Genomic DNA, 57,671 nt, shown 5'->3' with positions numbered 1-57,671 from the left:
TTCGCATGTTTGCATTCGGTGAGAATGTTGGCGACACCGACTGACATGAGCGTTCCTGGCGAGAGGTTCTTTTCTGGTCCGATGCAGCTGATGACGGCCTCCACGCCGTCAAAAGCACCTGTCAGGCCCCCTGCGGAAAGGACATCTCCTCGGGCGAGGGACAGCCGGTCGGCAGTCGACAGTCGCTCCGGAGAGCGAGCAACGGCCGTTACGAAGTGTCCTTGTGCAAGTGCATGCTTTACCACTCTGCGTCCAGTAGCTCCCGTAGCTCCCACAACCGCTATCTTCATTTCATCACCTCGTTTGCGCCCGTCACGATGATTCGGATCGCGAGCGCCATCCGTCGCTTGTAGTCAGACAGGTCTTCGGTCGCCGACTTGACGCCAGCCGAAGTGTCGAGAAGATGCATCGCCAGTTCCTGCGCGCCGATTCCATGCCGCTTCCATCGAGCGGCCGTGCCGGCCTGCGTCAGGGTATCGGCAATGACTGAGAGCACATCTGCCTCGAAGCGGGAAACGATGCTTTCCTCCTGTGATCGCGCGATCACCAGCAACTCCGCAATGTTGATCTGGGACGAAAGGGCGAGCGAATCTCCGCAAAGAACCTCGAATACGCCCAACAGTGTTTGCTCCACAGTGCCGTTTTGATTGGAGACAAGACGTCTGATCGAAACCAACATCTGCTCTGTCACATATTCCAAGGCCGCACGAAATAACCGCTCCTTGTCGCGGAACTGGAGATAGAGCGTCTGCCGAGATACTTGCGCAGCGGCCGCGACATCCTCCATCGAGGTCTTCCGGTATCCGAACTGGAAGAAAACCTTCACGGCCGCCGCCAAAATCGCTGCCTGTCGTGGCGGCCACGCTGCCTCGCTCGTCTCATGCATTGGCTGCACCTCTTTCAAGCCCGGTTGGCAAGGGGATAGACACTCCCGACAACGCTTCGCTGACACTCCAGAGACGCTCGGCAGTGGCAGGATTCAGAGCCCGCGCGGGAATTCGCAGCTCCGCTGGAGATCCACGCAGTTCCATGCAGCCAGACGGCCCCCAATAAGAACCGTTGTGCGCGCTCGAATCTGTGGCGGCTCTCAGGGAGGGTTGAGCACCTTGTAATGCACTCCCAGCGAGCAGCGGATTGCGTGACAGGCCGCGGAGCCAACCAAGATTGCGCTGCAAGTCGGTCCTGGCCCCGCCAGGATGCGCTGCAAATGCCGAAACGGTGGACTCCGCCGCTGCCAAGCGCCGGGCAAGCTCAAGCGCAAAAACGAGGTTGGCCAGCTTGCTCTGCCCGTATGCGGGCCACTTCGCATAGCGTCGGCGCTGCCATTGCAGATCATCGAAGTCGATATGGCCGAAATGCGCGGCAAGGCTCGAGACCACGACGACGCGGGCCGAACCGGAAGCAATCAGTGTCGGGATGAGTCGGCCGATGAGGGCGAAGTGACCGAGGTGATTCGTTCCGAACTGCAATTCGAAGCCCTGCTTCGTCTGGCCATAAGGCGGCACCATAACGCCTGCGTTGCAGATGAGAATGTCGAGCCGGGTGAACGTCCGTGCGTAGGTGGCAGCGCCTATGGTCACGGCGTCGAGATCGGCAAGGTCAAGCGACAAAGAGTGGAGTTTGGCATCCGGAATTTCGGCTCGGATACGCGCGACAGCCGTGGCGGCCTTATCCAGATCGCGGCACGCCAAAACCGTCTCGGCCCTATGTCGAGCAAGAACACGCGCGGTTTCAAAGCCGATGCCAGAGTTGGCGCCCGTCACCAGCGCGACTCGTCCAGCGAGATCAGGGATGCGGTCTAAAGCCCAGACCATAGGAAGCTCCTTCTGAGAATTACGCGCATTGACGGTCTGCAGAACGTGGGCAAGCGACAAGCCCGCGCCTATTGCAGTTCGTAATATTCGAGGATTCCGGTTCCGTTCTCGATTGGCCTTCCAGCCACCGACAGCGAAACAGGGCTTTGAAAGCGCGTGTAACGAGGTTTTATCCCGAATACGCTGGCGACCAGCTTCGCCGACCAAGGCTGTTCGGCCAAAAGATCGACCGACAGTAGCATCGGCCCTGATATCGAGAAGTTTGATGTCGTGCCATTCGCGGCGTAGCTTATCGACGCCGGAATCGGCCGTTCATGCTTAGCGTCAGGATGCTTGACGAGCGGCCCCTCTAACACGGCGACCTGATCGCCGACCGCGTTGACCTCGATCCCGTCTTCGGTTCCAACGTAGTACAGCCCGATATTCGTGCCCCCGACACTTTTCTTGCCGTGGATCTCATACGTTACGATCCGATGCTGACCGACCGACGCTCGTCCCCACCACCACTTGTCGAGCAGATCGGACGGCGGAACATTTCCCCAATTATGATCGTGGTAGCCCTCGCCGCTCGCGGCCGTCGCCTTCCCGCCGATCGTGAGTGTGCCGGTCACCGTGCCGCTCGGCACGGCGTTCAGCCATGCAAAGTAAGCTGGGCCCGAGTTGAGTTGACCTGTCGCAGCGCGGAACGACGGAAAACGGCGTTTCAGGACAAGATCGACGCCAAGATGCTGTGGGTTATCGGCTGATACTTTGATTGAGTAAGTGTCGAGATCGCCTTCGAACCTGTTCTCGCCAATTTGAACGAAGGTGTGATCTTTTGCAAAGACCCCCGGCTCATCAAACTTTGTGTTCAATGTCCGGTGCTTACCATCGGGGGTCGTCAGCTCCAGGCTTACCCCTCGCTTGTGATCCTCTGCGAAGTTATCAGAGAAAACTACAACCACGGCCGTCCCATCTTCCATCAGAGCATCGAAGTACCACCATTCGAAGCTCTTCTCGTCCGGAGCGGTTCGGCGACCATCTTCCCACCGCTGTACCTTGCCGGGAGTAAGCCCGAGGCTGCGGTAATCCGAAGCGGAGGTACGCAGGTGCAAGGGCTCACGCGAAGCCCCACTACAAGACGCTACGAATAGGGCGACTAGTGCCACTGCCGCGCTGTATATGGTGCGTCCGGTCATAACTTGCTTTCGCCTCAGAAGTGCTTATACGAACTTTACATCTTTGGCATATATTGTCAAGCTCGTACACCACCGGTGCAATTGCAGGTAGTAGACGGTCCTCATTCGATCCCTGGTTCACGGCGGCTCCCGAACTCCCAAGACGCGTTAAATGGAAATCCGCTCCACTTTGTCGAGCGAGGAACGGCTCGCCATGGTCAGCGCGTGTTCGAGCGTGCCTGCGTTCTTCAAGTAAGCAGTAGTGCTGGTCGCACGAATAATGCGATTGCCGATTCCGGGTCTTCGCTACAAAGTGGATTCTGGACAAGGCAGGCCAAGGACTCCAGCGCGCGTTTTGCATCCTTATGATCGCGGTCGCTCTGAAATGGTTGTTCTTGAATGAATCGGGCCAGGACGGGGAAATACGCACCCCGCGGCCATACTTCGATTCAGAGAAGCCGCGGAGCAATTTAAGGCTGGATCGAGAAGCGTGTGATTGGAGAACGCGACATATCTGTTGAAGGTGGTCCTTGATCCAGAGACGGCAATACACGAGGCGCGCCGTCTCATGCTTGGCCAGTTCTACGACGTCATCTCAGCGGCGCGCAGCGTCAGTTACCCGGCTGCTCTTCCGACTCTGGCACAGGAATGTCCGTTACTTCGAAATTGGTACCAATCACTTTGATGTCGGTTCTTGACACAAGTCTACAACGGCCGCCTTGACGGGCTTACGCATTGGCTTCGATAGGAGGTGAAATAGGGTTCCACAAAGCAGGAGGGAGTGTGTCAGTCATGACATCTCGCGGCCGAAATCACAAAGCACGCGCAATCATGGAGCCAAGCAAGGTAAGCGCTATATGCTGCCGAGCATGAGCGCTCACCTTGCTCGCCTCCGTCACGACTTGCGTGCCGCACTAATGGCTGAATCGGGAACGGGCGCGCGCAAGTACAGGGCGAGCATGATCTTCAGTTCGCGCCGCAACTCGTATCCGAATAATTCCACAGTGTAAGTGATGGACCGGTGGATCAGTGCCTCAACGGTCGATTCGAGCACAAATGCCGCCAGATGGATGTTGGGACGAGTGACAGGTTCGCCGCAGACGTTCAATGCCTGCTCGATGAGATCCGTTAATGCAAGTGATACCCGCTTCAGGTGGCGCAGCCGGCTGACCCTGCCCATCTGCTCGAGCAGAACGCGTTGTAGAGCTACATTTTCTGCATATGCATTTGCCGATGTGTCCACCAACACATCAACGAGGGCATCGATTCCCTTGCCCTCAACTACCTGGAATGCCTTGCCGTACAAGTCCATCAGATGCTCACAATGGCACTTGATCAGCTTCGCGACCAACGCTTCTTTGCTAGTGAAATACTCATAGAGCGTGCCGATACTGACACCGGCCGCATCGGCAATGCGTGTGGTGCTGGTCACTTCGAACCCATCTCGCGCAAACAACGTCTTAGCGGCTTCGAGTATAGCGTCGACAGTCATGACAGAGCGACTCTGCCGAGGCCGACGCCTGATCGCTATTTGTGAAGTTACGCGCCCATTTTTGCCGAACGTCACGACTGTCTCCTATTGTTTAATCATGTTTTACCCGTGACCGCATATCGTCGCTGTTGACAGCAGTCCGTCCTGGATATCGATTCTAGTCTCACCAAATGCGGATATGTGTGGATTGCGCGGGATGACTCGCCGATACCCGAGCAGTTCCGAAGCACCCCTGGAAAACCAGCCGAGAGGCAATCCGCATAAGGCTCCAGGAAATTCAGCGAATCCGAATGGCGTGGCAGTGGGCCGACCCAATATGATGTTCCGTAGAAACTTCCATATAAACGAGGGGACATGACTGGAACCATGATGAAAGTGCCGCTACGTGTGATCGATCTGTTACGTCACGCGAACCGCAATCACCCGCGGGTGGAAGTTGTCAGCCGTCGGGTTGAGGGCGATATCCAGCGCTACACCTATGCCGACGCGTATCGGCGCGTGTGCCAGCTTGCACGGGCGCTGGATCGTCTAGGCGTCGGCAAGGATGCCAGGGTTGGAACCATCGCCTGGAATGGCTATCGGCATCTGGAGCTCTATTACGCATGTGCTGGACTCGGCGCAGTCTGCCACACGCTGAATCCCCGCTTGCTTACCGAACAGCTAACGTGGATCGCCCGACATGCAGCGGACGAGATCTTGTTTTTTGACGCGACGTTTTTGCCGCTGGTGGAAGAGTTGCGTCCGCAACTGCCAGGCGTGCGGCATTGGGTGCTGATGGGAGATCAAGAAAGCACTATGGGACGTGACGCGGCCGCAAAGATCACTGGATTGCTTTTCCACGAGAACCTAATAGCTGGCGAGCTGGCCGATGACCTGGAATGGCCAAACTTTGAAGAAAGCCAGATTTGCGGCCAATGCTATACATCAGGCACGACCGGCGACCCGAAAGGCGTGTGCTATTCGAATCGCTCGACCGTACTGCATGCGTACGCGGCCGCCCTGCCCGATTCGCTCGGCTTGTCTGCACGGGACACCGTCATGCCGGTCGTCCCGATGTTCCACGTCAACGCATGGGGGTTACCCTATGCGGCACCAATGGTCGGCGCGAAGCTCGTGTTGCCGGGGCCTGCGCTCGACGCGCAGAGTCTGTACGACCTTTGCGAGGCAGAGCGCGTCACGATCGCTGCGGGTGTCCCGACCATCTGGCTCGGCGTCCTCGATCATCTGCGCTCCAGCGGCGCTGCGTTTGGATCATTGGAGCGGATCGTCATTGGGGGCTCCGCTGCCAGCGAGGCGACGATTCGCGAATTCGAGAGCGTCCACCGGGTCCGTGTCATTCACGCTTGGGGAATGACCGAAGCCAGCCCCGTCGGCGCGATCAATCAGTTCAAGCCGGTACACGACGCGCTTGATGCAGACGCTCGACATCGACTGCAGACGAAGCAGGGACGCGAGCCGTTCGGTATCGAGATGCGCATCGAGACAGAGAGCGGCGAGCCGGCACCTCGAGATGGCTTGACGCCGGGGCGGCTGTTGGTAAGAGGGCCGTGGGTGGTCGGCACTTATGCGGGCGGTCTGGACGGCGAACGTGATGACGGCTGGTTCGATACCGGCGACGTGGCAACGATCGATTCGGAAGGGTACATGGCGATCGTTGATCGAACTAAGGACGTCATCAAATCCGGAGGTGAATGGATCAGCTCGATCGAGCTCGAGAATACCGCGATGGGACACCCCGCGATTCAGGAGGTCGCCGTGATTGGACGGCCTCATCAAAAATGGATCGAGCGTCCTCTGATGATCTGTGTGCTTCGACCCGGACAGCAGGTGTCGGCGACCGAATTGTCGTCTTGGCTAGGCGAACGCGTCGCTCGATGGTGGTTGCCCGACGCGATCGAGTTCGTCGACAACTTGCCGCACGGTGCCACTGGCAAGCTGCTCAAGTCGCGTCTGCGCGAGCAATTTGCTCACATCCGGTTCGATCAAGTTTCTTCTTGCATGGAGAGTCATTCATGAGCTCGGTATTCAGAGCGAATTTGCTGGACGGTCAACATGCCGTCATCACGGGAGCGGGTAGTGGCATCAACAAGCGGATTGCGGAGCGTTTCGCTGTGCAGGGCGCGAGCATCTCGATCGTCGGCCGTAACGTGGAGAAATGCGAAGCGGCCGCAGCGGCGATCCGTGAGCTTGGCGGCAAGGCCGGGGGCTTCGCGGCCGATGTGCGTCATGTGGACGAACTAGCCGTCGCCTTTCATGACGCGCAGGCACGGTTCGGACCCGTCGATATCTGCATTGCCGGCGCTGCGGGAAACTTTGTTGCCGAGGCGGCGACGATGTCCAGCAACGGTTTTCGTACGGTGATCGATATTGATCTAATCGGAACCTTCAATACGTTTCGCACGGCGCTGCCGTTGTTGACCCCGGGGCGTGCGAATCTGCTGGCCATTTCCGCAGTGCAGTCAGTATTGCCGACGGCGGCGCAAGCACATGTGTGTGCAGCGAAGGCAGGGATCGACATGCTGATCCGCACGCTGTCGATCGAATGGGCTAGCCGCGGCGTGCGTTGCAATGCGATCGCGCCGGGGCCGGTCACCGATACCGAAGGAATGAAACGTCTCGCGCCCGACGGCGAGGCGAGTTGGGCGCGCCTGCTCGCCGGGATTCCGATGCGTCGTGCGGCGGAGCGCGACGAAATCGCGGACCTGGCGCTGTTCCTTTGCAGTGGCGCTGCCAGCTACATCAATGGAACGGTGATCGCGATCGACGGTGGGCAATCAAACCTCGGATCGCTGCTATTTGGCGACATGCTGGTCGATTCGCTCCGGGCGGCATGAAGCGTATTTCGCCGAACATCCGCGGACGTTTGCGAATCACGTGAACTCAGGGCGAGATCGCTCCGCATAACGACAATTCATGAGGAGACGACATGACAACGATCAAATCTTATCTCTGGATCGATGCGGCAGGCCGCCATCGTCGAAGCATTCCACTGGCAGGGGCGTTGGCCGTTCGAGGCGTGGTGCGGGTCGTCCGCAGGATGACTATCGGCATGTCGCCCGAGCACTAAAGAACGAAGGTTGCATCGTCTGTGTGGCTGGACGCCACGGACGCGGTCAGTCGGCGCCGGATTACAACGTGCTGGGCGATTTCGATACTTGCGGACTTAAAGTGCTCGCCGTCAACCTCTCCACTTACACACCAATGACCTCGGCGTGATCGACAGCGATTGGTATGTGATTTGGGTCTGCGCAAGCATTGCGGAATCCGTCTTCGATATGGATCCAGACATGACCGGCGTGGATGTCGATCGCCTGTCGCATGATTTGCTGTTTATCTGCAACACGGGATTGGAAGCTGGAGACGTCACCGCGCCGGCGCGATCACGCTGAATCTGCTCGTATGGCCATTTGTGAACGCCAATTGCGAATTTGCAATGCCTCGCGCGCAGATTGTTCTCACGCGGGCTTAGATGCTAGGAAGGCGTCAGGTCTGTAGTGGACATTGCGGAGATCCTGTCCAGTCATCCGCGAATGCGAAGACGAATATAAAACGTCGTGTTGTCCAGTAGATTCAATAGCCAGCCTGTTATAAAAGCGCCAAATACCAAATGGCGAAAAGGAGACAATCAAGATGAAAATTATTTCGGATAACAAATCACTTAGGCGGTGTGCGATCGTTGCCATACTTCTGGGTGGCCAGGAAGGTCTCGCGCAAGCGCAAAGTAGCGTCACGCTCTATGGGGTCGTTGATGCAGGTCTGTTATACACCAGCAAGTCCTTAAATCCTGCGACGGGCGGAAACGCTGGACATCAGTTCTCCTTGCTCGACAGCGGTTCATCTGCATCGCGATTCGGCATCAGGGGAGCCGAGGACCTTGGGGGGGGTGTAAAGGCAATTTTCGATCTGGAGAGTGGCATCAGCACGGCCAACGGCGGCTTTAATAATTCTAATGGCAACTTCTTCGGCCGTCAGGCGTGGGTCGGTGTCACTGGCGATTTCGGTACGGTGCAGGCAGGGCTGCAATACTCGCCGTTCGCTCTGTCGCTCATCAACACTGACGCGCGCGACGCATCGTACTTCGGCAGTGGTGCTGCAATCTACATCGGTAGTGTTCTGACAACTGGCCTGTTCAATCCGAACGCGATCTCTTATACGAGTCCGGTTCTCGCGGGTTTCCAAGGCAGCGTCATGATGGCCCTCGGTGGTCAAGCGGGTGACTTCCAGGCAGGGCGACAATACAGCGCCCGGCTGAAGTACAAGTTCGACGGGCTGGTGATCGACGCGGCACTTTATAGTGGTAATGCGGGCGGAACAGCCGCCACGATTCCCGTCCCGAGTGCTATCGCGTTTACGGGTCGAACGATCGGTGCGATATATCAGTTCGGCCAGATGACGCTCAAGGCATCCTTCGTCAATTATAAGGTCGCGGGCTCGTTTGATAGCCGTATTTACGACGGCGGCTTCAGCTATCTCATTACGCCTGCAATAAAAGTCGACGCCGGCGTCTGGTACACCAGTGACGGCAACAACACCGCGAATCATTCGATCATGGCAGCGACTGGTGCGCAGTACTACCTTTCCAAGCAGACGGCACTTTATGGGCAGATTGCCTTCGTCAACAATCGCGGCGCGATGGATACAGGCTTGTCCATCAACGACGCGTTGCACGAAGGACCGGGTTCGACAACTGGAGTCAACGTAGGTATCCGTCATTCGTTTTAAAGATGGCCGGCATGGCGGAAACAACGTACGACAACATCTGTATGGCGAATTCATCTCATATCGCGACGATAGCGATTTTGATTGCTCACGACTGCGTGGGAGATGACGAGTCAATGGAAAAACGAGGCAACTTATGTCGATAAAATTCCAGCACATCACATGGGCCGCATTGGCGGTGACACTGATCCTTTCGGCCTGTGGGGGCGACGTCCACGTTACTCCCTCTACGCCAACCGCCGAGGGCTCGTTGCTAAATAGCCCTCCACCGCGCACTGCGTCACTGACAGCTTCGGCCCTCACTGCGACTCTGCAATCGAGCCAGTATGGCCAAACCCTGCTACGAATGGCGGGCGGCACGCTCGCGTGTGGCGTCGATGTCAACTACATACAGTACGCCACCGTGGGCGGCGCCAGGGAAGCTACGACCGCCTCTGGAGTGTTGATGGTGCCCACCGGCAGTGGGCCGAATTGCACCGGGACGCGCCCGGTCGTCGAATACGCGCATGGCACAAGCGTTGCCCGAAGCTATAATCTCGCCAGTACCGATCCCACTAATCAGGCCTACAGCGATTCGCTCTATCTTGCGACCTTGTACGCTGCGCAGGGCTATGTCGTTGTCGCGCCCAATTACGCAGGTTACGACAGTTCGACGCTTAACTACCATCCGTACTTGAACGCCGACCAGCAGTCGAAAGACATGATCGATGCGCTGAGCGCTGCCAAGACCGCGTTGCCGCAGCTTACTTCGCCCACCAAGGCGAGCGGCAAGCTATTTGTAACCGGCTATTCAGCAGGCGCCTACGCGGCAATGGCCACCGCTCGCGCCATGCAGGCGGCTGGCATACCGGTCACTGCCTCCGCGTTTCTGTCCGGCCCTTACGTGCCGGCATCATTCGGAGACGCCATATTTTACGGCGAGGTGAACATAGGGAGTACCGAGATTATCCCCCTGATACTCACGAGCTATCAGAAGGCGTACGGCAACATCTACTCGTCACCTGCGGATGTCTACGAAAGCGCCTACGCAAGTGGAATCGAAACGCTACTGCCGGGGCCATATAACGACACGACAATCTTCCCAAGCGGAAAGCTACCGGCTACCGCCCTATTCAGCAGCACGCCACCAGTTGGGCCGGCCGCACTGCAGCCAACGCTGGACGCAATCTCGCCGCCGACGGGAACCGGCGCCACCGATGCCCTGTTCGCTCTTGGCTTCGGCCCGAACAACCTGATCCTGAACAGTTTTCGTCTCAGCTACCTGCTCGACGCGTTCTCTAACCCGGACGGCGTGGTGCCGGCGCTCACGACCGGGGAGCCGTCCGCTTCTCCGCAGAACCCGTTACGCATCGCGTTCAAGAAAAACGACCTGCGCGGCTGGACGCCGACCTCGCCCGTACTATTGTGCGGAGGCCATAATGACCCGACCGTGTTCTTCAGCCTCAATACCGGTTTAATGAAGCAGCAATGGGCTGGCCTTGGTTCGCTCGTAACGGAACTCGACGTCGACTCCGCGCCCGACGGGGACGGTTTCGACACGGCGCGGCAGATTTTCATGGGCGCTGAGGCCGCAGCAGTGGCCAGCGGTGGGAGCACCGCGGTGATAGAGACCTATCACACCACGCTGGCGGCCGAGGCGTGCGGCTCCGCCGCCGCCACCTTCTTCACTCATCAAGGGAACTAACAGAGGCCATCTCAGTAGAAGGCAACAGACGCTCTGTTGCAACTCTTCTCGCGTACCCACATCGACGCTTCCAGAATGCCCAACAGCTCGCGCGCAGCGTGACGGCATAAGTGGGATGGACAAACATACCGCGCTGCTCTTCATGGCCCTTGGGCATTATTTGGAAACGGATTCACGATAGCGCCTCACGTGGGTTTTCTGCCGGGCAGTTGGTGACTAGGATCGACCATTCAGATCACACGGCGCTTCACCCGAAAGCCATCGTTTGTTCACGTTTCGAAGCAAGTGAAGCGTTGCGCAAGGGCATTTTTTCGGACGCACACGATCATCATCGACCTGGCCGACCCCGGAGCCGCCGCGAAGCTCATTAACGACGCCTATGCTGTCGTCGGCAGCCTGGACCCCATCTGCTTCAACGCCGGCATCCCACGGACGCCGCATCGAAAAAAAAGAGACATTCGACGCTGTCGCGCTCGTAGGAACGATGAGCTGACGCGCAGCGACTATTCTTGAGCAAGCCGTCTGGCGCCCTCTCGCCGCCGACGCGAGACAAGCTCGCTTTCGATGCGGCGCAACGTCGCCGTGAGTTCGTAGATATTGGCAGGGTCGTCCTCGATTCCTTGCAATAACCGATGCCATTCCTCGCCGAGCCGTCGGCGGCTCTCGCGTGCAAGGTCCGTCGGATAGAGGCTTACCCGCCGAGCATCGTTCGTGTGAGCCTCGCGACTTACCAGCCCCCTTTCCTCGAGGCCGCGCAGGACCCTGCTGAAGTTGCTGGAGGTAAGAAGCGTGGCCTCAGCCGCCGCGCGCGCGGAGGCGCCGGGGTTGCGACTGATAAACCGCAAGACGCTGCTCTCGATGGGCGTGCATGTTCCAATCGACTGATCGCCCGGTAGCTGGATCAGTCGCCCGACCGCGAGGATCAGCTCCGCGAGATCGGAAAGGTCGGCAGTGTCGTCGTTCACGAGAACGTTATTCCCCTATTGAGTAATAGCTATCATAAGATAGCTATCTTATGATAGCTTACACCTCATTGCACCATGTAGAGAACCATCTCCATGGATATCAACCACGCTGTGGTCCTCGTGACCTGATCCGGACGAGCGCCGAACAGGCCGATCTGGTCCCTGAGAAGTTCGGGGGCACCCTGTAGGAGAAAGCCCATGATGTGAACATCCGGGCTCGGGGAAGGCCACTCTTCAGGTTCGCCAGCCGGCGGACATACAGGAGATTTGGATATGCGTTTCGACCAGAAGATCGCAGTCGTTACTGGGGCAAGCAAAGGCATTGGTAAGGCTGTCGCTACTCGACTCGCAAGAGAGGGCGCGACGGTTATAGTCAATTACGCTCATAGCTCTCTGGCTGCTGACGCTCTCGTCTCGGAACTGAGCGAGCAAGGACTCAATGCCACCGCATTTCGGGCGGACGTGAGCAAAGCGGCGGAGCGGCTAGCGCTTATAGATCACGTAATACAGACGTGCGGTCGCATAGACATCCTGGTGAGTAACGCCGGGATTGATCACTTCGGAAAATTAGAAGAAATCAGCGAGGAGGACTTCTCGCGCGTATTTTCACTCAATGTTGCCGGACAACTCTTCGTCACCCAGGCCGCAGTCCCTCACATGACGTCAGGTGGCCGCATCGTGCTGACCTCGTCGATCAGCGCTCGCCATTCGGTCTTCCATCATACGCTCTACGCCGCAAGCAAAGCCGCGGTTTCCGCGATGGTTCTCAACCTCGCACCGGAACTTGGATTGCGCGGGATCAACATCAACGCTGTAGCGCCGGGAGGCACAGAAACGGACATGGCAAAGGAGACGGGCAAGCTCTACGTCCGTCCAGCCTTAGAAGGGGTGCCGTTCGATGTCCTAATGAAGGCCTCGTCGGCTCTGCAGCGTATGGCTCGACCGGAGGAGATCGCTGGCGCTGTCGCATTCCTTGTTTCCGAGGACGCGTCTTATGTCACGGGCAGCACGCTTGCGGTCGACGGGGGGGAGTATTGAACCGCTCCGCGTCGATGTCGGCTCCGGTCTAATGCTCTTCAACGTCGCCATTCCGAATGAAACCTGGTCTCGCGAACAAATGGTCGCGAACGGCGCCTATACTGCCGAACGCGCGGACAAGGCTGTTGCGGAAGGTTACATCGGCGATGGCTCCCAACGATGACCAGCCGCCCACATTGCAGACGTCGCTCGCCTTTACGTATTGGCGCTGAAAATGGGTCAGCGCGGCGCGCGCTACCACGCGGTCGCCGAAGAGGGCATCCCTACGAAGACATCGCGGAAACCATCAGCCGAACTCTGAAGCTGCCTGTGGACTCGATATCGATCGAGGCAGCCGCCCCTCATTTCGGACCACTGTCCGTATTTTCCGGCCGCGATACGCCAGCGTCCAGTGCTCGCACCCGATAATGGCTCAGGTGCGAACCTACCTGTCCCGAACTGATCCAGGACCTTGAACAGACGCGTTAACGAGCTGCGTTGTCGCAGCTCTGTCCCCAAGGAGAAAATCGATATGAATGTTCTTATCATTGGTGCGGCCGGCAAGACAGGGGCGATAGTCGTCAAGCGGGCCGTGGCGGCCGGGCACGTTGTGACCGCGTTCGTTCGCGATGCAGCGACGTATGGCGCGCCCGCGAACGTTCGCGTCGTCGCGGGAGATGCGACCGATCAAGCGAGCCTGGACAAAGCGATGGCCGGGCAGGATGCCGTGATCGACACGATCGGCGGGAAGACGCCCTACCGCAAGACGGCGCTGGAGCGCAGCGTCGCCGGCGCGGTCGTCGCAGCGATGAAGGCGAACGGTGCGAAACGCATCATCGTCATCAGCTCGTTCGGCGTCGGCGACTCGGCCGACCAGGTGGGCTGGTTCGTAGAGCACGTGATTGTGCCGACGTGGCTGCGCGGCTCGACCCAAGACAAGGCTGCGACGGAAGCGGTCGTCCGCGCGAGCGACATTGCCTTCGTCATCGTCCGTCCCGCGATGCTCACCGACGACGACGCCACTGGAAACGTAAAGGTCTTTCAGGGACACGACACTGCCCACAAGATCACCCGGGCAGACGTGGCGCAATTCTGCGTTGATCAGCTGACGAGCGACGAACACGTCGGCGGCGCGGTGACGATCGCCAACTCGTGACGGAGCGTCGCACCATGGTCGCAGAGGGGTGTGTAGCTTATGTCGACGACACCGACACCATCCGGTCCTTACGGATCTGACGGACTTCCATGTCGGCAGCCTCGGCTGCCGACATGGTGCGCTACCAGGCGCACGATCCGCTCGCCATCGGGTGCGGACAGGGTCTCGTCCGGCCGCTATCCTCTGGACCACCCCGACGATCGACGGGTCTTCGAGGAAGGCGGCGATGGCGGGCCGAGTGCGGTGCGCAGCATGCGCGCACCGCGGGAGAAGGCCTCGGAATGAAGCGGTGTGACCGCCACGTTCGTCCCCGTCATTGGCCAAAATAGCCCGGCTGCGCGAGGTCGGCGAGCAGGGTCGGCCCAGTAGGCTTCCAGCCGGTAAGCTCGCGCGTGCGGGCGCTAGACACGGGTGCGTCGGCCCCGACGAAACTGGCGAGCCAGCTGAAATGCTCGCGCGGGCGCGATTCGACGGGCAGGTCGAGCGCGCGTCCGATCGCCTCGGCGATTGCGCGGAAGGCGACCCCCTCCTCTGCGCATGCATGGTAAGCGCGCGCCGGCGCCCGCGCTTCCAGCGCCAAGCGATAGAGCCGCCCCGCGTCCGACACGTGCACCGCGGGCCAGCGGTTGGCGCCGTCGCCGATATAGGCTGACACGCCCTTCTCGCGCGCGAGCTTCGCCAGGAACGACATTAAAGCGAGGTCGCCGATCCCGTGCACCGTGGTGGCGAGCCGAACCGCACCGACCCGAACGCCACGCTCGGCGAGTGCCGACGCTGCCGCCTCGCTCTTCCGGGGATAGTTGGGATTGGAGAGTGGCGGCATGTCCTCCTCCGTCGCGACCCGGCCGGGGGCGAGCGACGCCAACCCTGTGGTGACGAGGATCGGCTTATCCGTCCCGAGCAGCGCCTCGCCCATCGCCTCGATCGCGCGCCGATCCTGCTCGCTGTTCTCAGCGTACTTCGAGAAGTCGTGATTGAAAGCGAGATGGATCACCGCGTCGGCGTTGCCGGCCGCCTCGGCAAGCCGGTCGAGGTCGTCGAGCGTGCAGCGCAGCACTTCCGCGCCCTTCGCGGCAAGCCGGACCGCCTTCTCCTCCGAGCGCGACAGGCCAAGCACTTGGTGCCCGGCGCCCAGTAATTCGTCCACCACCACGCTGCCCACCCAACCGGTGGCACCCGTTACAAAAATGCGCATCGCAAAACCTCCTGATTATTGGCTGGCATTGTCGGAGGTCGAATAAGTGGTGTAAAGTTAAGAGATTATCCAGGTATAAAATATAATAGGATTCCCACTTATGCCCGCCAACGGTTCGCTCGGCGCTTATCTACGCGAACGGCGCGCGCGACTTGATCCGGCGGCTCTTGGCTATGTCGGTGGCCGGCGGCGCACACCCGGGCTTCGGCGCGAGGAATTGGCGCAGCGCGCGGGAATCAGCGCGACCTGGTACAGCTGGCTGGAGCAAGGGCGCGGCGGGCCGCCCTCCGCCCACGCACTTGATCGGCTGGCTGAGGCCTTGATGCTGACCGCGGTGGAGCGAGAGCACCTGTACCTGCTTGCGCTCGGCCGACCGCCAGAGGTCCGCTATCAGCCGCCGGGCGGGGTGACCCCGCGTCTGCAGTATGTGCTTGAGGCGCTGGATGCCTGCCCCGCGATGATCCGCACCGCGACCTGGGACGTGGTCGCCTGGAATCGGGCGGCCGCTGCCGTGTTCACCGACTATGGCGCGCGGCCATCGGCAGAACGCAACGTACTCCGCCAGATCTTCCTCGATCCCGGGGCGCGCACGTTCAATTTCAACTGGGAGGGCGTCGCACGCTTCGTTGTCGGCGTGTTCCGCGGCGACGCCGCCCGCGCCGGCGCGGCTGCCACCGTACAGCCGCTGGTGGACGAGTTGTGCGCGAAGAGCCCCGACTTCGCAACAATGTGGCACGAGAGCACGGTCAAAAGCACCTGCGAGGAAGTGCGGCGCTTGCGTCACCCTGAACTCGGCGAGATCGCGCTGGAGTTTTCAACATTTGGGGTCGACGGCCGGACGGACCTCGCCATGTTGATCTTCACGCCCGTCTCGGTCGACGACGCTGCCCGGATCAGGGCGCTCGCCGCTGCTCACGCCGGATAGGGGCGCCACTTGCCGCGCAGCAGCGCTGACTTAAGGCATCTATCAGGGTTATTTCGATCCGCCGCTCTAGCGAGGCCACGAACCCTGTCGTCGACAAGAGATGATGACGACGGCCGCTTACAGGCTTACCAGGGCACAAGCCGAACGGCGGATTAGACTGGTAAAAATTCGACCGCCGTCGAAGGATTTGTGGTGTGGTCCCGCTAAGCCGAGACGCTAGGCGGCCCACTTCGTCGCGGTCCAGATCGTCAACAGGACGATCGCAAAGACGGTGATGACCTGACCCCAGAGAATCTTGGTCGCGGACACGAACATCTCTCCTTTCGGAAAAGAGATCGGAGTCGAAACTCGCCAAGTGCAAGCGCAATGGACGCCCGTTCCTAGCCGATCTGGTGCGCGCGAAAAACTTGAAGGAATGTAAGTCGCCGGGCGTGGCGAACCTCGCGGCGGCAAGCCGTCCAGCCTCACGGGCTCAGGATAAGTTCAGCGCCGCACGCCTCGGCAGAGTTCAGGGCCGAACAATGCGCCGGACAGGCGCCCGGCTGGCCCTCGCCACGCGCCAGCCGCATGGCCACCTCCGCACGGACGTACGCGGTGAAGACCATCGCATCATCGGTGCGGAGCCATCCGTCTCGCCGCTCTCCCGACGCACATTCGATGCCGGCATGGGTCCAGGAAACCTGCGCGTCCAAGGTATAGCTGGCTTGAACGTTGATTGCGGCAAGGCGACGAATGGCGAACTGCCGCAAGACGCTGTTCCCCAGCAGTGTAGCCACCAGCGGTACGATCGCCCTCAGAAGTGGAGCTGTCGGCACTATGCTGGAGGCAGCAACCACGGAGGGAGCACCGCTGGCCCGCCGGCAGACCAGCGTTTGACGGCCAACGGCAGCTACCGCGCAAAGCCGGTCGTTCGGCATCCGTTCGCACCAAGCGTACGCAAAGCGCACTTTCGTGTTGTGCCCCCAAGGTCGGCTTTGAACACCGCATCGAGCAGATCGGCCGATCGATTCATAGGCGCGACATGCGGGGCGCACGGTAGCTTCGCAACAGAAAGACTTTGCCGCATTGATCGGCAAAAGCCTACAACCCCGAATCATCGATCAGGCCGCGCCGTGTTCGACGAACAGGGCCAACGTGCGCTCTCGGGCGAGCTTAGCGTCGGCGGGATCGGCGTCCGACCGCCCTTCAATGTTAAAACCGTGACCCGAGTTTTCATAAATATAGACGGGGGTGATGGGATGAGCGGCGGTAAGCTTGGCCTGGACCTTGTCGGCGGGGATATAGGTGTCCTTACGGCCGAAGTGGCAGATCACCGGATTTTTCAAGCTGAGATCGGCCAGATCAATGACACCGCCTCCGTAATAGCTGGAGGCAGCCGCCAAGCCCTCAAGCTGCGTCGAGGCGTGCCAGGCCACGGTGCCTCCATAGCAATAACCGACGATGAACACCGGCCCGCGCGGCGCCAGAAAAGCGATGCAGGCGGCGACGTCGGCCAGAGCAACTTGGGGATCGGTTTTCTCTCTCGCAGCGTAGCCAGCGGCCATACCCTCGGCGTTGTGTCCGCCGACGAAGCCCGGCGCCGCACGATCAAACATAGAGGGCGCCAGCGCCTCGAATCCCAGCGCCGCCCAGCGCTCGACGTCAGCCAGGATATATTGATCGAGGCCAAAAATCTCCTGCACGACGATGACGCCGCCGCGCCGACGTCCTTTGGGCTGCGCGTGCAGCGCGGCGAATTCGAATCCATCTGCCGCGGTACTCCTGATCTTGATCGTCTCGGTCATGGGAACTCCTCGTTTTTGGGGTTCAACACATATTCATCTAGCGAACGTCTTGTTGTGGGAACGCAGGGCACCTCCAATGGTGCGTATCTGCGACAACGGTGGGATCAGTTGGCGCCGGGTCAAATGGTGCGAGGCTTGGAACTCAGATCATTTGGGGGCGGTCGCGGCAGGTAGATCCTGAACCCTATCGAGGTCCGCCGCCCAGGGGTCCTTGCCGGGCACCGCAAGGCCGTCGGCTGCGAAATCCAGCATCGCATCGTTAGCCTTGGTGTAGGCCTGCCACTTGGGCAGACCGGGACCATTGGGATCGCCCGTCTTCACGAAATTGACGAGGTAGCCGCTCAGAGCCACGCCGACGGCGCTATCCCTGGCTGTGGCCGCCTGGCCGTATTTGACGCTCACCGTATCGAACCAATACGGCAGATCGCCAGCGTGAATTACACCTTCAGTGGCCAACTTACGCAGAGACTCCGCAATATAGGAGAATCGGTAATAATAGGTCGGCACGCCTCGGTCGGCGATCACGCCGGCAAGGTGGCGCGCGCCCCGCAGCATAAAGCCGGTCTTGCCGCCGAGATCGGCGCTGGTGGCGCCGATCATGGTCGGGACATGATGGAAACGGCCAGCGCCATAGGCCGCGGGGGTATCGACCGCTAACGCTCCATCGATGAAAGGGACGGCGACGTGCACGGGCACCGGGCCAGGTCCGTCGTTGAGTTCGGCCTCGGAAAGGGCGCGCAATTTGCTCAGTACCAAAGGATCTTCCGCAGCAATGCCTTTCGAACTGGCGAAAGCGACCCCCAAGCGCTCCGCGCCAGCCAGGCTTTGCTCGCCGCCCATGCCGTTGCCGTCTCCACCCGAGGCGATCACGGCCTTGCTGAATAAACCATCGGTGAGCGGTGACGTGACAAGGACATGGACGGACATGCCGCCGGCGCTTTCTCCCACGACAGTGACGTTCTTGGGATCTCCGCCGAACGCGGCGATGTTGCGCTGCACCCATTTGAGCGCGGCGACTTGGTCCATATAGCCATAATTGCCAAGCAAACCCGCGTCGGCGTCGGCCTTCGTCAACAGCGGGTGGGCGAACGTGCCGAACCGCGCGAGGCGATAATTGAAGCTCACGACGATAATGCCTTGTCTGGCCAGCGGCGCGCCAGAATAGATCGCCGGGGAGGACCCCCCCTTTGCGTAGCCGCCGCCGTAGATCCACACCATCACCGGCAGCTTGCCCGTCGCGGCCGTCGGTCTCCAGACATTGAGGTAGAGACAATCCTCCGATTCTTGCGTGCGGATCGGCGCGACGTCGCTGGGAGAAGTCTGCACGCAATCGGGGCCATAGGTTGCGGCGTCGCGGACACCTGTCCAGGCCGCCGCCGGCTGCGGGGCGCGCCAACGCAACGGGCCGACCGGCGGCGCGGCGAAGGGAATGCCTTTGAAGGAGTCGACGCCGTCTGATGTGACCCCTTTCAGTTTTCCAGTCGCAATGGTCACCTCGGTCGCGTCGCTGGCGCCGACAACGGTTAGACCGCTCGCCGCCATCGCAGTATTGCTCACTAAGGATTTCATCGCTCATGCCCCCCCGACGTCCTAGTTCCATGCGGCCCGAGCTTGAGCTTGGTCATTGTCTTCCTCCTTTGCGATAGGACGTCGGCATCAGGTCCCGTGCGACGATGACACGGACTGGGAGACCCGAACGGAGCGCACCCGTCGCACGCTCGCGCTCATTGCGTGTGATAACGCGTAGCGAGTTGAGGCGCTTGAGCGGCGAAAGCCGCGAGGTCGGCTTTGAACACCGCATCAAGCAGATCGACCCGCTCGACGCCGGGAGCACAGAGGACCTCGCCGATGGCCAGCCCTCGCAAACTGGCGGTCACGACTTCATCCGCGGACATGCGAGGCACCGCGCTGAGGTCGAGCCCCTGGCGTTCGTGAAACTCGGTTGCGACGACGCCAGGGCAAAGCGCTTGTACTCGCAGACCTTGAGACTTCAGCTCTTCGTGGAGCGCTTGCGACAGCGCGACGATGTGGGCCAGCGTCCCCGTGTAGGCAGCCCGGCGAAGCGGCAGCTTTTCGATAGGAAGCGACCCGCTGAACGCGAGCATGCCCGACACGTTGATGATAGTGCCCTCGCCTCTCGCGATCATGCCGGGGACAGCGGCTCGGGCCAGCATCGTCGGAGCGACGACCTTTACGTGAAGAAGCTCGCTCGCCTTGCCGGCTGGAAGCTCGGCGAACGGCATATAGTGGGCGACGCCGGCGTTGTTGACGAGCATTGTCAGTTCTTCACGCGCACACTCGGCGGCAACCGTCTCGATGCCGGCATCAGTGCCGAGGTCGGCTACCAATGGATGAACCTCGACATTCGGAAGCATGGCAATGAGCTCTTCGAGTCGATCGCGGCGACGGCCCACGACAATCAGGTTGTACCCATCGGCGCCGAGCCGTCGAGCAAAGGCCCGACCGATGCCGGAGGATGCGCCGGTGACGAGTGCCAATCGCGGACGGCTGTCACTGCCGACTTCACGATCGGGCGTTCCTTCCTCGAATTTGAGTGTTCGTTCAGACATTGTCATAATCCTCCCGATTTGTTGGTGGGCTTGGGCGCGATCATTTTGAAATCGTCGACAGCAAAGCCCGCGTCTCGGCGACAACGCGATCTTGGAACTTCGGGTCACGTGCGAGCACGGAGCCCAGCATCGGATTGCCGCCGTCGTCGAAATAGACACCGGTCTGACCTGACTCATTGATCAGGACTTTCGTGACGACGCGGGCGGCTCGCTTTGGGTTGCTCCAAAATTTCATGAAAGGCGCGAGCAGCGGAAGGATGTGCTTCAACACGAAGCGGACCGAGCCACTGGCTTCGCGCGCCAGGCTGGTGCCGGGATTGAATCCCGGCTCGACCGCGTTGACATGCACACGAGGAGTCTCGCGGGCGAGCACCATAGCCGTAGCGAGGTTGCACTGCTTTGACGTGGCGTAGGCGTCTCCGCCCGGGGTCGCGGAGCCGCCGGGCTTCCACTCGCCGCGCGCGCTTGCCTCCACGGAAATGTAGCGACCGCCGCGGTAGCCGGCGGCTACCGCGGGCTTGCGCTCGGGATCTTCGACACCGGAGCAGACGAACACAATGTTCGATCCGTCGGGGAGATGCGGCAGGAGCGCCTCGGTTAGGGCGAACGGTCCGAGCTGGTTCGTCGCGAATGTCATGTCCCAGCCGAGCGCGTTCTTCGTGGCGCCCCCTTGATGGATTCCCGCATTGTTGAGCAGGCCGACGATCGGAAGCTGAAGGGCGATGATCTCTGCAGCCGCGCGCCGCACGCGCGCAATATCGGACAGGTCGCACACGACCACCGCCGCGCGCCGGCCTTTTTTCTCGATCTCCCTTCGGACCTCGTCGAGCTTCTTGGCGTCACGTCCGACCAGCACAACCGTTCCGTGCTTGGACAGTTCGAGCGCCGTGGTGCGACCAATGCCCGAGGTCGGGCCGGTGACGATGTATGCCCTTCGGTCTGGAGATACGTGCATTGAACTCGTAGTCGGCATATTTTGCTCCGTTAAATACCTGTCTAGTCAGTCATTATTCCGGCAAGAAATTAGGCGAGCATTCGCCAGAAGGCCTCAAAGCCAGTCAGGCAGTGCTTGTCCGCATTGGCCGGGTCAGCGATCATGAAATCCATCGTCGTGTCCCCGATCGCGCTCATCAAAGCGGAGACGAACCCAATTGGCGCATCGCGCAATGGACCGTTTTTGCGGCTCCGCTCCAACAGGACGGCTATGCCGAGCATCGCCTGATGGGCAGCCATTCGGGACTGCGGGGTGATGTCTTCCGATACGCTCAGTTGCGCCAGCGCCCGGCGTTTTTCAGGGCAACACACCGCCCAACGAGCCCAGTGGCGCCACATATGCAGCAATTGGCTGCGCGCATCGCTGTCGCTCGGGAGTCTCTCCAGGCCGACGGTGGCCATCTCGGTTTTTAGCTCGACATAGAGCTGATTTAGCAAATCGGCCTTCGTCTCGAAATAAGTGAAGAGAGAGCCGTTAGAAACGCCGGCCTCCTTCGCGATGGTCGCCGTCGCTGCGGCCAGCCCTTGGGCCGCGATGACGCGGGTGGCGGCCGACATGATCGCGCTTTGCTTCTCGTCGCTTCTGGGTCTGGCCAAACGTCGTCTCCTTAGGCAAGGTAATCAGTATATAAAAGAGTGTTTGGACAGTCAAATATTATATCTCGTGTTTAGAAGAAAAACGCCCAAGCGCACCCGTCATAGCGACCCGGAATCTGTTCACCGACGAATCGGTAGTCGTTACTTTCCTGAACCCTCGGTCCCCCGTCATGAATGCTTCCAGCATGAGCAGAATCAGCGTCGCCACATCAACCGGCTCACCGTAGGTCTGCGCATGCAGCGCGGCGTACCGGTCAAGATCGGCCTTGAGGGGAGCCGGGCACGCGAAAGTCAGCTTGACATTCTGCATATCCGATAGCGGCCCGAGCCGCAGTTTTTTCGAGGATGCACTCATGGCATCGACCCTCGCTGGATAAAGAGCCGCTGGTATGTCCGCAGCACCAGATCCTTGTTCACCATTACGTCGACCTGAAACCCCTACCGTACCGTCATCAGATTGCGGCGGGTGATCTCCTGACCGACCTGATTGGCCGTGTCCTGCGCGCTGTCGCGCAGCGCGAGGACCGCATTGCCGTTGATGTCGCCTTCGTTCGAGGTGGCCAGTTCGGAGCTGACGCCCAGTAACGCGGATAGCGCACCACCGACCAGGATACGGCCCCAGTGCCAGTCCACGCCGTCGGCTTGTCGGTGTGGCGCGCGCGTCAGTTGCGCCTCGTCACCATGCGTTTTGATACTTTGAACCGTTAGCCTTAAGCTTCGCTGTTGTGGATAAAATAAGGCGGCACGGGCGGCCCCCACAGGTACAGAGAGTCTTCCGGCGGAAAATCGCCAGCCGGCCAATCGTGGCCCGCGGATATGAAATCGATATCCGCCGAGTACTCGCAAAACGAACCCCACGGGTCCAGAACGTAATGGAAATAGTTCGAGCCGAGCACATGTCGCCCAGTCCCCCAACCTTTGGTGAACCCGGCTGCCGCCATTTGTGCGGCGCCCTCGCCGACCATATCGACGTTGTCGACATCCCACGCCGAATGATGCCACCCGCGCGCGTCGCTTTTGGCAAACGCTATTAGATGATGGTCGCTGCCGTGCGGTGCGTGCGTAAAGGCAATGGCGTCCAGTGATTTATCCGACAGCCGGAGGCCGAGCGCCCGATAGTAAAAGTCGACAGCAGCTGGCACATTTGGCGAAAACAGCATGACGTGTGAAAGCCGCCGCGGCCTGACGGGTTGCATCGAAGAGCGCGTGCACGCGCCACGCGCATCGGCCGCCGCGCCGGAGTAACTGGAGGGATCTTTGGCTTGCGGCGTCGTCTTCGGACCGACTTTGATCTGAATCAAGTTGCCATCGGGATCGTGAAACCAAAATCCCGTGTCTTTGTCACCGGGCACAGGAGAGATCAGTGGTGCACCCGCACTGAGTACCTGTTCGCGGAGCGCCTGTAAATCGCTAGCGTAGCAATTTAAGCTTAGATATACCAATGACTTTTTTTCGGCCGGAAGAATGCGAGCCCATCGATGGCCGTCGGTCGCGCGCAGATCGAGTTCTTCACCCTGCACCGAAGCGCTTCGGACTTCGAGACCGAACGCTTCAAAAAATCGCTTCGCGTCTGGAATGGATGGCACGTTGAGGGCGAAATGGTCAATCGAATGCACGCCGGCGTGGTAGCGCGCCTGGGTAAGCTCGGTCATGGGAGATTCCTGAGTTTGTGCGCAAATGCCAGCGTCGGTACTACTTCTCGTGACGACCATTCAGGTCGCCGCTTCGTCGACGACGACGTTATGCAAGGTGCCGATCCCTTCAACACTGATTTCGCAAATATCACCGTGTTTGAGCAGTAGCCTTGGCGTGCGCGCCCAGCCGATGCCAGAGGGCGTTCCCGTCACAATGACATCGCCCGGCTCAAGTGTGATGGCCTCGCTGATGACGCTGATGAGGGCCGCGACATCGAAGATCATGTCGTCCGTGCTCGCCGACTGCACCACGTCGCCGTTCACGCGCGTTTCGAGCCGAAGACCTTTTGCACCATTCGGGAGTTCGTCTGGAGTAACAAGGTCCGGTCCAAACGCGCCGGTGCCATCGAAGTTCTTCCCTACGGTCCATTGCGGCGATTTGAACTGGTATTCGCGCACTGAACCATCGTTAAAGAGTGAATAGCCAGCCACGCAAGACAGCGCATCTTCCTTACTGATATAGCGTCCGCCCTTGCTAAGCACCGCCGCGAGTTCACCCTCAAAATCGAGTGAGTCAGACGCACGCGGCCGCACCATCGGTTGTCGGTGGGCGATCAAGCTCGTGTGGACGCGTAAAAATATCGTCGGATAATCAGGCTGCTCATAGGCGCTTTCCTTTGTATGATCCGCGTAGTTAAGGCCGATACAAATGATTTTCGGTGGGCGCTGCAGCAGTGGCAGAAAAGTGAGTCCCACCGGATCGACCACCTCCGCGCCGCCTCCGTCGTCGCCGTAAGTCGCCAGATCAACACCGCGGGCAATTAGCGAATCTAGAGATTCTTCTCCGATCACGCGAATACCACCGCTCTCACGCACGCCGAGCAGCGGTTTTCCGTCTTTGATAAATGACACATAACGCATAGCAACCTCAAACTTGTAGAAAATAAAAAGGGACGCCGGCCATCATTCGTTAACGCTCAGCGAGTATCGGCGAAGGAAACGCGCGAAGGCTTGGCATATTTCATCGTTTGCTCGGCACGCCGATGCGGAGACATCGAAGAAACCGAAGAACAGATGAAATAAATCTTCGAACCGGTATAACTGAACGGACACGCCGGCCGCGCGCAGACATCCGGCGTACGCGATCCCCTCTTCGTAAAGAGGATCATGGCCCGCGACTGCGATAATCGCAGGCGGCAACCCGGTGAAATCAGCCGCACGTAACGGCGATGGCGGAAACTTGCCGGCCTGCGTCGCGTTCGATCCCATGTACAGACGTACTGTGTCCCGTAGATCGGACGGGGTAAGCATCGGGAAATCTCTACGCCTGGCCTCGATGCTTGTCGTATCGCGAGCCATGTCGATCCCAGGCACGACCAAAAGTTGTGCTGCGATACGCGTGCCGCTATCTCTTAGCGTCATCGCGGTCGATGCAGCAAGATTGCCGCCTGCGCTTTCTCCGGCCACACCAATGCGCGAGGCGTCGCCGCCCAGAACAGAGACGTTTGCGATCGTCCACAACGTCGCCGTCACCGCGTCGTCGTGCGCAGCCGGGAACGGATGTTCGGGTGCCAGGCGGTAGTCGACCGAGACGACAACCGCATCTATGTCGCGACAGAGCTTGCGCGCGATGTTATCCATCAATTCGACACTGCCGAGTACGAAGCCACCTCCGTGAAAAAAGACAATCGTCGGCAACCGTGGTTTCGCGTCCATGGGGCGATACACCCGAACAGGGACCCGGGCGCCGTCATGTTCCGCGACGCAGTCCTCGGTACAACTTTCAATTGACGTAAAGGATCTCTTGCGTGCTGCCGTGACAGAAAGTCGAAGTCGCTCCCGCGCCTGCTCCGGGGTGCCGGAAAATGGCGGCGGAGCCTTGGCCGTGCGGGCAGCCGCGACAACAGCCGCAAGTTCGGGATCGAGTGGGCAATGCATGGCGGTCTCTTTCATTAAAGGCCGAGAACGTACTGTTGCGAAGCGAACGCACGTCCCCTAAGGGCGTCCAGATCGACATCCAGCATGCGGCCGTGCCGCTTGACTGCGCGTCCTGCGACAAACACTGTGTCGACGTTGCCCGCATGAGCGGCCAACACGACGGCGCCGGCTGCATCGGAGACAGGCATCAGGTTGAGGTCGTCGCTCCGGATCAGGATGATGTCGGCCTGCTTGCCGGGTGTGAGCGAGCCGACCTTGTGCGCAAGACCGTTCGCACGCGCGCCGGATACGGTCGCAAATTCAAGTACATCGCGCAAAGACAGCGTCGCCGGTGCGTGCTTGATATGCGAGTGATTACCGCCCATCCAGGATCTGTAATAAGCGAACGCGTGACGCATCTGCGTGAACATGTCCCCGGAACATTTGGTTTCTGTGTCGCCGCTCAGACTCGGCTTGATACCGGCCGCAAGCAAGCGGTCAAACGGAATATCGCCGATACCCTGGGCATTCAATTCGCAGTGAACGCCCAGTGATGCGCTGACACCTGCATCGGCCATCATCGCAATCTCATCCTCGCCGGAAAAACAGCAGTGCACGAACGTCAGGTCATCCCCCAGCACGCCGGCGTCGTGCATCTGGGCGATGGCGCGCACCGAGCCGTTGCGCGCATAAGCACCCATGTGAATGCTCGAGCGAATATCGAGTTCGCGCGCGAGGCGAAGGTCGTCCAGCCAGATCTCACGTCGCGCCATTTCGGGACCGCGTGCGGCCATGGCGAGCGTAAGCAGTTGGTCGTCGGAAGAAAAGTATTGCTCACGCAGCCGCCGAATGTCTCGTGGATGTCCGCGTTGGCTGTTGAACATCCACGCCGCACCGTCGACCAGCGGCCAACCATGCGCAAACACCCCCCGGATGCCGGAGTCCCGCAAGCCCAGGATCGCTGCGTCGGCGTGCTCGGGGCTATTCTGAACGTGGGACCAGTCGAGCATGGTCGTGATGCCGCTGTCCAGCGCCGAGACGGCCCCCAGCAGGGTCCCGACATAGACATCTTCCGTGCGGAACGCGGCGCCTTTTGCACCGAGCATCTCCGCGAAATAGATCTGCGGGTCAATGTCCGCATAACGATGGCGGACGCAGCTCTGCCAAGTGTGACGATGGGTGTCGACAAAGCCTGGCAACACGAGCATGTTGCGGGCATCGATACGCGTGGCTTCGGGCGCGTCGATGCGTGGAGCCACCGCAGCAATCCGTTCGCCCTCGATCAGGATGTCGCCACAATGTAGATCGCCGATGGCTGAATCCATGCTCAGGATCCAGCCACCCGATAGCAAAAGGCGTCGTTCGGTCATGGCCTCACCTCCTCAGCCATTTGGAAAGCTGCAGATCGACTTCAGCGACGCTGGCTGTGTTCTCACTTGCCCACGCTACATACGCATCGGGTCGCAGCAACATGCCCTTGACGCCAGTCAACGCCGCCGGCACGCGCGCGACGCGTGCCCGAACCACCTTGACTGGAAGTCCGGCCACATCGACCGTTTCAAACTGGCGACTAAAGCCTTCGAGATCCAGAAGCACGAAGTGCCGGTCCCTCAGCAGTTCGGCAACGCGGACTGGGTGCCCGTCCAACATCATGAGGTCGAAGTCCGGCACGCGCTGGCCCGTCAAAGGATGAGCATCAGGGGCGCTCGGATAGGGTGTCTCCAGACCGCACAGTTCCAGCACGAGCTTGCGCTGCACATCGGGCAGCGGAATGATGTGCTGCGCCATGCGGCGCTTGAGCGCCACAGCCTCTGTTTCGAAGTTGAACTGCAGCGCACACTGCGCCTTTACACTTTCCAGCAAAGCGTGCATCACCGGCAGACGTTCCTCGTTGTAGGAATCGAGGCTTTTTTCGTCGGCCACACCCTTGATGACATTGGCGAGCTTCCAGCCGAGATTGAAGGCGTCCTGCAAGCAGAAATTCATGCCCACGCCGCTGGCAGGATAGTGAATACGCGCCGACTCGCCGACCAGGAACACGCGCTCTTTGCGTAGCGTCGGCACCGAGCGCATCTGATCATCGAAGCGAGACGCCCAACGGTAGCTGGTAATGCCGTAGTCGGTGCCGTGCACGTCGCGGATGCATTGCAACGCCTCTTCAAGGGTGACCGGTTCGTCCTTCGGCGCATGGCGCCGATCACGATGGACAATGTTGAAGCGCGTGATGCCCTCGCCAAACGCATAGCCACGCACCCAGCCTAGTTCGTTGTCGACGTTAATCCGGCCGCCCTGCCAGGGGGCTTCCAGGTCCGCGTCAAGGACAATGCCGCGGAACGTTCCAGAGCGACCTTCAAACGGAATCCCAGCCTGCGAGCGCACGATACTGCGACCGCCATCGGCGCCGACGACATACAAAGCACGAAGGGTCGAGAGCCCCCCGGCCGCGTCGACGACCTCGACCTCGATGCCATCTGCGTCCTGGCTGAGCATTTTGACCTCCGCCCCGCGGCGAACTTCAGCGCCACTTTCGATCGCCCAGTCCCAGAGGATTTCCTCTGTCATGTTTTGCGGCAACCCGAGCGTGAAGCCGAAGCGTGTCTCCAGGTACTGCCATTCAATTGGATGAAATCCCGCCCAGATATGCGATGGGCGAAACGGATAATCGACAATCTCGCAGGTTTTCCCGATAAAACGATCGGCGATCCCGCGGGCATCAAACAGCTCCAGCACGCGCGGCAAAATGGTGCCCGCGCGCGACTGAACACCCTCGGTGCGACGCTCAAGCACCAACGTCCTGACCCCCGAACCCGCCAGTTCGGCCGCCATGGTGAGGCCTGATGGCCCACCGCCCACAACAATCACATCCCATTGCATTGCATCTCTCCATCAAGACTGGAATCTAGAGTGGGTCCCGCATCGAGCGTCGTTCGATCAGAACGCATGCGTCATCCCGGCTTCGAGCACGAGCTGTCGCGACGCCGACGCCACGGGCTGATTGCGCATCACCGCCAATTGCCCGCTCCCGGCTACTTGAAGGACACCAAGCACATACAGGCTCGTTCGCTTGGATAACGCGTAATCCACGTGCGCGTGAAACTGATTCCACTTGTAGGTGTCCAATTTGGTGTACGAATAGCCACCGCCGATGCGCAGGTCCGGCATGACATATTTGTAGGCACCTACGTCGATTGTTTGCGCGGTCTCCGACTCGCCAACAGCGGTGAGACGCGTGTAGCTGTAGTTGCCCATTACGCGCCAGCCGTTATCAACATAGGCAAGACCCAGTGTGCCGGTGTTCTGGTTCTGGTTGATCGTCGCGGCGGGCGTCTTGCTGAAGTTGATACCGTAAAGCTCCGTCACGCCCAGCTTGAGCGCCGGTGCGTATGGAACACTGTTCACCGACTCCCATATCAGCACCGCCTGAAATGGTCCACCGGCGTAGTTCACATCAACGCCCACGACACGGCCGGTGTTGGTAGTCGAGTCTGCTTGTCCAAAGCCATACATTGCACCGAACTGAAAGCCGCTCAACGTCGGTGACTTGTATTTGACCGTGTTGTTCAGCGAGTTGCCGACGGTCCGGTCCAGGTTACCAGGGTGCGTTGCCAGCAGCGAGGTGTAGCGCTCCGAGGTGAACGGGACAGCGTCCGCCAGCAGGTCGTACATGGAACCCAATGTGAGCGTGCCTTTGCTGAGTGAACTCAAACCAACGTAACTTTCAAACGGCGTGCTGGTCCCAGTGTTCAGAAACGCATATTGGCTAAAACGAAAGATCGCGGACGTATCGCTGTCGATCATTTCCTTGCCCGACAATACAAAGAAAGGTACCGCGTGCGTGCCGGACTCTTGATACCGGACTCCGTTTCCTGCGTTGTTGGTGTACGAAACCCCCAAGCCGAGCAAACCGGCCAGCGTAACGCTGGATTGTGCTTGCGCGCAAGTTATCATTGCCATTCCAATAGTAATACTAACTACATGGCATACCTTGACTTTCATTCCGACCTCGCTGCTCGTGTTAGATCTGTCTTACGGGTATTCCATCGCTGCAGAATATGGTCAACCCGAACGTCAACTGGTTGGGCATTCGTACTTTCGCATCAGGGCATTCGGACCCCCTCGCCGAGCGAACCGGACATCCCTTCGCGCCGAACGAGGTTGCGATAAAGCACGAGCGACGCGCCAATCGCTACGGTGCCGGAGCCGGCGAAAACCAAGGCCATCGCAGACGCCAATGCACCCGGATCTGCGCCAAAGACGTGCTGGCCGACAAGCGCAATCAGCGTCGGTGAGAAGCCCTGTCCGATCAATCCGTTGAGCACGAGAACGATCGCCATCACGATACCGACCGAGAGCGCAGGGACGGTCCTCGAAACAATCGTCGCCGTCACTGCCATGAAGGTCCACGAAAACAGCACGACGATTGCGTCTACCAACCAAAATGTTACTAGGGCATCGATCTGACATAGCCACACCGTCAGTGCCGTGACTGCAAGACTCACGACCACGCCCACGAGCGCGACACCTGAAAGGCTTGTGCCGCCTTTCCGGTCCATGGCCATGCCCGCTAGCCACAGTCCGACTGGCCCCATCGTCAGCAACAGGCCACCTTGCGTCGCGCCAATGATACTCATGCCCACATGAAAGCGGCGCGTCGTCATGGTAGGTATCCAGGCTGCCAGACCGTAGGTGATCATGGCATTCGAGACTGAAAAGACCAGCAGCGGCAAGATGATCGCCCGATTGACGACAAGAAAACGTACAGCTTCCGCCATCCCCTGTTTCTCGCTTGAGGCGCCATCGCGCTGACGTCCCGGATCCTTATTCAGAAAGATAAGAAAGCCCATGGGCAACCCGGCAATACCGATCAGGAACAAGGTCGTTTGCCAAGACGCAACTTCACCGATCATTGGAATTGAATGAATGCCTGCGGCCTGAATCGCGCCCATCAGGGGACCGCCCAGGACCAGCGACAAACCGGTGCCCAGCATCAGCGCCATCGTGTACACGGAGAGTGCGCGAGCGCGGCGCTTCTCCTCTATGCCGTCCCTGATCAATGAATAGGATGACGGCGGTATCAAGGCTTCCGCTGCGCCGACAATGACCCGCGCGATGATCAGCACAATGAACGCCGAGGCCGCTGCGTTGGCCGCCACCGCGAGCGACCAGATCAACACGCCAGCCCCAATGACGACTCGCCGGTCGAATCGGTCTGCCAACCAGCCGGCTGGTAGTCCCACGACGATATTGGCGACGGCGAACGCCGCGCCAATAAGAAAACTGATCTGGACATCGCTGACCCCGAAGTCACGCTGAATCGGGCCTACCATCAGCACGAGAACGTTCTTGTCGATTTGCGCCAACATAGTCACGACTGTCAGGCTGGCCACCAGCCCCCATTGTGAATGGGCTGTGTTTCCGCTGCGATGCTTTTGCATACCTTGACTGCCTCTGTATTTAGTGAGATGCGGAATCTTCGTTGCCGGCGCGGCATAGGCCAAACGAGGGTTGTAGGTACAAACCCACGCGATTCGTCGGCCCGCGACAGGTGGAAACCCTTAAGGGCGAGCTGGAGGTGACAAGTGCAGCGCAGGCACCGAATTTTCTCGGCGAGCATCACTGAGGGAAAGGAACATGCTTGTCTCCGTATCTTTTGCATCCGACTAGCCGCAGATGTTGTTTGAGCGAATTATAGATTTCGCGGGACATTTGCAAAATTTATTGTTTAAATGCATTGCATCCATCGCGTAAATTTAGGAAAGCTATGCGCTACAACAAATTGGACCTCAATCAACTGGTCGTGCTCGACGCATTGCTGTCTACGAAAAGCGTCGGCAGAGCGGCCGAACGACTGTTCCTAAGCCAGCCGGCGACGAGTTGTTCGTTGAGTCGTCTGCGGGAATATTTCGAGGACGAGCTACTGATACCAGTGGGCAAAACGCAAGTGCTGACGCCCTTGGCCGTGGAGCTCATTAAGCCAGTGCGGGACGTCCTCTTGCAAATCCAGACAATCACGCGCGCGCGACCTACGTTCGAGCCGGCCACCTCGACACGGCGCTTCACGATCGAATCGTCGGACTACGTAATCAGCGTCTTTCTAGCAGAGGTAGTAAGAAGAGCAACGAGACTCGCCCCGCTGATGCAGTTCGACCTCCGAGCTATCAGTCCTCAGACGCCGGAGCATCTGGATAGCGGGGAGGCAGAGTTGCTGATCGCGCCGGAGTTTGCGACGGTACCGGGACACCCTGCAGAGGCGCTGTTCGAAGACACGTTCTCATGCCTCGTGTGTGCCAACCATCCAAACGGAGGAACGAGCCTTACACCCGATCAATATTTCGAAGCAGCGCACGTGGGAGTGGAATGGGGAGGTGGCCGGCGAGTGACATTCGACGCGCGGCTGATTTCCACGGGTAAGCGTGTTCGCCGGCAAGACGTAATTGCGCCGAACTTTACGCTCGTGCCCGAGCTTCTCATTGGAACGTCGAGGATTGCCACGCTGCCCTCGAGGCTCGCACATCAGATGGCGCAGCGATTTCCGGTGCGAATGCTGCAATGTCCGATTTCGATCCCCAAGTTCGCGGAGAAGGTTCAGTGGCACAAGTACCAGGAACGCGATCCGGCTATCGCCTGGCTGCGTACGTTATTGCGCGAAACGGCGCTGGATTTGCCGACGGTCGAGACTGACGTCGCTTCGCAGCGGCCCTCAAAACCACGTTCCCCAAAGCGAAGGCCCCATGCAGGGTAGTGACATCAATAGTTGTTGCCACCCTCAGGCGACAGTCATGTTACCCCCGGCAGTCACCGACAAAGGAGGCCATCCAGATTCGAAGCCTTCGTCGCGGGGCCACTGGCAGTTTGAGTAGGTCTGGGCGCGGATCGTGGCCCAACAAGGTCATATTGATGTACCCCCCGCCCCCCGTCCGAAACATCAGGATAGGACCGGAAGACTATCGTTTGACGCTTGTTGGTGAAGGCCCTAGATTTCAGGCTGACACACTACCTAAAAGGGCGTCGTCACATCAAAGTTTTGGGCTCGTAGTGTAGTAGTCCGATGGACTGAATTTTCCTCAAAAGCCAGACGGATTTTAGCTAAGTTCAATGAAACTATGCCACGCGGCAACGCGCTCGCCGAGTTGTTTCGGTAGAGCGACGCACGAAGTAAATGTCGCCACAGTGCGAAGTGATGGCGGATCACGCCCTGAGGCAACCCGTCAGGGTTTTTGAGCCGGAAGAATATTTCTGCAGTTCATCCACCCGTAGAAGCGGTCGCACTGATTGCCGAAGGCAGCGAACAGGTGCCGCGAATTTGTAGGCTGACGCCCCACGGACCCTGGAATGAGGTGTATCCAGATACCGTCAGGCTACCGTAGCAGTCAAGTGCTGGCCGACTGCACTACTTCGCCGTTCAGACGCGTCTCGAGTCGCAACCCTTTAGCGCCCGCAGGCAGTTCGTCCGCCATGATGAGGCCGGGACCGAAGGCGCCGGTCCCATCGAAATTCTTGCCGACCATCGATTGTAGCGATTTGAACTGGTATTCGCGTACGGAGCTGTCGTTGAAGAGCGCGTAACCAGCGACGCAGGACAATGCGTCGTCCTTGCTGATATACCGGCCGCCCTTGCCTAGCACCGTGGCGATCTCGCCTTCGAAGTCGAGCGAATAGGAAGTAGTCGGCCGCATCATCGACTGCCGATGCGCAATCAGGCTCATACGGATGCGAAAGAAGATCGTTCCGCAAGTCGCTTGGGATCGACCGGTATGCTGAATACTCGACGACAAAACGCGTGCAGTGAAGCTCCGGTGTTTCACCAAAAGCCGGCGTTAGGATGTTGGTCATGGCGGGAAAGACGCGGCATCGGAGATGTTGACAATACTGCGTCGGACCAATCCATTCATCAGTTTAACCAAGCTTTCACTTTAGATCGGGAACGTAGGCCGTACGCGCCGCGGTTATCCGGTCAGCGTTCGCCGCGACCCACTCGGCGAGGCCGCGAACCGGACAAAGAAAATCCTCGCCTAGCGCCGTAAGAGCATATTCGACCTGCGGCGGCTTGACTGGCGTGACGGTCCGTCTGACAAAGCCATTCTGCTCGAGTTCCCTAAGGGTCTGAGTCAACATTTTCTGGCTGATCTCCCCAACGTCTCTGCGAAGCGCATTGAACCGGCGCGGCCCACGCCCGAGCGTTCGGACTACAAGCAGGGTCCATTTATCGCAGATCCGCGCGAGCATCCGGCTAAGGTGCTCGCAGACTGCGGGATCTTTTTGTTCACTTGGTTTCGAAATGGTGCCTTCTTGTGTAGACATGGAAATCCTCGTAGGCTAGTTTCTTTCAGTAACTACCATACATGAGGAAACCATGACTGTTAAGCCCCGTATCGCTCTCATTGTCAGCTCTACCCGACCGACAAGGTTCGCCGATAAGCCAGCGCACTGGATGCTCAAACAAGCCCAAGCGCGTCAAGACATGGACGTCGAGCTGGTCGATCTGCGCGACCACCCGCTGCCTTTTTTCTCCGAGGTTGCGTCGAATCTGCGCGTGCCGAGCAAAGATCCCGAAGCCATTCGGTGGCAGCAGACCATTGCCAAATTTGATGGCTACATTTTTGCCGTTGCTGAATACAACCACTCGATCACTGGTGCGCTCAAAAACGCTCTTGACCAGGCATACAAAGAGTGGAACCGGAAACCCTTCACCGCGATTGGCTATGGCAGTGTGGGCGCAGCGCGTGCCATTGAGCATCTGCGAGCGATCAGCATCGAATTGCAAATGGTTGCGACACGGGGCGCCGTCCACATCGGCGGTAGCGATTTCATGGCCGTATTCCCGATGGGTGGCAACAAGCCAATCGAGGAGATCGAGGCCGGCCTGTTACCGTCAGCCACAGCCGCCCTGGACGACCTAGTCTGGTGGGCCAAGGCGACGATGGCTGCTCGCACGGCAGCGGCCTAGCCATCCGCCGGGTCGGCAAACGCTCTATGGCGGCCCGAAAATCCCGGTGGTTTTCATTGGAAGCCAACCTACTCGTAGTTCTCCGCCTAAGGACAGCATGATGACGCAAACGCGGCTCCCGACCTATTTCCTCTCCCATGGGGGCGGACCGTGGCCATGGATGAAAGACTTTCGACCTGGTGCTTACGACCAACTCGAGGCCTCGCTTCACGATGTGCGGCGGGAAGTCGGGCAGGCGCCTCGTGCTGTCCTGATGATTTCCGGGCATTGGGAAGCGAGCAGTTTTCTGCTGTCGTCCGCCGCTCGTCCACCGATGGTCTACGACTATCAGGGTTTTCCGGAGCACACCTACCGCATCCGCTATGACGCGCCTGGTGTCCCGGCGCTGGCGGAGGCGGTGCGCGCCATGCTCGAGCGTGGCGGCGTGGCCTCCGGCCTCGATCCGCAGCGAGGTTTCGACCACGGCACCTTCACCCTGATGCACACGATGTACCCGGAAGCAGACATGCCGCTGGTGCAGCTCTCGCTCAGGGCGGATCTCGACCCCGCTGCGCACATCAGGGTCGGCGAACTACTAGCCCCGCTCCGTGACGAAGGCGTTCTGATCGTCGGCAGCGGATTCAGCTATCACGACACCCGGGGAATAATGAGCGGAGCAGGTGCTGCGGCTTCGGCGGCATTCGATCGATGGCTCAACGACACGTTGGTCGAGTCGTCCCCGGATGAGCGCCGCCACCGCCTGCTGCGCTGGTCGGCCGCGCCAGCTGCGCGCGCCGCGCATCCTCGTGAAGATCATCTCATTCCCCTAATGGTCGCAGCCGGCGCGGCGGGAGACGAGGCTGCGACCCGCATCTATCACCAGGGCGACTTCATGGGGGCTATAACGGTATCGAGTTTCCGCTTCGGCGCACCTGTGGTGCCGGTTACCCAGCTCAAGCTCGAAAAATCGGTTTAACCGTGTCGAAGACGATCGATCGGCGCGACTGTCTGGTTAAACGAGTCCGAGAACTCTCCGAGTTCGCCGGTCAGGTGTCACGTGATTGCGGTGGAGGAACGTGTCTGGAGTCTTGAGCTTCGCACGACGCGGCTCAAGTTCCGTGGTGATGACACCGTCACTATGTCTAGTAATACCGACACGACCAATGGCCAGCTGCTCGATGTCGGCGAAGCCGTTCCCCGCAGCTTTCACGTTGACCTTGGTCTGATCCAGTACCGCGAACACTCGCCGAATGTCTTCGAGAAACACCTGTCCTGCCCAGGTCAGGCGCGTACTGCGGGTGGGCGCTCGAACAACTGCACGCCCAGATCGGCTTCGAGTTCCTTGATCGTGCGAGACAAGGGCGACTGCTCAACGTGCAGCCACTCCGCCGGGCGCGAAATGCGTTCCTCCGCAACCCCGACGAAGCAACGCAGATGGCGAAGTTCCATTGATCCGATCTCTGTTGGCGACAAGTACCGAACCAACTGGCGATTCTTCCTCTGATGCATTGGCAAATTTCTGCGTCAGCTCGGTTGACTCCCAGTCGACATCCTTATTCGGTATCAGGAACCCACGTTCATATTATTCCGGATCCGGTTTGGTTCACCTGTCGCTGGACGAAGCAGGCAGTCGGCCCAGTCATAAAATGAAAGCGTAACGAGTACCGCAACTCGTGCCAACGGACCTGCCGTATAGCGTCCCATCGCCGGCTTATCTAAATAGCAGACCGACTGGGCGAACGATGACCCACTCCACAGTCTGTTTTCCGCGTCGTCCGCTCCGCGAGCGCCTTGTCAATGATTGCTGCCGTGAATATCGGCTCGATACGCGGACGACAATGCGGCTGGGAAAGGAGATCTCGCGGTTATCGCTCAAGCCGATACCACTTTGCATTCTGAATCGTCGGACGTTCGCACGTCTGCATTCGGTAAAAATGCTGGAGACACCGACTGACATGAGCGTTCCAAGCGATAGGTTCTTCTGGTCCGATGCGTCCAACGAAGGCCTCCACGCCTGCCGATCCATGCCGCCGACGCACTGAGCCTATTCGCTCGGCTACAACTTCAACACTGACGCCCGAACAGCGACGAATCACCGGTTGTTCAAACGGCTGTTCGCGTAGCTATAGAAGAGCCCGAGGCGATAAATCACCCCTGCTCCAGTTGGTCCATACGCGCCTGCAACTGCGGGAATTTCGAGCCGCCCGATTCAATGGCTTCGAGAATGTTCGCCCGTTTCAGCTGATTGTCGGCGTTGGACGATTGAAGCACAGCGATGCGCGCACTTAGGGCCGCGAGTTCCGATTTGACCGTATCGCGAGTCTGGAGGCACGCATCGAGATCCAGCGCCTGCAGTACGTGAGAAGAATACGTTCGAATCGAGGATATTCCCACGGCACATAGTGGCAACCCTTTCCTTCTTTCGCTAGCGCGCGGACCAGCAATTTTGCACGGGGCCCACTGTACTCTTCGTTCACATACACCATGGACCCATTACAGTGCCCACAGCGAAGGAGTCCAGAGAACAGATTCGAGAAAGTCTGCCCCTTCCGTCCCACACTGTCCGTTCGGCGCGATTGCCGGGCGGTCTTCGCAAGAACGAACTCTTCGTCCGAAACAATTCGCGGAAAGTAGTTCGGAGCCGGATCGCCCTGTGGAATGCGCTTCCCGTTGACTAGCGTATGCGGCTGGAAATCGCCGAGCACGGCCCGGTTATCTAGAATCTTTTTGATGTACGATGCGTGCTTCCGATCAGTTGATCGTGTTCCCCATGTAGCTAAGTTCCGCTGGTTCACCCGCCTCGCGATTGTTTCCGAGCCGATCTCGTCTTTCGACCATTCGAAAATTCGTTGCACAAGCTCCACGCGATCCGCAATGAGCGCGTAGTCTATCCTTTCGGCATTCAGTTTGAGCCACGCTGGAGCCATTTCGGTCCAGTTTCGTGTCGCCAATTCCGCCGCGCGTCGCCTTCCACGCCTCCTTCAATCGGCTGCTTTTGGCTTGCGATTCTTCGTGCGCCCGGGACGGGACATGATCGCAAGGTTGATGATTGACGTGAAAACCTGAAGCGCATCCCTAACGTGCGCACGAGAAATCCGGTCAAGCGACTCTACGAGCAGATACGACCCCGGCTCAACCGCACCTGAATCAACAAGGCGGAAAAAGGCACCGAGTCCAATTTATTGGACGTTCAATTTGTCAAAAGCCGAAACCCCACGGTCGCGGTACGTGAGTTGTTCATCGATGGTCAGACCGTGAACCTCTGCGTATTTCCGTGAAAGATCAGATTGCCGCCGAAATGAGTCACCATGCCGTTGTTCGGGCGTCGAGAAGCGTTATATGTTATGGCCGCAGGGCCTAGACCTATTGCCCTGACAGATGGGTTTACTTGGCCACGACTCCTGGAACTACTCGTCGGCCAGTCAGACTCGGGAGCCGCCGCCGCGGCGCTTGATCAATTAGATTCATGACTGAGCGTTTCCCGTCCGCTCACGACCTGGCATTTCATCGCTTCCCCCAGGTCCTTCAGCTCGCCCAGCCCTGCGAACCGATTACAGGCTGGTCCGTGCATCGTCCGATCATGCGCTGACACGAAATTCTCACAAAATAAGAATTTGATTGATCTGCACGGAGAATATCGCCTATCCTGTCGAGGTGCGCCATCTGCCGCGAGAACAGCTCGGGGCGCCTCGTCGTGCAGACGATCACTGGCTCGAAGCGGTTGCTCGATAAGGAGGGCTTGAAATGTCGAAGGTGGCACTCATAGAGTTTTGGCGTGACCTGATTCTCTCCGATGAAGCGATGGAGCGGTACAAAGCAAATCGCGAGGATGCCGTCGCACGGTACGATCTGACCGAAGAGGAACGGCTAAGTCTCTTAAATGATGATTTTGCCGCCATCTACAAAAGAGGCGTTCCGCTGGAACTGCTTTTTCAAGGCATCCTGCTCGCCGGAATCCATCCGCGGGAATATATGCGAACACTTCATAGAGGCCTGGAATATACCGGCCGCGGATTGATAGCTTCCGGAGCCGAGTCTCCAGATAACTCGGGGAGCTGGACTCCATCGCCATGAGTACATTTTCACGCCTCAGCACAACTGAGCCATACGCGTCGAAGACTCATAAACATTGGCAATTGACCGATAAAGGAAACATCCATGGCAGATCTCGTGGCGGCGTTCGCGATGTCGCACTACCCGCAACTTACCCATATCCCGGAATTCGTCGAGCCCCATTTTTGGGATGAGCTGCATGCGGGATTCGAGCGCGTCCGTTCCGAACTCGCGGAAAAGAAGGTCGATACGTTGGTGTTCTTCGCGAATGATCATTTCCTCGCGATGAGCCCTAACTTCTACCCCACCTTCGGCATAACGACTATGGAAGAAGGTGTTGGCCCGGTAGAAGGGTATATCGGAATGGACCGGAAGAGCCGGCATCTGCCCTTCGACAGCGCGCTCGGCGAATGGCTCTTGAGGGCCAGTGTCCGGAACAGCTTTGACATGACACGCATGGGCAGTGTTTCGCTCGAGCATTCGCTTCTGACAATCGCGAATAAGCTGACGCCCGGACTGAACGTATCCCTGCTTTGGATCTTTCAGAACTGCATGCTTCCCCCGATACCTAGCATCGGACGCTGTCATGAACTGGGCAGGACGATCGGACAAGCTATTCGAGAGTGGCAGGAGCCGCGTCGCGTCGCGGTGATCGGGACCGGCGGCTTATCTCACTGGCTCGGCACGCTCGACACATTCGTGGACGACCGGGACTGCTCTCCGCTCGATCGCCGTCTCCTGGGCATGCTTTGCGAGAACAAAGGGGCCATCGCCGCGGTCACCGATGAAGAGATCGACGAGGGCGGAAATGGCATAGGTGAAATTCGCAACTGGGCAGCTGCCGCCGGCGCGGCTGGCGGGCCAGGCGAGGTAATCGTCTATGGCCAGGAGCGAACCAATTGTGGCGTCGGAATCATGCGTTTTGAGGTTTCGGCAGCAGATGCCTCAGGCTCGACGCAAAGCACGCAGCAACACCGGGAGTTGGCTTGAACGCGGCATGACGCCGCGCAAGCAGTTTTTGAGGCGATTTTTTCGATGGAGATCAAACCGTGAGTTTCAAGCTATTGCTTCTGCCCCCCTTCCTCTCAGGCCCTGCGGACCAACTCATTCGTACGCTCGAAGGCAGCGTTCCGGGAATAAAGGTGGTCGTGGCGGACAGCCCCGAAGGGGGAATCGAACATTTGCGTGACGCCGATGCGGTCTACGGGTTCGTTCCGCCGGATCTGTTCGGTCATGCGCAGAACCTGCGATGGATCGCGGGGCCGATGGCGGGTTTGGGCGAAAAGTGGTTCTATCCGGCCCTGGTCGAAAGCGATGTCGTCGTCACCAATGTGCGTGGCATCTATAACGAGCAGTTGGCCGTCCATATCATGGCCTTCATTCTGGCATTCTCGCATCGGTTCGACCGCTATTTCCCCCAGCAAGTAGCAAGGGGCTGGGGTCACGCCGAAACCAATATGGACCTGCGAGCGCAGACGGCTTTCATCCTCGGCCTAGGTGGCTCAGGCGCGGAGGCCGCCCGACTTTGTCATGAATTCGGCATGCATGTGATCGGCTGTGACATGCGACTTCAATCCGCGCCGGCGGGAGTCCAGGAACTCATTCCCATTGCCGAGATGCCGAATCGTTTGGGCGACGCCGATTTCATCGTAGTGACCGTGCCTGAAACGCCGGCAACGCGTGGCCTCTTTGATGCGGCGATGTTCTCGCGCATGAAGCATGGTTCCTATCTCATTAATATCGCTCGCGGAGCACTGGTGAAGTTGGACGACCTGGTCGAAGCGATGCGGTCGGGGCGAGTGGCTGGCGCCGGCCTGGACGTTCTCGAAATTGAACCCCTGCCCGCCGACCATCCTCTTTGGAGCCTTCCTGGTGTGCTGATAACCCCCCACTCTGCCATTAATGGCGCCGAGGAAGACCAACAGCGGCAGCGGATAGAGATTCTCGTCGAGAATTGTCGGCGTTTCGCGGCAGCCGAGCCACTCATCAATGTGGTCGATAAGCATTCGTGGTTTTAACAAACGGAGGAGAGATATGTCCGAGACTACCGGTCAGGTATCACGCGTAATAGCAATAGAGGAACACGCTTGGACGCCAGAGCTTCGCGCGGCGCTGCTCAAGTTCGGCGGTGACGAGACCATCACCACCTGGAGCAATCAAGAAACGACTAATCGCCGGTTGCTCGATGTCGGCGAAGAACGGCTAGCGCGGATGGATGCCATGGGCGTGGACTTCCAGGTGCTTTCCATCACGGCGCCCGGGACCCAGCAACTGCCTCCGGAGCTGGCGGTACCCCTCGCCCGCGATGCCAATGATTTCCTCGCCGATGCAGTGCGGCGCCGCCCGGATCGCTTCGCCGCTTTCGCCACCTTGCCCACTCCCGCCCCGGAGGCCGCCGCAGAGGAACTGCGCCGCTGCGTTTCCGAACTGAAGTTCGTCGGCGCGATGCTGTTTCCGCGTACCGGCCCGAACTATCTCGATCACAGCAGTTTTAGGCCGATCTTCGAGGTCGCCGCGGAATTGAACGTCCCGCTATATATTCATCCCGGCCTCCCGCTCCAGGCCGTGCGCGACGCCTGCTACAGCGGCTTTAGTTCCGCAACGAACCTGATGCTGACCACGGGAGGGTGGGGTTGGCACGCAGAGGCGGGATTGGCCGCTCTGCGGCTAACCCTCGCCGGAACCTTCGACCGCCACCCCGGCTTGCAGCTCATCCTCGGCCATATGGGGGAGATGCTCATCTCCTTCGCCGATCGAGCCGATGCGCTCACCAAAACCACCAACCTTGAACGATCGGTTCTCGACTGCATCACCGGAAACATCTACGCCACCCCCGGTGGCGTGTTCAGTCACCGCATGCTGCGACAGAACCTCGATGTCTTGGGCCCCGATCGCGTCATGTTCGCTGTGGATGATCCCTACAAAAGTACGCTCGGGCAACAAGGCAAAGCGGCTTTCGGACGCGGCTTCTGCCGCGATTTCATCGAAACCGCGCCCATCAGTGCCGAAGAAAAATCGAAATTGGCGCATCTGAACGCCGAGCGGCTCCTGCGTATCTGAACGCCGAGCCGCTCCTGCTCTCCCGCGCCTGATCAACGCGTCTGGCACCGCTCGCAGCGGTGCCAGACTCACTTCAAACCAGTGACGCGGTGCACTCTTTACTGGCTTAAGATCTATTTCACGCTGATTTTCTGTCCCAAAGTTCTGAGAATGCGGCAGGATCTGAAGCTTGTCTCTCCGCGTAACGGTGACGTTTTTCGTGGCCTCGAGCGCCACTACAGGAGAACGACGGCCCTGCGGAAAAGAACGGCGCACATTGTGTTATGTGCCACCCATCAGGGTTATCACTGTATGAGCTTAGTCCAACCTGGTACTTGCCTCTGAGAGAGCTATTTTCCAGGTCCGCCGGATGTGCCGGTTCTGTGAACTTGGGCCAAGCCAGATCACCATTAGTCTCACTATTGCATTACGGTATGGACGTTATCGACGTGTGGTCGTGACATGCTGAGTTTAGCTTCACGTACTCCTTAGGGACGCGGTGGCGCGCCCCCCTTCCGATCAGTTCTCCGGCATTGGCTTTCTTTTTTCCGACGCGCGTCTCGAATCGTGACCACCCGACTCCTTGCCCCACGCCCATCTTGAAGGATACTAGGGTTATCATTATGTGAGAATTTATTGACACTCAGTTTTGCGAGTCATAAGCTTGGGCACATATCTGATGGAGCGTGAACAATGCAGCAAGATAAGTATCGCAAGCGGCACAAGCGGCCTCCCGCCAACCTTTCTTCGAAGGGGCAATCTTGAAGCGGCCTGCATCAAATCCATCAAAACGCAAACGGTAAAGAGAGGTTCGTCGTGGAAGTCATTGCTTATTCGGAAAATGGTGTGTCGCTGCAAGGGCTTCTAGTTCTCCCCCCTAGCGCCACTGTTCGCGCCGGCGTGCTGGTGTGTCATGAAGGCCCGGGGCGCGGAGATCACGTCCTGCGCCGGCTCGAGATGTTGGCAGAACTGGGCTATGCGGGCTTCGCGCTCGACATCTATGGCGAAGGCTCGCCGGTCGAGAAGGATCCCCAGAAGATCTTCCCCCGGCTAATGCCTTGGCTGGAAAAACGCGAAGCGCTACGCTCCCGCGCTCTGGCGGGGCTCGATACGTTCAAGAAGGCGGTGCAAACGGAACTCACCTTCGCGATTGGCTTTTGCTTTGGCGGGACGGTCGCGTTGGAACTCGCCCGTATGGGAGCGCCGGTGGATGGCGTCGTGAGCTTCCACGGTGGTCTCAAGGCAACCATTCCGGCGGTGCCCGGTAGCGTGAAGGCGCCCATACTGTCTTGTGTCGGGACCGAGGATCCGAGCATTCCGCTAGAAGATCGCACCGCCTTCGAAGCCGAAATGATTGCCGCCGAGGCCAAGTTCCAAACGCTGTTGTTTTCGGGAACGAAGCACGCTTTCACCAACAAGGATGCCCCTCCGGTACCGGGCCTCGCCTACAACGCCTGGGCCGAGCAGCAATCCTGGTCGGCCATGCAATCCTTCTTTCGGGCACTGGAGACGAAATAGACGGCCTGCCGTCGCCTGCTAGGGTCGTGAGTTAGAAATTCGCATACAAGCCTCTCGCCCTGGTCGCGACCGACACAGTGACGCAACGACTCTTTATGAATCGCGAAAGGAAAGTGAGGCACCATGACAGAACATTTGTAGTGCAAATTAAATGCTGCATCAATAATGTCAGAGGTTAAAGGAGACGGTGATGACTTCGGTAGATGGTTCTCTGCGCTTGTCCAGAGGCGCCGGTCAGAGTAACCGGCTCACCCACCTCCCCGTCGAGTCAGCGATGCTACGTATGCGTCGAGGCATTTCGGGTGACCAGTTCTTTGGTCATTTACTTAGTAACCCTAATTTTTATAGCCAAGCCGGTAGTCGGCAGTTTGCAAGTTTTTACACGGCCACGTCAGCAAAACTTAGACGTTAAATATCCCCTAATTTCATATTAAAAAAAATGAGACACCTGACACTCGCTATCCTAACCATCGCGGCGGCCTCCGTAGAGGTAGCCCATGCCCAAAGCTCAGTGACGCTTTATGGACTGATCGCCACTGGCATTCAGTATGCCAACAATAGTGCCGGCGGAAAGCAGTACCAACTCAGCAGTGGCGGCCCTCAAGCCGATCGCGTCGGATTTCGCGGTGTCGAAGACTTGGGTGGCGGCCTTTCCACCGTTTTTGTTCTGGAAAATGGCTTCTCGGGCACGACCGGGGCACTCGGACAAGGCGGCGACTTCTTCGGACGCCAAGCCTATGTGGGTGTCAGTTCTTCAAAATATGGAACCCTAACGTTAGGGCGGCAGTACGATGAAAGCTTCTGGTACATAGCCAATTTTTCAGGCGCAGTGAAATTTGGTGCTGCTTTCAGCGTGCATCCCGGGGACATGGACAACCTGATCTCCAACCACCTGAATAATTCGATCGCGTTCAAGAGCGTCAATTACGCTGGCTTTTCTTTTGGGGGCATCTATAGTCTTGGCGGGATCCCGGGTCAGTTCAGCAAAAATCAAATCTATTCTGTCGGCGCCGGATACGATGGGGGTTCATTGTCGTTAGCGGTGAGTTACGTAAATGCCCGGAATCCTAACTACTCTTATTGGGGAAACAACCCTTTATCAAGTACAACGGGCTCCAACATGAGCAGCCTGGTGTATGCCGGGTACGCCTCTGCCAAGACGCAACAAAATTTCGCGGCCGGCGCCTCTTACAAAATTGGCTCATTGACTTTAGCCGCACTGTATACGAACGTGCAGTTCAACAAAATCGGAACAGAGCCGGGTTTGCCTGCTGTCGGTGCTCCGGGGAGCGCCAAATTCAACAATGTGGACGTCAGCGCCAGCTATTTTGTAGCTCCGGATCTGCAGGTGGGCGTAGGGTACACACTCACCAAAGGCTACGAGGTGAATGATGCGACTTATCAGCAGGCCAATGCCGGAGTCGATTATTTTCTGTCAAAACGAACTGACCTATATCTCATCGGAGCGTATCAACACGCCTCGGGCACCGACTCGACCGGCAAGGCAGCTCGAGCGCAGATGTACCTGCTATCGCCATCGTCGACCGCGAATCAGGTCGTAACGCTCATTGGAATTCGGCACAAATTTTAGCTCCCAGCAGACCGAGGCCCCTTCCATCGCGTCAGTCGTCGACGAATCAAGCCTCCAACTTGTGAACGCGGCGTTTGACGCAAAGGGTCGCCGCGGTACGCTAGCCCGACGGATGGGAGGCGCGGAGCGTGCGGAATCTGAGGTCGGTCGGAATCACTGGAGGCCAACCGGTTAAGCAGCATTCCGCTCTAGGTAGAAACGCTGCGTGAACGCGCCAGGCGACAGGTAGTTCAGACGCGCCTGCGTGCTGTCAGTCGTAGAACATTTCGATGTATTCGCTGATGGCACGCCTAGTCTGTTCGCGCGATGATAGACCAGTTCGCTCTTGAGCGAACCCCTGCGCGAGTCCGCATTGCTGGTGGCGTGACATCAATTGATGCACCGTCTGGTTGCTCGAATTCCTTCAAAGCGGCACTACCCGCAGTTTGTGCACGAGGCGGATTTAGACGGGGGAAGATGCTTCGCGACCTTCCAGAGTAACAGTTCGTCGATGCAGCTGGCTTGGTGATCCGCGATGTTCGTAAGCACGTATTCAAGGTAGGAGCGCGGGTAGATGTCGCTCAATTTGCATGAGCCGACCAGGCTATACATCGCGGCGGCCCGCTCACCAAGCTATCAGAGCGAGCGAACATGAAGTTGCGCCGGCCGAGGGCCACGCAGCGCTAGGCGTTTTCCGCGAGCAGGTTGCTGATCTCGATGCGGCCGTCATCACAGAACAGAGTGAGCCCGTCCCAGCGGTTCAGTGAGTAGTTGGTCGTGCATAAAATCCATCGGCCACACCGCATTCACCGACATCGGCACAACCAACGGCTCTGGGGCCTGCCGCACAGGCTTGATGCGCAGATTCAATTCGAGTCCGCGATAGATGCAGTCAATTCGCTTATGGTTCCACCCGAAGCCTTTCACGTTGCGTAAGTACAGGAAACACAGCCCAAATCCCCAGTTACGGTGGTTGTCGGTCAGCTTCAGTAACCAGTCAGCGATTTGACCGTTCTCTGCATTGCGCTTTCGCTCATAGCGGTAACACGTTTGGCTTACGCCAAACGCCTCGCATGCAAGCAATGGGCTGCTCTTCTCTTGCCTGACGCGTCGCCGTTGGTCCGGCGGCTTGCCGCGGATATCAGCTTCGATTTGGTAGAACTCGCCAATCATGTCGAGCCATTTCTTCGTGGTTTCCGACGGAGCCGTCTCATGCACGTTGGAGACGTACCGGCGCGCGTGGTCCGTAAGCGACTCGCGAGGGCCGTTGTCCACGGTTGATTGAGCTGGTCGCTACTTTAGTTCCCACTAGACGATTTGATGGGAACTAAGGTGGACGAGACATTGAGTCGTAGCCCGAAGAGCAGGCGACCGAACTTCCCGTTGATACAAAGCGGCACTTAGTCGAACAGACCTTCGAGTCGGGAGCGTCGGTATCGCGAGTTGCCCGGCGTAACGACATCAACACGAATTTGCTGTTCAGAAGAACGTCACTGACCTGTCGAACTACAGATATCGCCGGGTCTGGGGCATGTTGCGCCGTGAGAGGGAGCGCCGAGATATCGCTATAGTGAACGCCAAACGCGTGTATCGGGTGATGCGCGTTCATGGCCTGCTGCTACAACGCAGACCTCCGCCGTCACGGCCGAGTCGTCGGCACGATGGCAAGGTCGCGGTGGCGAAGAACAACCGGCGTTCGTGTGCCGATGGATTCGAGTTTCGCTGCGACAACGGCGAGCCACTGCGCGTGACGTTTGCTCTGGATTGCTGTGACCGTGAAGCCATGAGCTGGGCGGCGGACGATCGGTGCTCACAGTGGCGATGTGTTGCGTGACGTGATGCTTGCCGCCGTCGAAAACCGATTTGGTAACGTCTTGAAGGCACCGGCTGAAAGCGAGTGGCTGATGGATAATGGCTCGGGCTACACAGCGGACAAGACTCGGAGCTTCGCGTCGTCCATCGGGCTAGAGCCATTGACCACATCCATCTGCAGCCCGCAAAGTAATGGAATGGCGGAGAGCTCGGTAAAGAGGATGAAACGTGACTACGTCGCCTTCATGCCGAAGCCCGACGCAAAGACTGCGGCGCACAATCTCGTCGTCGCGATCGAGCGCTGCAACGAGCATCATCCTCACAGCGCGCTGAAGTACCGCTCGCTACGCGGGTTCAGGAGCAGGACCGATTCATCAACCCACGTGTGGGGCGGTGTCCTGAGGAACGGCGGCAAATCCATTCCCACCCTCGATCACCACCACCTTGATCCCGGCATTTGGCAGCTGCGATTGCAGCAGTTAATCCGGCAAACCACCGCCGACGATTGCCAGATCCACCGTTTCATCCTGTGCAGGTTAGTTACGGTGTACTCGTTTCTCCTTGCACGTACGCGTCCAGGCGGCGCCCTCCACAGCGATGTCGATCTGTGGTGCAGTATAGATACCTCACGCTCCGAAGCAATTATCCCAATAGCTCTTACGCCACAACATTTTTAACGACTATATAGAGCTATATCGTCAGCAATTTGCCCATACATCCAGTGAGATTTGCGGCCTACGTTCGACTTACCCCGCCCTGCTCTCGTTCGCTTTCGGCGCGCGGCCCCTCCAAACATCGTCGACTGCCGCTTACGAGCTCTAACCCGCCCGAAGTGACGCCTTGCCGCCCTCTGCCGCAGCTGCCGGTGCCATGTACGCCGCCACAACGTAAAAGACCGTCGTCACGAGCGACATGACGGTGGGCACGAGCAGTCCATAAATGAGGCTCTGCGACCCGAGCCGTGCTGATGTAGCATCGCTGATCATGCCGGTCACGAGGGGACCCAGTCCTAGTCCGAACAACGTGGAAATGCTCAGGACCAGTGTCATGGCGAACGAGCGATTGCCGGGCGCAACGACGGCCTGCACCATGGTAAGCCCTGGAGCCTGGCAGACAGCGAACAGGAGGTTGCCGAGACCCAGCCCGATCAGCGACAACACCTTAGACGGGGCGAACAGGAACATCAACATGCTGGGCACGATCAAGAGGGCAGACACCGCGGCGATCATGCCCATGGTGCGCAGCCGGCCGCCTGCGATGTGAGCGGCGAATGCACCCAAAAGAACGCCCACGAGCCCGAGCAACCCTCGAAAGAAGCCCGATGCTAACCCGATCGAGGCGGCGTCGAGGTGATCGACACGCGCGAGCACTGCGGGGGTCCAGGCGGAGAAGGTGTAGTTCACAAAGGCGGAGCCCATTACGGCGCATAGCAGCACCAGGTACGCGTTGTTGGCAAAGAGCTGCTGCAACGCGATCAGCGTGCTTTTGGGCTGTTCTACGGCGCCTTGGTCATCGGACTGTCCCCGCGTCGGCTCCGTTGCCGTGAGCTTCAGCACGACCGCCAGGAGCACCCCCGGCGCGGCCATTGCCGCGAGCGCTGCCCGCCACCCGTAATGCTGGTTCAGCCACCCGCCCGCGCTCAATCCGAGGAATAGCCCGATGTAGGTGCCCGACGCCCAAATCCCGATGGCCCGAGCCCGCGACCGGGCGGGATAGAGGTCGGCGATGAGGGAGGTGGAGGGGCCGCTACCGGTCGCTTCGCCTATAGCCACCGCGGATCGCGCCAACACTAGCTGCGTCATGTTGGCCGCAAACCCCATCCCGATGGCCACAATGCTATAGAACAACATGCCGATCGAGATCATGTTGATGCGGCTATACCGATCTGCCATTCGCCCGATCGGGATCGACGCGACAACGTAGACGACTGAGAAGCCGAATCCAGTCAGCAAGCCGAGGGCGGTGTCTGACAGGTGCATCTCTGCCTTGATGGATTGCAGCAGGATCGCGACCACCCCCCGATCGAGCTGATTGATGCCCATTGCCGCCGTCAACAACAACAACACCCATCCGGCGGGGGCGGCTCTAGCCGGCCGACGTGATGCTCCCACGAAAACTTCCTCGGATTTCAATTTGTGTCTCCTATGTAGTTCGCGTTATTACGTCTCATCTCCCACGGCTTGATACTTGAGCCCTGGTTCAGACGCGAATTGATACGTCAGCTAACCCGCATCGACTGTTCGCAAATGGCGGTCTTAAGGAACTCCAGTCCCCGGACCAGGTCGCCCCGCGTCCGTGGAGCCCCCAGCCCGATGCGCAGCGCGTTCGGATGCACCCCGTCGACGGCAAAGCCATCGCCCTTCGCGGCAACGCCATTCGCCCGAAGGTGAACACCAAACTCAGGGATCGTCCACTCTCCGGGCAATGACAGCCACAGGTGAGGACCCGCGGGGTGGGCCGCGATCGTTTCGCCGTCCAGGATCTGCCGCGCAATGTCCTGCCTGGCGCCGCATTCCGTCCGCACCGCGTCCAGGATGGCAGAGGCCGATCCATCGTCGATCCACTGGCTTGCGACAGCAGCCGTCAACGGCGGTGCAAGCAGAGTGATAACGCGAAGGCCCTCTGTCATCTGGGCTCTGCTGGCTTCGGGGCCGACGCAAAAGGCAACGCGCAGACCCGGCGTAATGCACTTGGAAAGGCTTGAAATGTAGTATGTTCGGTCCGGAATGATCGACGCCAAAGGGGGCGACGACTCTTTGGGCAGCAGCGCATAGGCGTCGTCTTCAAAGACTGTGAGGTCGAATTGCCTGGCGACCTCGGCGATCTCCAATCGACGGCCCCGCGACATCGTCGCGGTCGTAGGGTTCTGGATGGTTGGAGTACAGTAAAGAAATTTTGGCCGATGACGCCGGCAGGCCTCGGCTAGGGCTGAGGGGATAATGCCCTCGCTGTCCATCGGCACGCCGAAGAGCGGCACGCCGAAGTGGCGGCACACGGCACGGATTCCGGGATATGTCAGGGCTTCGGTCACAATGGCTTCGCCTGATCTTACGAAGGTCGTAACCAGCGCCACGAGCAGGGAGGCACCGCCGGCGCAGACTACCAGGTTATCGACGTCCGTCGCGCCCAGAAGGGGACGCAGCCACAGTGCGCCAGCCCTGCGGTCCTCTAGGCTGCCCGTGCTGCTGCCATAGCTCAGCAGGTCCAGGACGTCCCTGCTGCGCTGCAAGGTCGCGAGCGCCGAACGAATCCTGTTTGGCAGCGCGGCCGCTTCGGGCTGCGGCGGCACGTTCATTCTCAAATCCATCTTACGACCTCCTCCTTCGATGAGCGAGGCGACGCCCTGCCTCGCAGACTCTTCTCACCCGGGAGCGGGTGGACCGTACGTCGACGCGAGTCCGAGCAGGCGGAAGCAAAGATGATCACGTTCGGGGCCACTCTGGCGATGAGCGAACCTGAAGCAGTCATATCCACGACTTCGGCCCTTGACGAATCTCTCGCTGCATAGGATCTATGTCGCGGCGACAGGCGCGCTCAGAACGGATAGTCTATCCCCGTCTCTTGCACGGTAATCCAATGATCACGCGTCAGTTCTGAGACGATCCAATCGCCATTGAACCGACCGATACCGCTATTCTTCTCACCACCAAACATGTTGAAGGGACTGTCTTGCACCGGAATGTCGTTGATGTGCGTCATGCCGGCCTGAATCTGTCGGGCGAAGCGGATGCCGCGCGTAAGATCCCGCGTGAAGACCGAGCTGGAAAGCCCGTATTCGGTTTGATTGGCAAGCGCAAGCGCCTCCCGTTCACCGTTGGCGCGGATGATCGGCGCGATTGGAGCGAACAGCTCGGTCTGCGCAAATACGCTGTCATTTCGAACATTCGCAAAGACATGGGGCGGCACGAGAAGACCATCGGCCTCACCGCCGAGCCGCTCGTCGAACCCGGCTTGGCGGGCGGTCGCGATACTCTTTAGCGCCGCCGCCTTCTGTTTGGCGTTCATCAGCGGTCCAATCACTGTTTTGGGGTCGCTGGGATCGCCCACAGTGAGTGTGCGTGCATGCTCCACGAACCGCTCGACGAATTCGTCATACAGGGAGGTATCGACAATGATGCGATTACAACTCATGCAGATCTGGCCGCTATGGAGGAACCGGGCGAAGATCGCAGCGCGGACCGCCTGATCGAGGTCGGCATCGTCAAGCACTACGAATGGTGCGTTGCCGCCAAGTTCGAGGCCTATGTGCTTGAGCGTCTTGCCACTCATCGCAAGTTCGCCGATATGCTTGCCGACCCTCGTCGATCCGGTGAATGAGATCAATTTAGGCACGGGATGGAGCGTGAACGCGTCACCGATCTCCTCCACATCGCCTATGATGATATTTAGGAGTCCAGCAGGGAGGCCGGCTTCTTCATAAATCTTCGCGAGGAGAAGGCCGCCAGTCACCGGTGTGTCTTCGGCAGGCTTGACGACGACGGCGTTGCCCGTAGCCAGCGCCGGCGCGATCGAGCGATTCGATAGATGCATAGGAAAGTTCCAAGGACTGATCACGCCGACGACGCCGACGGGCTCGCGATAGACGAAGCTTTGCTTGCCTGTACTGTCGATCGGCATGATCCGGCCTTCGACGCGCGAGGGCAAAGTGAGAGCCTCGATCAGGCCCCCTCGAACGGCGGCCCATTCAGCGCCAGCCTTCAGCAGGGTGCCACCGGTCTCGCGGACGATCCAATTGATAATCTCCGCCTGCCGGTCCTCCATGATGCTGAGCACCCGCCGGAAGAGTTCGATCTTCCGGCTGGGACCAGTCCGTGCCCACTCTATCTGCGCCACAGCCGCCGTTGCGTAAGCTTTCTCGAGGTCGTCCACCCCCGCCAGGGTGATCTCTGCGAGGGTTTCGCCATTGTAGGGATCGACGCTACAGGCTGTTTTCCCCGCACTCCCGGGGCGCCAATCGCCGGCGATATATTGGCCTGTGAACCCGGAATAGGGAGTGCGTTGGCTGGTCATGGTCATGATCCTCGGAGGCGAAAGTGGTGCCGCGTGGAGAACGCGGCGTTTGGCAGAGCGACGAAGCTGTGTCGCGATGTTAGGACAAAAACAAGCCTAGCGGTCGAGCGCGCACGATGGCCGTCAGGTCCCTTGCTTCTCGACGCGGCGCCGGACGGCGAGGAGCGTAAGTGCCACGGCCAGCATCGTTGTCGCAATGACGAGGAAAAACGGGATGCCATGTCCGTGGAGCAGGAAGGGGCCGACAACCGCACTTGTGACTGCACCAAACCTTCCAAGGCCGGCGGTGAGGCCGACGCCTGTTGCCCGGAACGAGGTGGGGTAAATCTGCCCTGCCAATACATAAATGACCGCCCCGGTACCCGGTATCACAAATCCCGCGCAGAAGAGACCGACGAACATCCACCCCCCTGCATTGCCATCGGTAATCCGAAGCAAGACTGCCATCGAGGCCGCGCAGGCGACGGCGACCATGCTCATGCCGAACAGCGCCGATCGTGAGCCTACCCATTGCACGAACTTGGCCCCGATGATGCCGCCGATCAGCCCGCCGGCGCTGAAACAGGACAGCCCGGTGCCGATGAAGGCTGCGGAATAGCCAAGATCGGTCAGGAGTGTCGGAGACCATGTGTAGACGAGAGTGGTCGAGAAGACGACGAAGAAGAAGGCGAAGCCGATCAGATAAGTGTCGCGCGCGAAAGATCCGGAGAGCACGGCAGAAACTGGGACACGCTTTTGAGATGCTGTTTCACCAGTGTCAATGAAGCCTGAGATCGTGAAGTCGGGCAAACGCATGGATGACACGATCTTATCGATCTTGGCCAGGTTGGCCGGGTTTCGAACGAGGAACCGCAGCGATTCTGGGAGAAAGGCAAGCACAAGGACTGCAACGAGCAGTGGCAGTCCGCCAGCGACGACGAAGAGAGCCTGCCAGCCATATCCGGAAAGAATAAAGGCGGAGAGTAGACCGAGGACGATTCCGCCTACCGGCGGGGCGCTCATGGATATGCCAAGGGCGAGGCTGCGTTGACGGACCGGGGTATATTCGGCAACGAGAGTAGCCACGTTAGGCATCGCTGCGCCTAGCCCCAATGCGGCAAAGCCGCGCATCAAGCCAAGACCGAGAAGATTGTGGCTGAAGGCGCCGGCCAACGTGAAGGCGCCGAACGCGCATGTCGAGCCGATCAGGGCCGTCTTGCGACCGAGGCGATCTCCGGCGAAACCTCCGACTGCCGTCCCGATAGCCGTGGCCACGAAGCTGAGAGCCATAAGGATCGCAAACGCTGAACGGGGTTCGCCCCAGTCCTTGGCAATCGTTGGGAGGGCCAGGCTCAGCACCCCTGAATCGACACCGTCTACCATGGCGACCAAGCTCGCCAAGAGCAGAATAAGCTTTTGCCGTGGATGCCACTCACCACGGTCGAGGATCTCCGCAACATCGAAGACATGTGATGAAGCGGTAGTGGCTTGTACTGTCGTCATGGACGGCAAACCTATGCAGAACAGAGTTGGAACGGTGATCAGTGCCTCGCTGCTGTCGTCGCCGCGGCCGTCGGACAGATCACGGTTACTTTTGACAGTGAGGCCACCTGAGCGCGTTGTCACGATGGAAATGCACTTGCCTGATAGAGCCAATCCAACCCCGCGTAGGACTGCTCTGCGGTCCTTGCGGACAGCATGATATTGCGCATTTCGGCCTTCACTCCCTCGGCGTGGTAGAACTCGCCGTGAACGCGCGCCATGACTTGGCATCGCCCGGTTCGAAGATAACGCTGCCGCTGATAATGCTGGAAGGCTGCGGGCAGATCGTCCCGGCTCTGCGCGATGGCGCGCGACAAGACGACCGCGTCCTCCATGGCCATGCAGGCACCTTGAGCGAGATATTGCAACATGGGATGCGCGGCATCGCCTAGCAGCGTGATGTTGTGCTTGCTCCAATTCTTGACCGGTTCTCGATCGCACAGAACCCACATGCGCCAGGCATCGATCTTGGAAAGCAACGCCTGAACCACGTCGCACGCGTCCGCGAAACACCGGTGCAACTCGGCGGCGTCGCCTGTCGTGTCCCACCCTTCGGCGTATTTATCGCTGTGGAAGACGGCGACGAGATTGAACAGGTCACCGCCGCGAAGAGGATATTGAACGAGATGGTGCTTCGCTCCTCCCCAAAGGACCATCGCGTTCTGCCGAAATTCCTCCGCCACGCTGGCGGTAGGAAGCACGGCGCGATAGGCGATATGGCCGGAGACGACCGGCGAACCGTCTCCGACGACGAGTTGTCGGGTGCGCGACCAAAGCCCGTCTGCGCCGATTAGAGCTGAGCCATGGAAAGTTCGTCCATCGCTTGTTTCGAGTTTGACCGTGGTTCCCTCAATGATGTTGTCGATCCGGGCGCCGGTGATGAGCTCGATCAGATCGCTCTTCTTGGCGGCATCGAGCAGCGTCGTATGCAGGTCGGCACGATGGATAAGCGTGTAGGGGAAATCAAATCGCTGCTGGAAGGCGTCGCCGGTCGGTATCGCCGTGATCCGTTTTCCGGTCATGCTGTCCATGAATACGAGTTCGTCGGGGAAGACGCCGAGCTTCATGGCCTCCCCCTCCAGCCCCAGTGTCATCAAGGCGCGATATCCGTTCGGCCCAAGCTGAATGCCTGCTCCGATTTCACCGAATTCCTTGGCCTGTTCGATGACGATGGTTGGAACGTCGATCTTTGCCAGGGCGAGGGCAGCGGCGAGGCCGCCAATGCCGCCGCCGAGAATGAGCAAGGGGTCCTGTTTCATCATTTGACCACCATTTTGATATTGCCGATTTTGCTGATTGAGGCGGACACGGTGTCGCCCGGCCGAATGGGGCCCACGCCTTCCGGCGTTCCGGTAAACAGGACGTCGCCTGGCTCAAGCGTATAGAAGCTGCTCGCGAACTCGATGAGGTCGCGCGCGGTCATGATCAGATCGCGCGTATTGGCCCGCTGCCTAGGTTCGCCGTTGACGTCGAGTGCCAGGTCGAGATTCGTCGCATCGCTGAGTTCGTCCGACGTCACGAGCCATGGGCCGAGAACGGAATAGGTGTCCAAGGATTTGCGAAGGCTGCGCTCCTCCGGTCCGCGAATCGTGATGTCCAAGCCGATGCAATAGCCGGCGACATAGTCCAGCGCCTCAGCCGCCCGCACATTTTTGGCGGTTTTACCGATGACGACCGCGAGTTCGATCTCATGGTCGGTGCGACGATCGGGAAAACCGATCACGATGTCGGCAGATGCGCCGACCAATGAACTTGTCGCCTTCAGAAACAACCCGGTCTCTTGGATCTTGCGAACGTGCCCTCGAGAGAAGGTCGCTTCATCAGCGATGGCTTCGTCTAGATGTGCTTGGTAGTTGACCGGGGCGGCGACGAGCTTGCCAGGGTTTGCGACCGGGCTTTCCAGCGAAACCTGGTTGAGCGGGAGGCGTGGAGCATCCGCTAAAGCTGCTTCCAACTCTCCCCGTAAACTCGGCAGTGCCTCGATAAGGAGATCATGTCGCGGCAATGGATAGCCGGGGACCTTCAGTCGATTGAGAAGATAGGTGCAGTCGACGACCTCATCGCGGTCAACTATGCCTAGCCGGCCGCCGTTGAATATACAGATCTTCACTATGTTTCTCCGATTGAGTGTTAAGTCGCAGCTTTTTCGGATCTCCAAAAGCCTAGCGACTCTTGGAGAGAGCGATCCGAGAAGCTGAAAAGAACACATGAAGCGTCGGCTTCGAATGACCGCCACTCCCATCCAGGAATCACGAACACGTCGCCTTCGCGAACCTCGATGGCCTGACTACCGATCTTGACGCGGAGCTCGCCCTCGACGATGCAAGCAACCACGGCATCGGTCTCGCGATAGGTCCGGCCGCGGAAACCGGCGGGAAATAGCTGGAGAAACGCTGCCATGCTCGCGATGGGGGAGCTTCCAGTCGTCGGATCCGTATATCGAAGCTTCAGAGCTACGGCGTCGTCCCAATCGTCTGCTTGGGCGAGTTGAGTGAGCGCGGCCTTTGCTCGCACGTAGGGATAATGGAAGACCGGGCTTGTGGTGGTGCTCGCCATATGGCCGACCGGCACGAATCCAGAGGCGTAGCGCGCCAAGGAATCGCCGGCTGGACGGCTCAGGTTTTGTCGTTCATTGGTGTCGTCAGCGGAAAAACCAGCATTGAGCAGCTGCACGATCGGCACGTCGAGGCCGTCGAGCCACATGACGGCGTCGGAACCTTCTGCGCCATGGTCGTGAAACACGCCCGAGGGAGTGATGATGAAGTCACCTTTGGCCATGGTGACCTTCTCGCCGTCGACTGTAGTGAAGCCGCCTTCGCCTGCGAGGATCAAGCGCAGCGCCGAAGCGGTGTGCCGGTGGCTCGGCGCTGTCTCGCCCGGGAGGATCATCTGAATTCCGGCATATAGCGAGTTCGTCGCCATCGACCGCCCGCGAAGCCGCGGATTTTCAAGTACCAGCACGCGCCGTTCGGCGTCCTCGGCTGAGATCGACTCGCAGGCGACAACCATGTTCGCGCGGATCGTCTCAGCTCGCCACACAATAGGATCGATCACTTGGCGAGGTTCGCGCGGCGTGAGGCCTCGAAGCACTTCCCATAAGGGCGCCATGTTGTCGCCGTCGAGTCTTTGGCGAAGCTCTCCAGCTTCCATAGCATCCTCCCGATATTTGATAATTCTCAATATATAGTAATATTTCAACCACTGTCAAGAGGACGTGTGGGCGACAAAGTGATGTCGCATAAGCGCGACCGCAGGGCTGACGGTTGGCAATGGCCGAACCATCGTTACCTAGAGACATGAGTTTTCACGGCGCGCTCTATTGCTTATAGCGCCTGGATGTCAGCAAATTGATCCACGGGCAGAGTGATGCGTTGCCACGCCGCGGCGCCGAGAGAGGCGCTTCACCCCTATGTCGGAGCCCAGTTCTAGGCTAGACTAGTGTCATATAGTGATAATCCTGTTGGATGCGCACATGATCCGGTGTGCGCCGTTCCTTCCCGCAGGGCCTCGTAGCTGCGCCAAAGGTGCGCGAGTGCCGCCGCGCAAATTATCTTGACACTTCCGGCCCTGCAATGTATTCGACAAATTATTATCAATTAGTGGGAATTTTGCATGATTTTCTTTCTTTTACCTATCTGGACGGCGCGGCCAAGCATTTGGCGAATGTTTGCCTATTCGCAGCCCCCGGCAAGGAGTAAGAGCTTGGCCGTTCGTCCCCCCAGAAGTTGTCGCAAATTAACTGGATTGGAAAATCCGGCCCCCGGGCGTGGGCGTCAGAGGCCGAACGACGGCCTAACGGGACTGTGAGCGCGCATGTCTACGTCAGATAAAGTCCTTTCGATACTGAGCTTATTTTCGATCGAAAGAAGTGAATGGACCGTCGAACAGGCGGCTCAAGTGACCGGTCAACCCGTGAGCACAACCTACCGGCATTTTGCGGTCCTCGCGAAGGCGGGTTTTATCGACTCATTCCGAGCCGGACGCTATGTCCTGGGGCCCGCCGCCATCCAGATCGACTGGTTGATCCGAAAGACCGACCCGCTGCTTGCGGCGACCCAGCCCGCCATGAAGTTCCTCTCGGGCGCCGTAAACCGGCCGGCGGTAGTCCTTTTGTGCCGATTTTATCGGGGTCAGGTCATGTGTATCGACCAGGCCATCGCCGGCAATCCAACCTTTGCCTCAAGTTACCAGCGGGGAAGGCTGATGCCACTGGCACGAGGGGCGGCATCGAAGGTCATATTGGCAACCCTATCGGACCGGGAGAAAAAGTCGCTGCAGGCCCGCAATGGAACGGAATTCGCCGCGGCAGGCCTGGGAACCGACTGGGCGGAGCTTCGCGCCTCCCTGGCTGCAATCCGAGACGCAGGCTATTCGATCACTCACGGGGAAATCGATGAAGGTGTCATTGGTATAAGCGCGCCTATATTCGATGCCGACGGCGCGCCACTTGGTTCTATTTCCTATGTGATCTCGGACAAGAAGGCTAACCAACAAGGCATAGAGCGCATGGCTCTCATGCTGAAATCCGCAGCCGCTCAGATCACGACCGCACTCGGCGCCTAACTAAAGGATCGTCAGTCATCGGTGGATGACGCTAGCAAGT

Annotated in this window: 52 protein-coding genes and 5 pseudogenes (1 of these 57 running past the window's edge); 21 read left to right on the top strand and 36 right to left on the bottom strand. The window is 59.1% G+C overall.

The features are described 5' to 3' along the window. The 5 genes from ACSQ36_RS45635 to ACSQ36_RS45615 all read right to left on the bottom strand — a co-directional run. On the bottom strand, positions 1 to 290 hold the 5' end (the start) of the coding sequence (locus tag ACSQ36_RS45635) for an NAD(P)-dependent oxidoreductase (RefSeq protein WP_436187399.1). 343 nt of this gene lie to the left of the window's left edge; the window shows 290 of its 633 coding nt (coding positions 1-290); it begins with the start codon at positions 288 to 290; its stop codon lies beyond the left edge, outside the window. Then, the gene (locus ACSQ36_RS45630) at positions 287 to 895 is read right to left on the bottom strand and encodes a TetR/AcrR family transcriptional regulator (protein WP_436187404.1); all 609 of its coding nucleotides are present in this window, start codon (positions 893 to 895) and stop codon (positions 287 to 289) included. The genes ACSQ36_RS45635 and ACSQ36_RS45630 overlap by 4 nt, the downstream gene beginning before the upstream one ends. Further along, positions 879 to 1,814, bottom strand: a complete 936-nt coding sequence (locus ACSQ36_RS45625) for an oxidoreductase (RefSeq protein WP_436187398.1) — start codon at positions 1,812 to 1,814, stop codon at positions 879 to 881. Before ACSQ36_RS45625 ends, ACSQ36_RS45630 begins: the two co-directional genes overlap by 17 nt. Positions 1,815 to 1,882: 68 nt before the next feature. Continuing rightward, complete coding sequence (locus ACSQ36_RS45620; protein ID WP_436187397.1) at positions 1,883 to 2,908, bottom strand: hypothetical protein; 1,026 nt, start codon at positions 2,906 to 2,908, stop codon at positions 1,883 to 1,885. Between the two features lie 958 nt (positions 2,909 to 3,866). Further along, a complete protein-coding gene (locus ACSQ36_RS45615) occupies positions 3,867 to 4,463 on the bottom strand; it encodes a TetR/AcrR family transcriptional regulator (protein ID WP_436187396.1) in 597 nt (198 codons plus the stop codon). Positions 4,464 to 4,817: 354 nt separating this feature from the next. On the opposite strand from ACSQ36_RS45615, the gene ACSQ36_RS45610 reads away from it, so the two are divergent. The 6 genes from ACSQ36_RS45610 to ACSQ36_RS45585 all read left to right on the top strand — a co-directional run bounded on the left by ACSQ36_RS45610 (position 4,818) and on the right by ACSQ36_RS45585 (position 10,866). After that, positions 4,818 to 6,479, top strand: coding sequence for a long-chain-fatty-acid--CoA ligase (locus ACSQ36_RS45610; protein ID WP_436187395.1), 1,662 nt, complete (start codon positions 4,818 to 4,820; stop codon positions 6,477 to 6,479). After that, complete coding sequence (locus ACSQ36_RS45605) at positions 6,476 to 7,297, top strand: SDR family oxidoreductase (protein WP_436187394.1); 822 nt, start codon at positions 6,476 to 6,478, stop codon at positions 7,295 to 7,297. Before ACSQ36_RS45610 ends, ACSQ36_RS45605 begins: the two co-directional genes overlap by 4 nt. 92 nt (positions 7,298 to 7,389) lie before the next feature. Continuing rightward, positions 7,390 to 7,530 (top strand): hypothetical protein, encoded by a 141-nt coding sequence (locus ACSQ36_RS45600; RefSeq protein ID WP_436187393.1) that lies wholly within the window; start codon positions 7,390 to 7,392, stop codon positions 7,528 to 7,530. 145 nt (positions 7,531 to 7,675) lie between these two features. Beyond that, positions 7,676 to 7,852, top strand: coding sequence for a hypothetical protein (locus tag ACSQ36_RS45595; RefSeq protein ID WP_436187392.1), 177 nt, complete (start codon positions 7,676 to 7,678; stop codon positions 7,850 to 7,852). 241 nt (positions 7,853 to 8,093) lie between these two features. Further along, entirely contained in the window at positions 8,094 to 9,185 is a 1,092-nt protein-coding gene (locus ACSQ36_RS45590; protein ID WP_436187391.1) for a porin, read from the top strand. 133 nt (positions 9,186 to 9,318) lie between these two features. Next, entirely contained in the window at positions 9,319 to 10,866 is a 1,548-nt protein-coding gene (locus ACSQ36_RS45585) for an alpha/beta hydrolase family protein (RefSeq protein WP_436187390.1), read from the top strand. A gap of 503 nt (positions 10,867 to 11,369) precedes the next feature. Here the strand turns inward: ACSQ36_RS45585 and ACSQ36_RS45580 are convergent. Then, the gene (locus tag ACSQ36_RS45580) at positions 11,370 to 11,831 is read right to left on the bottom strand and encodes a MarR family winged helix-turn-helix transcriptional regulator (protein WP_436187389.1); all 462 of its coding nucleotides are present in this window, start codon (positions 11,829 to 11,831) and stop codon (positions 11,370 to 11,372) included. 273 nt (positions 11,832 to 12,104) lie between these two features. Here ACSQ36_RS45580 and ACSQ36_RS45575 point away from each other — a divergent pair, with 273 nt between their 5' ends. The 3 genes from ACSQ36_RS45575 (at position 12,105) to ACSQ36_RS45565 (ending at position 14,004) form a co-directional block, all read left to right on the top strand. Beyond that, positions 12,105 to 12,869 carry an SDR family NAD(P)-dependent oxidoreductase gene (locus ACSQ36_RS45575; protein WP_436187388.1) on the top strand — a complete coding sequence of 255 codons (765 nt, stop codon included), beginning with the start codon at positions 12,105 to 12,107 and terminating at the stop codon, positions 12,867 to 12,869. A gap of 31 nt (positions 12,870 to 12,900) precedes the next feature. Beyond that, positions 12,901 to 13,032, top strand: coding sequence for a hypothetical protein (locus tag ACSQ36_RS45570; protein ID WP_436187387.1), 132 nt, complete (start codon positions 12,901 to 12,903; stop codon positions 13,030 to 13,032). Between the two features lie 348 nt (positions 13,033 to 13,380). After that, positions 13,381 to 14,004, top strand: a complete 624-nt coding sequence (locus tag ACSQ36_RS45565; protein WP_436187386.1) for an NAD(P)-dependent oxidoreductase — start codon at positions 13,381 to 13,383, stop codon at positions 14,002 to 14,004. 313 nt (positions 14,005 to 14,317) lie between these two features. Here ACSQ36_RS45565 and ACSQ36_RS45560 read toward each other — a convergent pair whose 3' ends face one another. Then, positions 14,318 to 15,199, bottom strand: coding sequence for an SDR family oxidoreductase (locus ACSQ36_RS45560; protein ID WP_436187385.1), 882 nt, complete (start codon positions 15,197 to 15,199; stop codon positions 14,318 to 14,320). Positions 15,200 to 15,299: 100 nt separating this feature from the next. Here ACSQ36_RS45560 and ACSQ36_RS45555 point away from each other — a divergent pair, with 100 nt between their 5' ends. After that, on the top strand, positions 15,300 to 16,124 hold the full coding sequence (locus tag ACSQ36_RS45555; protein WP_436187384.1) for a helix-turn-helix transcriptional regulator: 825 nt from the start codon (positions 15,300 to 15,302) through the stop codon (positions 16,122 to 16,124). A 464-nt stretch (positions 16,125 to 16,588) separates the two neighbouring features. On the opposite strand, the gene ACSQ36_RS45550 is transcribed toward ACSQ36_RS45555, so the two are convergent. From ACSQ36_RS45550 to ACSQ36_RS45480, 15 genes are all read right to left on the bottom strand, one after another. Beyond that, positions 16,589 to 16,873, bottom strand: coding sequence for a hypothetical protein (locus tag ACSQ36_RS45550; RefSeq protein ID WP_436187383.1), 285 nt, complete (start codon positions 16,871 to 16,873; stop codon positions 16,589 to 16,591). A gap of 351 nt (positions 16,874 to 17,224) precedes the next feature. Next, the gene (locus tag ACSQ36_RS45545; protein ID WP_436187382.1) at positions 17,225 to 17,908 is read right to left on the bottom strand and encodes a dienelactone hydrolase family protein; all 684 of its coding nucleotides are present in this window, start codon (positions 17,906 to 17,908) and stop codon (positions 17,225 to 17,227) included. A gap of 147 nt (positions 17,909 to 18,055) precedes the next feature. Then, the gene (locus ACSQ36_RS45540; protein ID WP_436187381.1) at positions 18,056 to 19,477 is read right to left on the bottom strand and encodes a carboxylesterase/lipase family protein; all 1,422 of its coding nucleotides are present in this window, start codon (positions 19,475 to 19,477) and stop codon (positions 18,056 to 18,058) included. 155 nt (positions 19,478 to 19,632) lie between these two features. Next, positions 19,633 to 20,478, bottom strand: coding sequence for an SDR family NAD(P)-dependent oxidoreductase (locus ACSQ36_RS45535; protein WP_436187380.1), 846 nt, complete (start codon positions 20,476 to 20,478; stop codon positions 19,633 to 19,635). A gap of 40 nt (positions 20,479 to 20,518) precedes the next feature. After that, positions 20,519 to 21,451, bottom strand: coding sequence for an SDR family NAD(P)-dependent oxidoreductase (locus ACSQ36_RS45530; protein ID WP_436187379.1), 933 nt, complete (start codon positions 21,449 to 21,451; stop codon positions 20,519 to 20,521). A 50-nt stretch (positions 21,452 to 21,501) separates the two neighbouring features. After that, on the bottom strand, positions 21,502 to 22,068 hold the full coding sequence (locus tag ACSQ36_RS45525; RefSeq protein WP_436187378.1) for a TetR/AcrR family transcriptional regulator: 567 nt from the start codon (positions 22,066 to 22,068) through the stop codon (positions 21,502 to 21,504). A 58-nt stretch (positions 22,069 to 22,126) separates the two neighbouring features. Next, positions 22,127 to 22,423, bottom strand: a complete 297-nt coding sequence (locus ACSQ36_RS45520; protein ID WP_436187377.1) for a DUF2274 domain-containing protein — start codon at positions 22,421 to 22,423, stop codon at positions 22,127 to 22,129. Positions 22,424 to 22,506: 83 nt separating this feature from the next. Continuing rightward, the gene (locus tag ACSQ36_RS45515) at positions 22,507 to 22,701 is read right to left on the bottom strand and encodes a hypothetical protein (protein ID WP_436187376.1); all 195 of its coding nucleotides are present in this window, start codon (positions 22,699 to 22,701) and stop codon (positions 22,507 to 22,509) included. Between the two features lie 77 nt (positions 22,702 to 22,778). Further along, positions 22,779 to 23,720 (bottom strand): VOC family protein, encoded by a 942-nt coding sequence (locus ACSQ36_RS45510; RefSeq protein ID WP_436187403.1) that lies wholly within the window; start codon positions 23,718 to 23,720, stop codon positions 22,779 to 22,781. Positions 23,721 to 23,780: 60 nt separating this feature from the next. After that, complete coding sequence (locus ACSQ36_RS45505; RefSeq protein ID WP_436187375.1) at positions 23,781 to 24,623, bottom strand: fumarylacetoacetate hydrolase family protein; 843 nt, start codon at positions 24,621 to 24,623, stop codon at positions 23,781 to 23,783. Between the two features lie 42 nt (positions 24,624 to 24,665). Next, complete coding sequence (locus ACSQ36_RS45500; protein WP_436187374.1) at positions 24,666 to 25,640, bottom strand: alpha/beta hydrolase; 975 nt, start codon at positions 25,638 to 25,640, stop codon at positions 24,666 to 24,668. 14 nt (positions 25,641 to 25,654) lie between these two features. Beyond that, positions 25,655 to 26,989, bottom strand: coding sequence for an amidohydrolase family protein (locus ACSQ36_RS45495; RefSeq protein ID WP_436187373.1), 1,335 nt, complete (start codon positions 26,987 to 26,989; stop codon positions 25,655 to 25,657). Positions 26,990 to 26,993: 4 nt separating this feature from the next. Continuing rightward, complete coding sequence (locus ACSQ36_RS45490) at positions 26,994 to 28,493, bottom strand: FAD-dependent monooxygenase (protein ID WP_436187372.1); 1,500 nt, start codon at positions 28,491 to 28,493, stop codon at positions 26,994 to 26,996. A gap of 57 nt (positions 28,494 to 28,550) precedes the next feature. Beyond that, positions 28,551 to 29,567, bottom strand: coding sequence for a porin (locus ACSQ36_RS45485; protein ID WP_436187371.1), 1,017 nt, complete (start codon positions 29,565 to 29,567; stop codon positions 28,551 to 28,553). Between the two features lie 149 nt (positions 29,568 to 29,716). Then, positions 29,717 to 31,054, bottom strand: coding sequence for an MFS transporter (locus ACSQ36_RS45480; protein WP_436187370.1), 1,338 nt, complete (start codon positions 31,052 to 31,054; stop codon positions 29,717 to 29,719). Between the two features lie 326 nt (positions 31,055 to 31,380). Between ACSQ36_RS45480 and ACSQ36_RS45475 the strand changes: the two genes are divergently transcribed. Further along, entirely contained in the window at positions 31,381 to 32,361 is a 981-nt protein-coding gene (locus ACSQ36_RS45475; RefSeq protein ID WP_436187369.1) for a LysR family transcriptional regulator, read from the top strand. Between the two features lie 631 nt (positions 32,362 to 32,992). Here the strand turns inward: ACSQ36_RS45475 and ACSQ36_RS45470 are convergent. Both ACSQ36_RS45470 and ACSQ36_RS45465 read right to left on the bottom strand, forming a co-directional pair. Continuing rightward, positions 32,993 to 33,346 (bottom strand): annotated as a pseudogene (locus tag ACSQ36_RS45470) (fumarylacetoacetate hydrolase family protein); the annotation flags it as partial. Between the two features lie 181 nt (positions 33,347 to 33,527). Beyond that, the gene (locus tag ACSQ36_RS45465; protein ID WP_436187368.1) at positions 33,528 to 33,920 is read right to left on the bottom strand and encodes a winged helix-turn-helix transcriptional regulator; all 393 of its coding nucleotides are present in this window, start codon (positions 33,918 to 33,920) and stop codon (positions 33,528 to 33,530) included. A gap of 52 nt (positions 33,921 to 33,972) precedes the next feature. Here ACSQ36_RS45465 and ACSQ36_RS45460 point away from each other — a divergent pair, with 52 nt between their 5' ends. Continuing rightward, positions 33,973 to 34,566: an NADPH-dependent FMN reductase gene (locus ACSQ36_RS45460; RefSeq protein WP_436187367.1), complete on the top strand. Its 594-nt coding sequence runs from the start codon at positions 33,973 to 33,975 to the stop codon at positions 34,564 to 34,566. A 100-nt stretch (positions 34,567 to 34,666) separates the two neighbouring features. Next, positions 34,667 to 35,521 carry a dioxygenase family protein gene (locus tag ACSQ36_RS45455; protein WP_436187402.1) on the top strand — a complete coding sequence of 285 codons (855 nt, stop codon included), beginning with the start codon at positions 34,667 to 34,669 and terminating at the stop codon, positions 35,519 to 35,521. Positions 35,522 to 35,656: 135 nt separating this feature from the next. Here the strand turns inward: ACSQ36_RS45455 and ACSQ36_RS45450 are convergent. The 3 genes and pseudogenes from ACSQ36_RS45450 to ACSQ36_RS45440 all read right to left on the bottom strand — a co-directional run. Further along, positions 35,657 to 35,994 (bottom strand): annotated as a pseudogene (locus tag ACSQ36_RS45450) (LysR family transcriptional regulator); the annotation flags it as partial. 699 nt (positions 35,995 to 36,693) lie between these two features. After that, entirely contained in the window at positions 36,694 to 36,939 is a 246-nt protein-coding gene (locus tag ACSQ36_RS45445; protein WP_436187405.1) for a hypothetical protein, read from the bottom strand. Next, positions 36,831 to 37,472 (bottom strand): recombinase family protein, encoded by a 642-nt coding sequence (locus ACSQ36_RS45440; RefSeq protein ID WP_436187366.1) that lies wholly within the window; start codon positions 37,470 to 37,472, stop codon positions 36,831 to 36,833. Before ACSQ36_RS45440 ends, ACSQ36_RS45445 begins: the two co-directional genes overlap by 109 nt. A gap of 817 nt (positions 37,473 to 38,289) precedes the next feature. On the opposite strand from ACSQ36_RS45440, the gene ACSQ36_RS45435 reads away from it, so the two are divergent. From ACSQ36_RS45435 to ACSQ36_RS45410, 6 genes are all read left to right on the top strand, one after another. After that, entirely contained in the window at positions 38,290 to 38,619 is a 330-nt protein-coding gene (locus ACSQ36_RS45435) for a hypothetical protein (protein WP_436187365.1), read from the top strand. Positions 38,620 to 38,703: 84 nt separating this feature from the next. After that, positions 38,704 to 39,588: a hypothetical protein gene (locus ACSQ36_RS45430; RefSeq protein WP_436187364.1), complete on the top strand. Its 885-nt coding sequence runs from the start codon at positions 38,704 to 38,706 to the stop codon at positions 39,586 to 39,588. Between the two features lie 59 nt (positions 39,589 to 39,647). Beyond that, positions 39,648 to 40,616, top strand: a complete 969-nt coding sequence (locus ACSQ36_RS45425) for a D-2-hydroxyacid dehydrogenase (RefSeq protein ID WP_436187363.1) — start codon at positions 39,648 to 39,650, stop codon at positions 40,614 to 40,616. Between the two features lie 16 nt (positions 40,617 to 40,632). Continuing rightward, positions 40,633 to 41,658 (top strand): amidohydrolase family protein, encoded by a 1,026-nt coding sequence (locus ACSQ36_RS45420; RefSeq protein ID WP_436187362.1) that lies wholly within the window; start codon positions 40,633 to 40,635, stop codon positions 41,656 to 41,658. A gap of 795 nt (positions 41,659 to 42,453) precedes the next feature. Beyond that, positions 42,454 to 43,155, top strand: a complete 702-nt coding sequence (locus ACSQ36_RS45415) for a dienelactone hydrolase family protein (RefSeq protein WP_436187361.1) — start codon at positions 42,454 to 42,456, stop codon at positions 43,153 to 43,155. Between the two features lie 439 nt (positions 43,156 to 43,594). Next, the gene (locus ACSQ36_RS45410) at positions 43,595 to 44,746 is read left to right on the top strand and encodes a porin (RefSeq protein WP_436187360.1); all 1,152 of its coding nucleotides are present in this window, start codon (positions 43,595 to 43,597) and stop codon (positions 44,744 to 44,746) included. 414 nt (positions 44,747 to 45,160) lie between these two features. On the opposite strand, the pseudogene ACSQ36_RS45405 reads toward ACSQ36_RS45410, so the two are convergent. Together ACSQ36_RS45405 and ACSQ36_RS45400 are read right to left on the bottom strand one after the other, a co-directional pair. Beyond that, positions 45,161 to 45,498: pseudogene (locus ACSQ36_RS45405) on the bottom strand (IS66 family transposase); the annotation flags it as partial. Further along, positions 45,494 to 46,000 (bottom strand): annotated as a pseudogene (locus ACSQ36_RS45400) (IS66 family transposase); the annotation flags it as partial. The pseudogenes ACSQ36_RS45405 and ACSQ36_RS45400, both read right to left, overlap by 5 nt. A 220-nt stretch (positions 46,001 to 46,220) precedes the next feature. Here ACSQ36_RS45400 and ACSQ36_RS45395 point away from each other — a divergent pair. Continuing rightward, positions 46,221 to 46,923, top strand: a pseudogene (locus ACSQ36_RS45395) (DDE-type integrase/transposase/recombinase); the annotation flags it as partial. 432 nt (positions 46,924 to 47,355) lie between these two features. Here ACSQ36_RS45395 and ACSQ36_RS45390 read toward each other — a convergent pair. The 7 genes from ACSQ36_RS45390 to ACSQ36_RS45360 all read right to left on the bottom strand — a co-directional run bounded on the left by ACSQ36_RS45390 (position 47,356) and on the right by ACSQ36_RS45360 (position 56,218). Continuing rightward, positions 47,356 to 48,648 (bottom strand): spinster family MFS transporter, encoded by a 1,293-nt coding sequence (locus ACSQ36_RS45390; protein ID WP_436187359.1) that lies wholly within the window; start codon positions 48,646 to 48,648, stop codon positions 47,356 to 47,358. A 107-nt stretch (positions 48,649 to 48,755) separates the two neighbouring features. Further along, complete coding sequence (locus ACSQ36_RS45385; RefSeq protein ID WP_436187358.1) at positions 48,756 to 49,844, bottom strand: PLP-dependent aminotransferase family protein; 1,089 nt, start codon at positions 49,842 to 49,844, stop codon at positions 48,756 to 48,758. A 227-nt stretch (positions 49,845 to 50,071) separates the two neighbouring features. Then, entirely contained in the window at positions 50,072 to 51,547 is a 1,476-nt protein-coding gene (locus ACSQ36_RS45380) for an aldehyde dehydrogenase family protein (protein WP_436187357.1), read from the bottom strand. 123 nt (positions 51,548 to 51,670) lie between these two features. Beyond that, entirely contained in the window at positions 51,671 to 53,152 is a 1,482-nt protein-coding gene (locus ACSQ36_RS45375) for an MFS transporter (protein WP_436187356.1), read from the bottom strand. After that, entirely contained in the window at positions 53,149 to 54,330 is a 1,182-nt protein-coding gene (locus ACSQ36_RS45370; RefSeq protein ID WP_436187355.1) for a 3-hydroxybenzoate 6-monooxygenase, read from the bottom strand. The genes ACSQ36_RS45375 and ACSQ36_RS45370 overlap by 4 nt, the downstream gene beginning before the upstream one ends. After that, complete coding sequence (locus ACSQ36_RS45365) at positions 54,327 to 55,178, bottom strand: fumarylacetoacetate hydrolase family protein (protein WP_436187354.1); 852 nt, start codon at positions 55,176 to 55,178, stop codon at positions 54,327 to 54,329. Before ACSQ36_RS45365 ends, ACSQ36_RS45370 begins: the two co-directional genes overlap by 4 nt. Before the next feature lie 20 nt (positions 55,179 to 55,198). Next, a complete protein-coding gene (locus tag ACSQ36_RS45360) occupies positions 55,199 to 56,218 on the bottom strand; it encodes a cupin domain-containing protein (RefSeq protein ID WP_436187353.1) in 1,020 nt (339 codons plus the stop codon). A gap of 663 nt (positions 56,219 to 56,881) precedes the next feature. Here ACSQ36_RS45360 and ACSQ36_RS45355 point away from each other — a divergent pair. Continuing rightward, positions 56,882 to 57,631: an IclR family transcriptional regulator gene (locus ACSQ36_RS45355; protein ID WP_436187352.1), complete on the top strand. Its 750-nt coding sequence runs from the start codon at positions 56,882 to 56,884 to the stop codon at positions 57,629 to 57,631. Positions 57,632 to 57,671 lie beyond the last annotated feature (40 nt).

It is taken from the genome of Caballeronia sp. LjRoot34, assembly GCF_964253815.1.
GTDB lineage: Bacteria > Pseudomonadota > Gammaproteobacteria > Burkholderiales > Burkholderiaceae > Caballeronia.
Note: the sequence above shows the minus strand (reverse complement) of the source record. Positions and strands in the feature narration are given on the sequence as shown.

Bases quoted from the DNA above. Each gene is read 5' to 3' on its own strand.
- ACSQ36_RS45625 (WP_436187398.1), bottom strand. From the start codon at position 1,814: ATGGTCTGGGCTTTAGACCGCATCCCTGATCTCGCTGGACGAGTCGCG.
- ACSQ36_RS45615 (WP_436187396.1), bottom strand. From the start codon at position 4,463: ATGACTGTCGACGCTATACTCGAAGCCGCTAAGACGTTGTTTGCGCGA.
- ACSQ36_RS45610 (WP_436187395.1), top strand. From the start codon at position 4,818: ATGACTGGAACCATGATGAAAGTGCCGCTACGTGTGATCGATCTGTTA.
- ACSQ36_RS45605 (WP_436187394.1), top strand. From the start codon at position 6,476: ATGAGCTCGGTATTCAGAGCGAATTTGCTGGACGGTCAACATGCCGTC.
- ACSQ36_RS45600 (WP_436187393.1), top strand. From the start codon at position 7,390: ATGACAACGATCAAATCTTATCTCTGGATCGATGCGGCAGGCCGCCAT.
- ACSQ36_RS45590 (WP_436187391.1), top strand. From the start codon at position 8,094: ATGAAAATTATTTCGGATAACAAATCACTTAGGCGGTGTGCGATCGTT.
- ACSQ36_RS45585 (WP_436187390.1), top strand. From the start codon at position 9,319: ATGTCGATAAAATTCCAGCACATCACATGGGCCGCATTGGCGGTGACA.
- ACSQ36_RS45575 (WP_436187388.1), top strand. From the start codon at position 12,105: ATGCGTTTCGACCAGAAGATCGCAGTCGTTACTGGGGCAAGCAAAGGC.
- ACSQ36_RS45570 (WP_436187387.1), top strand. From the start codon at position 12,901: ATGCTCTTCAACGTCGCCATTCCGAATGAAACCTGGTCTCGCGAACAA.
- ACSQ36_RS45565 (WP_436187386.1), top strand. From the start codon at position 13,381: ATGAATGTTCTTATCATTGGTGCGGCCGGCAAGACAGGGGCGATAGTC.
- ACSQ36_RS45560 (WP_436187385.1), bottom strand. From the start codon at position 15,199: ATGCGCATTTTTGTAACGGGTGCCACCGGTTGGGTGGGCAGCGTGGTG.
- ACSQ36_RS45555 (WP_436187384.1), top strand. From the start codon at position 15,300: ATGCCCGCCAACGGTTCGCTCGGCGCTTATCTACGCGAACGGCGCGCG.
- ACSQ36_RS45545 (WP_436187382.1), bottom strand. From the start codon at position 17,908: ATGACCGAGACGATCAAGATCAGGAGTACCGCGGCAGATGGATTCGAA.
- ACSQ36_RS45540 (WP_436187381.1), bottom strand. From the start codon at position 19,477: ATGAAATCCTTAGTGAGCAATACTGCGATGGCGGCGAGCGGTCTAACC.
- ACSQ36_RS45535 (WP_436187380.1), bottom strand. From the start codon at position 20,478: ATGTCTGAACGAACACTCAAATTCGAGGAAGGAACGCCCGATCGTGAA.
- ACSQ36_RS45530 (WP_436187379.1), bottom strand. From the start codon at position 21,451: ATGCCGACTACGAGTTCAATGCACGTATCTCCAGACCGAAGGGCATAC.
- ACSQ36_RS45520 (WP_436187377.1), bottom strand. From the start codon at position 22,423: ATGAGTGCATCCTCGAAAAAACTGCGGCTCGGGCCGCTATCGGATATG.
- ACSQ36_RS45510 (WP_436187403.1), bottom strand. From the start codon at position 23,720: ATGACCGAGCTTACCCAGGCGCGCTACCACGCCGGCGTGCATTCGATT.
- ACSQ36_RS45505 (WP_436187375.1), bottom strand. From the start codon at position 24,623: ATGCGTTATGTGTCATTTATCAAAGACGGAAAACCGCTGCTCGGCGTG.
- ACSQ36_RS45500 (WP_436187374.1), bottom strand. From the start codon at position 25,640: ATGCATTGCCCACTCGATCCCGAACTTGCGGCTGTTGTCGCGGCTGCC.
- ACSQ36_RS45495 (WP_436187373.1), bottom strand. From the start codon at position 26,989: ATGACCGAACGACGCCTTTTGCTATCGGGTGGCTGGATCCTGAGCATG.
- ACSQ36_RS45490 (WP_436187372.1), bottom strand. From the start codon at position 28,493: ATGCAATGGGATGTGATTGTTGTGGGCGGTGGGCCATCAGGCCTCACC.
- ACSQ36_RS45485 (WP_436187371.1), bottom strand. From the start codon at position 29,567: ATGATAACTTGCGCGCAAGCACAATCCAGCGTTACGCTGGCCGGTTTG.
- ACSQ36_RS45480 (WP_436187370.1), bottom strand. From the start codon at position 31,054: ATGCAAAAGCATCGCAGCGGAAACACAGCCCATTCACAATGGGGGCTG.
- ACSQ36_RS45475 (WP_436187369.1), top strand. From the start codon at position 31,381: ATGCGCTACAACAAATTGGACCTCAATCAACTGGTCGTGCTCGACGCA.
- ACSQ36_RS45465 (WP_436187368.1), bottom strand. From the start codon at position 33,920: ATGTCTACACAAGAAGGCACCATTTCGAAACCAAGTGAACAAAAAGAT.
- ACSQ36_RS45460 (WP_436187367.1), top strand. From the start codon at position 33,973: ATGACTGTTAAGCCCCGTATCGCTCTCATTGTCAGCTCTACCCGACCG.
- ACSQ36_RS45455 (WP_436187402.1), top strand. From the start codon at position 34,667: ATGACGCAAACGCGGCTCCCGACCTATTTCCTCTCCCATGGGGGCGGA.
- ACSQ36_RS45440 (WP_436187366.1), bottom strand. From the start codon at position 37,472: ATGGCTCCAGCGTGGCTCAAACTGAATGCCGAAAGGATAGACTACGCG.
- ACSQ36_RS45435 (WP_436187365.1), top strand. From the start codon at position 38,290: ATGTCGAAGGTGGCACTCATAGAGTTTTGGCGTGACCTGATTCTCTCC.
- ACSQ36_RS45430 (WP_436187364.1), top strand. From the start codon at position 38,704: ATGGCAGATCTCGTGGCGGCGTTCGCGATGTCGCACTACCCGCAACTT.
- ACSQ36_RS45420 (WP_436187362.1), top strand. From the start codon at position 40,633: ATGTCCGAGACTACCGGTCAGGTATCACGCGTAATAGCAATAGAGGAA.
- ACSQ36_RS45410 (WP_436187360.1), top strand. From the start codon at position 43,595: ATGAGACACCTGACACTCGCTATCCTAACCATCGCGGCGGCCTCCGTA.
- ACSQ36_RS45385 (WP_436187358.1), bottom strand. From the start codon at position 49,844: ATGGATTTGAGAATGAACGTGCCGCCGCAGCCCGAAGCGGCCGCGCTG.
- ACSQ36_RS45380 (WP_436187357.1), bottom strand. From the start codon at position 51,547: ATGACCAGCCAACGCACTCCCTATTCCGGGTTCACAGGCCAATATATC.
- ACSQ36_RS45370 (WP_436187355.1), bottom strand. From the start codon at position 54,330: ATGATGAAACAGGACCCCTTGCTCATTCTCGGCGGCGGCATTGGCGGC.
- ACSQ36_RS45360 (WP_436187353.1), bottom strand. From the start codon at position 56,218: ATGGAAGCTGGAGAGCTTCGCCAAAGACTCGACGGCGACAACATGGCG.
- ACSQ36_RS45355 (WP_436187352.1), top strand. From the start codon at position 56,882: ATGTCTACGTCAGATAAAGTCCTTTCGATACTGAGCTTATTTTCGATC.